A 55,734-nucleotide genomic window follows, 5' to 3' on the forward strand; every position below is an offset into this window, starting at 1 on the left:
GTGATCGACGGCAAGTGGAAGACCGCTCTGCTCTGGCTGCTGGAGTCCGGCCCGCAGCGCCCCGGCGAGCTACGCCGGCGACTGCCCGGCCTCAGCGAGAAGGTGCTGACCCAGGCGCTACGCGAGATGGAGACGGACGGGCTGGTGCACCGGGAGGTGCACGATGTGCTGCCGCTGAAGACCGTCTACTCCCTGACCGCCTTCGGCCGGGAGCTCTCCGAGGCGTTGGCGCCCCTCGCGGACTGGGGCCACCGCCGGCTCGAGAAGCTGGTGGAGGCCCAGTCGGCCTCCTGACGTGTTGTCACCTCCGTGTCGCCCGGTACCGGCGACCGCGCCGGCCGCCTGCAACCAGGTTCGCCCGGGCGCCGTCCGGTGCCAAGTACCCACAAAGAAGTGGGTACCGCAGCCGGTCGGGGCGGCCCACCGGGCCCGCCGAAGTGCCGGCAGGGCACCGGACATGTGCCCGGTGCCCTGCTGCTCGCCGCCCCGCGGAGGCCGGGCGGAGGTCAGGCGCTGGTGTCGCGTTCGGTGGCCGCCCAGGCGCCGTAGCCGCGGAGGAGGTCGAGGACGTCAGTGTGACCGTGGTGGCGCAGCAGGCTGGCGGCGATGGAGGAGCGGTGGCCGCCCGCACGTCCCCGCCGCGGCGAGCTTCCCCGTCCATGCCGCCACGTCGCCACCGCCGTCCTCGACCTCATCTGCACCGGCAACGCCGAGACCAGCCTCCTGCCCGACATCCCGACCACATCCCGGTGACGCGGAAACGCGGCTGTCCTCCGGCTCGGACCCGACGGCGCCTCGAACGAGTTCCGGAGCCTGAAACCCGCGCAGGTCAGAGCCTCGTCTCAGGCTCAGCGGCCTGGGCGCCGCCGGGCGACGAGGGCAGCGATGTCGTCGTCGAGCTCGCCTCCGCTGTAGGCGATCAGGTCGCGATGGAGGTGGTCGAGGAGCTGGTGGGGCGCCTCGCCGCTCCACGAGCGGATGCGTTCGGCGAGGGGGTAGAAGGCGCCGGAGCGATCGCGGGTCTCGGTGACCCCGTCGGTGTACAGCAGGAGCTGGTCTCCGGGGTGAAAGGGGGTGAGGTCGATGTGGTAGCCGTCGCTCACCAGCATGCCCAGGTTGAGCGGCGGCGAGGGTGCGGCGGGCTGCAGCTTCCGGACCCTGCCGCGGTGTAGCAGCAGTGGGGGCGGGTGGCCGCAGGTGACGGTCCGGACGACCGGTTCGTCGTCCGGGATCTCGGCGAGGAGCGCGGTGATGAAACGTTCAGCGATCTCCGATCCTGGGACCCCCGGGTACTGGGAGGCGTAGCGGCTCATGCTCGTCTCCAAGCGGTGCGCGAGGTGGGGCAGGTCGGGCGCGTCGTGGGCGGCCTCGCGGAAGGCGCTCAGTAGCGCCGCGGCCGTCTGCACCGCGAGCAGGCCCTTGCCGCGTACGTCGCCGATGAGCAGCCGTACGCCGTGCGGGGTGCGTATCGCCTCGTACAGGTCGCCGCCGATCCGGGCCTCCGCTGCGGCGGCCAGGTAGAGGCTCTCGAGCGTGACGTGCCCGAGGTGGCGCGGTACCGGATGCAGCACCGCCAGCTGGGCGGCCTCAGCCACCGAGCGGACCTGAATCAGCTGATGGGCGCGTCGGCCCAGCAGGCGGTTGAGGAAGACGGCGAATGCCGCAATCGTCGTGAGGGTGGCCAGCTCAGAGTAGGCGGTCGCATCTCGCAGCGCATTGAAGTCCACCATGAGGCCGACGAAGATGGCGCACGCGCCCACTGCGGTGAGCACGGTTCCCCACATGGGTAGCAGCGCGGCGGCAGCAACCATGGCCGTGGCGAGGAAGGCATCCGGCCTGACATCGCGGGGCGTGAAGAGGCCGATGAGCAGGCCGATGAACAGCAGCAGGGCAGGCAGTACGGGCAGCAACTTGGCCCGCGTACCAGTGCTGTGCGGGACTCCGCGTTTCTCACCGCGTTCCTCAGGAGACCTCGCCACCGTCCCGCTCCCCGGCGTCACACAGGTCGAGTGGCAGCCTGGGCCCGGAAGCCAGGCCACCGATTTGGGTAATTTTATCGCCGTTCGCCCGTAGTCCACGAACAGCCTGCTTCTCGCCGTCACCCGTCTTCTGGACAGGTGGACGAATCCCGGGGCGTCCGTGGACGTCTGATGATCTTGAGGGCGATGTGTAGCGCGGCGGCGGCCCAGTCGACGAGGTCGCCGCAGCCGGTGCCCAGCACGGGTGACCGGAGCCGGATGCTCCTACGGCGAAACCGGTGGCAGGACATCCCGATGCCGCTGTCAAGACGCCGTGGTGACTGGTGGTGTTGCCCGGTAGTACGTTCCGTCGCGGATCTTGGGGGGCGGGCTGACGGAGAAGGTCAGTAGCGGCCCCAGGAGTGGGACGGCGTCCTGGCGCCACGTGGCGGGCGCTGCCTTCGGGACCGCCCGTGGCCCGGGCGGGGTGTGGGCCGGGGCAGTGGTCCCGGCACCGGGTTGGCTGGGCTCAGGGGCGGGCGGGGTGGGTGAGGGTGTGCCAGGCGTTGTAGCCGCCGAGGAGGTCGGAGACGTCGGTGCGGCCGTGGTGGCGCAGCAGGCTGGCGGCGATGGAGGAGCGGTGGCCGCTGGCGCAGTGGACGACCAGGGGGCGGTCGGTGGGGATCTCGTCCAGGCGGCGGGGGAGTTCGGCCAGGGCGATGTGCAGGGACCCTTCGATGAATCCCGCTTCGCGCTCGCCGCAGGTGCGCACGTCCAGGACGGTGGGGGGCTGCTCGCTGGCGAGTGCGGTGCGGAGCTGGTCGGCGGTGAGGCGGCTGGCGGGGGTGACATCGTCGGCGAGGGCGGGCAGGGAGTTGCCGGGGTTGCGCAGATAGCCGGCGATGTGGTCGAAGCCGATACGGGCGAGGCGGGTGATGACCTCGTCCTCGCGGTCCTGCGGGGCGATGATCGCGATGTTGCTGTCGGGGGTGAGGACGGTGCCGGCCTGTTCGGCGAAGCGGCCGTCGATGGGGACGTTGACGGCGCCGCGGATGTGTCCCGCGCCGAAGTCCTGGGGGTTGCGGGCGTCGAGGACGACGGCGCCGGCGGTGCGGACCTCCATGAAGCCTTCGGGGCACAGGGGGCGGGCGGCGTTCGTGCGGTCGAGCAGCGGGTGGTCCTGCCGGTTGAGGGCGGCGTCGTAGCCGAAGTAGGCGGGGGCAGCGGACTGGCCGGCGGTGACGATGCGGACGAAGGTGTCCTGGTCCATGGGCTGACAAGCGTAGTTGGTCAGGCGCTGCATGCCGATGGTGGACTGCTTCTCGGTGGAGAGGTTCTTGCCGCAGGCGGAGCCGGCACCGTGAGCGGGGAAGACGCGGACCTGGTCGGGCAGGGCCATGAGCCTGTGGTGGACGCTGTCGTAGAGCATGGCGCCGAGTTCCTCGGCGGTGACGCCGGCCGAGGCGAGCAGGTCGGGGCGGCCGACGTCGCCGATGAACAGGGCGTCGCCGGTGAGTACGCCGTAAGGGGCTTCGTCGGTGGCGCGCTCGTAGACCAGGACGCTGATTGACTCGGGGGTGTGGCCGGGGGTCGCCATGATCTGCAGGGTGACGTCGCCGAGGGAGATGCGTTCGCCGTCGGTGAGGTGGCGGATGGGGTACTCGGTCTCGGCGTGGTGGCCGTAGCCGATCCAGGCGCCGGTATGGGCGGCGAGTTCGAGGTGGCCGGCGAGGAAGTCGGCGTGGAAGTGGGTGTTGATGACGCCGACGACGGTCAGGCCGCGTGCGGCGGCGTCAGCGAGGTATTCGTCGACGTCCCGGCGGGGGTCGACGATGACGGCCTGGCCGGTGGTCTCGTCGGCGATCAGGTAGGAGGCCTGGGAGAGGCAGTCGAGGTAGTACTGGCTGAAGATCACGGGGGTGTCTCCTCGACGGGCTGCAAGGGCTGGTGGCTACACGTCCAAATATACCCCTGGGGGTAATTGGTTTCCGGCAAGCGGTCCGCGTGTGACGCTTCCGATGTCCGGCGGCCTTCGATCGATACCTCCAGGGGTATGGGATGGGGCGTGCCGAATCACCTCAACGAAGCACCTGCGAAAGACATGATTAAAAGGTGCACTGCCGCAGCAGCAGGCTGCCGAGCGTGGTGCGCCGGTGCAGAACCGCCTTCCCGGCGCGCGTCGTGGAGATCAGCCCGGCGCCGCGAAGGGCCGCTGTGTGGGCGGAGACCGTCGCGGCGCTCACGTGGAGGTGTCGGGCGAGGTCGGTTGTGGTGCGGTCTTCGGCCAGTAGGTGCAGCAGCTCGGTGCGGGTGGTCCCGATCACCTTGATCAGCGCCTGCGGGCCGGTGGAGCCGCCGGGCTGCAGCGGGAAGCCGGGACCGGCCGGGTAGGTGAGCGCGACCGGGCGGTCCGGAAGGTTGGACAGCAGCGGCCCGCCGGACCAGTGGAAGCTGGGCAGGAGAAGCAGCCCGCGCCCACCGAGGTGGACCTCCTGCGGCCTGCCTGGGAGTTCCCAGGTTCCGCCGTGCAGGCGGGCCCCGGGCAGCAGCTCGGCCAGCAGCGAGCCGATGCCGCCTTCGGCGAGTTGCACGGCCCGGCGCACGAACTCGGCGTGGTGCAGGTCCTGCACCTGCGCCCAGACCGGGCCGAGCAACGCCTCGAATGCCGTGTGCTGCGCGCGGTGGATGAGGCGCCAGGCATCGGCGTCACCTCGGTGCAGGTCGTGGATCCACGCCGGCGTGGGCGTTCGCGTGGGTGCGTAGACGCGTTCCAGTTCAGCGCTGACCACCTCGGCCGGGGTCGAGCGGATCTGTTCCAGGGCCTCCGGGAGGGAGTCCGCCACCACGTCCAGGAAGCTCGGTGCCCGCCCGGCCGGGACGAGATCCGCGAGCGGGTGGACCGCCTTCGGCAGGGCGCGCAGCACTCTGCGCCGCCAAGGGCCGTGGAGCAGGTCGCCGTCCTGGCGGCACATCATCGTCAGCGCCACGTTGAGTTCCTGGAGCGGGGCGGGCCGGGGCGCGAGGCTGACCCGGGCGAAGTCGTCCGGCGTGAAGTGGATCCGGAGCACGGGGCCCCCTGCGTGTCGGCCCGACAGTGTCCAGGGCGCCATCCTTGAGCCCCGAGCCTAAATGATCGCCCGCGCCGGGCCTGACGGGACAACATGCACGACATGACCCACGACTTCCCGATCAGCCGACGCACCGTCACCAGGTCCGCGCTGCTGGGCTCCGCAGCGCTGGTGTTGAGCGTCGGCAGCCGGCGTGCCCACGCAGACTCCAGTCCCACGGCGGCGGACCGTCCCACTGCTGCCGGTCCGGTCCCGGGCGGCGCCGTGCCCACCCTGCCCGCGCCGACCGGCCGCCACCCGGTGGGGTGCCAGTCGGTGTACCTCGTCGACGATTCCCGACGTGACCCCTGGGATCCCGCGATCCCGGTGCGGGAGCTGATGCTGACGGTCTTCTACCCGACCCGCGACGTCACCGGACTACCCCTGGTTCCGCAGCTGCCGTCGCAGGCCGCGAGCGTTTTCGGACCCCGGCATGACCCTCGGGGCCGGCACACTGGCCGCCCTGCACCTCGCCTCGGCCGCCTGGATCGCCGCTGTCCCGGGCCCCTCCGGGCGCGGTCCCTGACAGGCCCAGCCCGGGAGGACCCTGCTCCGTGCCCTGTCGGGCGCAGTAGGGTCTGTGGGGGCGCGCCTTCCGCACGACAGGTCCCCACACACGCACGAGGAGGTACTGGAGGCGTTGCGCGCGGCGGCGGCCCGGGGCACCAGGATCGCCTCGATCTGCGTCGGCGCCTTCGACCTCGCCCTGACCGGGCTGCTCGACGGACTGGTGGCGACCACGACTGGGTTGCCGCCCCCGATCTGGCCCGGTGTTTCCCCGCGGTCGAGGTGCGCCCCGACGTCCTCTACGTCGACAACGGGCAGCTGCTCACCTCCGCAGGGGCCTCGGCGGGGCTCGACCTGTGCCTGCACATGATCCGCCGCGACTTCGGCTCCGCGGTGGCCGCCGATGCAGCCCGACTGGCGGTCACTCCGCTGGAACGCGAAGGGGGCCAGGCCCAGTTGATCGTCCATCCCCAGCCACCGGTCTCGCAGGGTTGCGGCCGACGAGCGGCTTTGAGCGACGGCACACGACTCGTGGCGAGATCCCGTTGAAACGTGTCATTTGCCCGGCCGGAGCGCGCGCCGTGTGGGCCATGGACCGCCAGGTCCGTCTCGCCGCCGGTGCGCTGGTCGTGCTCGGCATGCTCGCCGACCTCGCACTGCCGGGAGCCCGCTGGTTTGCGGCGGCCGTGGAAGGCGGTCTGCTCCTCTCCGCCCTCGCCAACACGTGTGCGATGGGTGCGTTCCTCGGCCGACTGCCCTACAACCGGCACCGGCCCGGCCGGCCCACCAACGAGGACGCCCTGGCCGCACTCGGGGGATGACCGCGGGCCCGGCCCGCGGTCCGAGCGCCCGGCCATAATACCCCCTGAGGTATGCTGAACGGATACCGGGACCAGTCCAGCGGAGGTGCCCCATGCAGGTCGACGATGATGCGGTCGGCGCGGTACTGAATCGACTCCGCCGTGCGCAGGGGCAACTCGCGGGCGTCATCGCGATGATAGAAGCCGGTCGCGACTGCAAGGACGTCGTCACCCAGCTGGCCGCCGTCTCCCGCGCCCTGGACCGTGCCGGATTCAAGATCGTCGCTAGTGGCATGCGCCAGTGCATGGCCGCCGCCGACGGCGACACCCCGCCGATGACCGAGGCTGAACTCGAGAAGCTCTTCCTGGCCCTGGCCTGACGCCCGGCGCCAGGGAGTCGGGCGCACCGTTCAGCCGTCCGCCGCTCGGTACCTGGGCGGCGGACGGTGGGCGGGGCCGGGCGGACGGTGGGCGGGGCCGAGTGGGCCCCGCCCGGGCGGGCCGGTGGATCAGCTCTGGACGAGCTTGCCCATGGCGTGGACCTCCTGGACGTCGCCGGTGTCGAAGAAGCTCCACGGCACGGTGACGAAGCCGCCGTCGCCCCAGCTGCTGCCCCAGCTGTTCTCGATCTTCACGCCCTGGCCGTTGTAGCCGACGACGGTCACCTCGTGGCCGCCGACGATCGGGTCGCTGCCGGAGTCACCGGGCAGGTAGCTGTAGTCCGAGGCCGACTGGGTGTTCAGGTCCATGAAGCTCTGGTGCACCTGGAAGCCGATCGGCACCGGCATGCCCTGGGATATCGCGTTCTCGATGGCGCTCCTCGCCGCCGAGCCGCTGGTGGGCAGCTCGGTGAAGCCGGACAGCTTGTACTGCGCGGCGTTGGCACGCTCGTTGTCGTCCGGCTGGGTGGTGTAGTCGGAGTCGCCCTGCCAGTAGTCGGACTTGGTGTCGATGCCCTGCTGCTGCTCCATGGGCAGCGCGACGCTCGCGTAGGTGCCCGTGTCGTTGCCCTGGGCGATCTGCGAGTAGATGAACATCGGGGCCATCGGGGCACCGCTGATGTTCTGCTCGTTCATCAGGATCCCGTAGCCCGTGTAGCCGGTGGCCCAGGTGACACAGGCGCCGACCTGGCCCTGGTCGCCGGGCGAGAGCGCGTACCCGCTCAGGTCCGCGCTGGCCGGCGCGGCGCCGGCCCGGGCGAACGGGGCGAGCGCGTCCGCAGCGGCCACCGCGGAGGGGTGGGCGGCGCGCTGGTGGGCCTTGAGCGCGGCGAGGTCGAGGCCCAGGCCGTGCCGCAGGTGGTGGGAGTGGTGGGCGGCGGCCGGACGCTGGACGTCGGGCGTCGCCGCCGTGGCGGTGGTCGTGGTCGTCAGACCGGCGAGGGCAACGGCGGTGGCGATGCCGATCGCTCTGGCGATGCGCATGCAGAGGCTCCTTGGGGGTTACCCGGCTGGGTCCCAGCGGGCACGCCGTGCCCGCCGCCTTGGGGTGCGGCGGAACACGGAGAAGCGAATGGTGGGGGTGACCCGAATGACAGTTCGTCAGGCGGGCTGCGGATCACCGTAGATGACCGGGCATGCTCCTGTCATGAGAGGTTCATGACAACGTCGTGAACCTGACATTCCTGAATCGGCGGCGGGCTGTCCTGGTAGGGTCGCCGGTCCACTCGCGATCAGATGCCTCGGTGGTTACCGGATGTCGGGACAGGGTCCCGGGGGTGCGTTGGCGACGGCGGTATCAGTGCCGGCCTGCGCATGGGTGAAGTCCCAGGCGGATGTGGTGTTCTCGTGACTGCGGGAGCCCGATCCGGAGGAGGCGCCTCGCTCCGTAGCCGATGTGACGTGACGTCAGATCAACCGCGCAGGACCGGGGCCTGACTGTTGGACCCCGCAATCTCGCGCGGCGGGACGAGGGCGTTGGTGCGGCTCAGGGCAGCGTGACGAGAGGGTCGGGGGTCCCTGCGGCTCGCTCGGGGCAGGTGGCCCGACGCGGATGCGGTGCTCATCGGTCCTGGCGGGTGGTGTGGTGGTGGTCGGTGTCGGTCGGCCAACCGTGGAACCGTTACCGTCCGTGACATCGGGTGGAGGAATGGCCATTGCCGGTTCGGGCCCGGTGTGGGCGAGGCCTAGAGCGGCCCCGTGCCGGGCGCCGGTGGTCCGGCCAGCATCCGGGCGCTCGGCGTCCGGCTTGTCCCGGCTGTCGCCGCGTGCGTCACTGGGAGCACGGGCCGTCCGCCAGGCCGAGACGGGAGGGGCCGCCCATGGGAGCCGTCCGCACCATCGGGGTGGTGCTGCACCCCGAGCGCGACTGCGTGCGCGTGTTCGAGGCCATCGCCGACTGGGCGCGGGGGCGCGGCGCCACCGTGATCGCCTCCAAGGACGAGCTGGATCGGCTGGGCGGTCTGGCGATCCCGGTCGATCCCGAATACCTGGCCCAGCACTCGGACTTCATCGTCAGCCTGGGCGGGGACGGCACCATGCTGCGGGCGATGCGGATGGCCGCGCGCGGCCACGCTCCGGTCCTCGGTGTCAATCTCGGCCGCCTGGGGTTCCTGGCCGAGATCGACGTCCCCGAACTGCCGCAGGCACTGACGGCCATCGACGAGTACCGCTTCACCATCGAGCCCCGTTCCGGGGTGAGGACCGTCATCGCCGGCCGGGAGGCGACGGCCTTCAACGACATCGTGCTGGTCCGCCGGCCCGGATGCCGCACGGCGGCCGTATCGCTGCGGGTCGATGGACGCCCCTTCGTCCGCTACGTCGCCGACGCGGTGATCGCGGCGACGCCGACCGGGTCCACGGCGTACAGCTTCTCCGCCGGAGGTCCACTGGTCTCCCCGAACACGGAGGGCATGTTGGTGGTCCCGGTCGCCCCGCACTCGGCGTTCAACCGGGCGTTGTTCCTGTCGGCCGGCGAGAACCTCACCCTGGAGATCCTGCCCACCAGCGGCGAGCTCTCCGTGGAGGCGGACGGTGAGCTGGTGGGGGAGGCCCACCCCGGCGATGTGATCGACATCGTGCAGCTGCCCGCCGCCGCCCGGGTGGTCCGGCTCGGCGGAACCACCTTCTACCAGCGCGCCCAGCGCAAACTCCGGCTCACCGGCTCGGTGGAGGTTGAGTGAGGCGGTCCGCACGGCGCGGCCACCGGGTGCGGGCGAACCACCGGGCAGCGCGCCCGGGTACTCGGTGCCGGACCGTCGCGACGGGCAGCGGGACGACGCCGGCGCCGTCCTCGGTGGTCAGCGCCTGGCCTCGGCCAGGCCGGCGACCAGCCAGACCAGGGAGGCGGCGCCTCCTGCGGCCAGGGCGGCGAGCAGGGCCAGCAGCCGGAGTCGGAGGGCTATCGGGGGTGGGCGCGCTGCCGTCGGTGGCTTTCGGTGTCGCGGCACGTCCTGTCGGAGAGGGGGATCGGCAGCCGCATCAGCGGGGCCGTCCAGAGCCGGGGTTCAGCCGCCGGACTCGGCGGGGAAGTCGGACGAGACCAGTTCGGCGGCGCGTGCGGGGGCGCCGTCCGCGCGGTCGAGCAGCGCCGGTACGGAGTAGGCCGCCGGCCCGGCGGGGGTCGCGAGGCCGAGGGACAGGCCGGGGTCGAAGCGCTCCATGTACACGCTGGCGCCCAAGTCGGGCCGGAGCCGGTGGAGTTCGCGCACGAGGTCCCAGGCCGAGGCGTCCAGCCGTGCCCGGTGCACCGGGTCGCAGGCCTGCACGGCCTCGGTGACTCCGGCGCTGCCCGGGTCGTAGTCCAGCAGGTGCGGCAGCAGTTTCGGGCTGCCCAGGATCTGTGCCGCGTTGAACGTGAGGTGGTGTGCGCCCTCGGGGTGGTCGAGCAGTTCGGCCAGCAGGGGGACGGCGCGCGGGTCGTGCCGTCGGGCGAGTCCGCGGATGCCCTCCTCACGGGTGTCCGCGTGCTCGTCGGCCGTCCGCTCCCAGAGCGCGGACCGGATCGCGGGGCTGTCGGTGCAGGTCTGGAACCCCAGCGTGAACGTCGCCCAGCTGCGGACCTCGGGGTCATCGTCGCGGGTCAGTTCGACGAGCGCGCGGATGTCCGGACCGTCCGGCCGGTCGGTGGCGACCCCCGCGAAGGAGATGGCCGCCCGCCGGCGGATCTCGGCATCGGGATGCCCGGCGAGGGAGACGAGGGCGGGCACGGCGCGCTGGTCGTACGTCAGCTCGATCGCACGCGCGAGGGACCACAGCACGTCAGGGTCGGTCTCATGCTCCGCAAGCGCGACGAGCGCGTCCACCGTGGCGGCGCGGACCGTCGCGTCCCGGTCGCTCGCGTGTCCCAGCAGGTCGCAGCCCATCGCACGCTCGACCCGGTCATCCGAGCCGATCAGCTCCAGGCCGAGCTGCAGCGACCGCTGCCCGTCGGCGGCCGCCCGTCGCAGCAGTGTCTCGTACTCTCCCCACTCGCCCGTCGTCCCGGCGTCGCGTGCCGTGGCCAGCGCCTGTCGGACCAGTTCCACGACCGGCTCTCCCTTCAACCTCGAACCTCTCGGCCCCGGTGTACCTGTACCTATCTGTTCCGGACGCCGTGGCGACCTGCCCCGGGCCGTCCCGCAGTCGAGAGCGAAGGCGGGAGGGGAGGGGTGCCTGCGCTGTCAGCGGTGTTTGCTGCGGCGGTGACGCCAGCGTTGGGTGCGGGACATGCCGCTGAGTACGGTTCGGTCCGGCCGCGTCGTAGCCGGCCAGGGCATGTTCCAGCCGGCCGGCTCGGAGCAGGTAGCCGGCGAACTCCTCCCCACGGCGAACAGCGAGTACGCGTACACCGGGAGCGCCCAGTCCAGTTCGGGGTATTCCTGGCGGCTCGCGATCACCTCGGTGAACACGGTCAGTGCCCGTGCGTGCTCGTCGCCCTCCGCCCAGTTCTTGGCAGCGCATGCGAGGAGGTCCAGGCGCTCCTCGCCGTGCTCCGCGGCAGCCGCCTCCTCGAGTTCGAGGGCCATCTCGGCCTGGGTGTAGGAGAGCGTGCCGAAGCGCCTCGTCATGTCGTCCCTCCTGCTTCGGTGGTCACGCCGGTCCGATGTTACTCGGCCGTAAGGGGTACCGGGCGGTGGGCAGCCGGAGGCACCTGGTCCTTGGCGATGGGTGCTGCCCGGGTCGGTCGGCTGGCGGTCGGAAGCTCGCCGGTGTCACCGCGCTCGATGCGGGAGATGAAGGCCGAGGCGGCCGGTCGGGGGGCAACTCGCTTGGAAGGGAGCGGGTTTCGGGTACCGCAACAGCTGCCCGGGTTCCACGCGGCCCTGGCCGCCGGTATGCGCGAGGAGGTGGCCGACCAGGGGGACGGTGTCGCCGTGGCGGTGGTCGTCGTCCTGCGGAGCGTCCGGGTGCACGATGTCGACTCCCACGACCGGTCGTTCCACGAGGCGGGCCGTCCGCCCGTCCGCGAGGCCTCGTCCAGGCCTACGGTCCACCGCCCCGGCCCGAGCGCCGCCGCGTATGAACCGCTGCGCGCCGCCCCGGGTTCCACGACCGCGAACTCGCGGTGGGCGGTGCTGACTTGCTCGACCTCGGCCCGGTCCAGTCGGTGCCGATGACAGACCGCCCGACCATCGTGAAGGCCACGCGCTGAGGTCGCGCGGCGTTGACGACGGCCGGGTGGCGTTCAGTCGGACGGTGTTCAGTCGGGCGGTTCCTCCGGGCGGGGGTGTACCGGATCCGGCGGGGGGCCGGCCTCCCCGCACGACTCTCCCGGCTCCTCTCCGGGCCCTGTCGGCTCCGGCAGCATCGGAGAACCGGGTGGTTTCGGCGGGTCGGGCGGCACCGGCGGGGCGGGTGGTTCAGGCGGGGCGGGCGGAGGCGGTGGTACGGGCGCGGCATCGGGGTCCAGTGGTACGGGAATGGAGGCCATCGTGCTCCTCCTAGCGGCCGAGAGCGTTCGCGAGCTGCTTCTTGTTCATCTTGGAGCGGCCCTTGACGTCGCGCTGCCTGGCCTCGTTGTACAGCTGGTCGTACGTGGGGCCCTGGGCTCCGCTGTGGGAGCGCAGGCCGCCGCGGCGGCCGGAGGAGATGTCCTCGGTCGAGGTGCGGCTGGCGGTCCTGGACTCGCCGTGCCGGGCGCGTTCCTTGTTGACGGTGCGGGCCGCGATCTCCTCCGCGGTGTCCTCGTCCCGGCCGCGATCGAGCAGGCCCTCCTTGATGTGCTCATACTGGCGTTCCCGCTTGGGGCTTGATCCTCGGGGCATGTCACACGCTCCTCTCCTGCTGCCGCACGGCGCGCCTACCCGTCATCCCCGATCGCAATCCGCCCAGCCCGCCGCCCGTGCCCGCCGCTGACCAGGCCCCGCGGAGCGGCCGCGGCAACGCCCGCCCACCGCCCGTCGACCCCGGCGAGGGCTCGTGCCCGGTCCCGCGCTGCTCAGGAGTGGAGCAGTTGCTCGGTCCAGACGGTCTTGCCCTCGTGCGTGTAGCGGGCGCCCCACCGTTGAGTGAGCTGCGCGACCAGGAAGAGACCGCGGCCTCCCTCGTCGGTGATCCGGGCCCGGCGCAGGTGGGGCGCGGTGGTACTGCCGTCGGAGACCTCGCACATCAGGGTGCGGTCGAGGATGAGCCGCAGCTCGATCGGGCCGGTGCTGTAGCGGTAGGCGTTGGTGACGAGTTCAGTGGCGATCAGCTCCGTGGTGAACGCCATTGCGTCCAGCCCCCAGGAGTTCAGCTGATTGATGACCAGTGATCTGGCCAGGGCGGCCGCCTGGGGCTCCGGCGCCAGCTGCCAGATCGCGACCTGGTCGTGGGCGAGCGCTCGGGTCCGCGCGATCAGCAGGGTGGTGTCGTCGACGAGGGGCGGGGCCAGCAGGGCGGTGACGACGGCCGTGGCGGTCTCCTGGAGCGAGCCGTGCGGGGCGCTCAGCGTCCGGCACAGCCGGTCGACGGTCTCGTCGAGATCCTGGTCGGCCGTCTCGATGAGGCCGTTGGTGTACAGGGCGATCGTGGAGCCCTCGGCCAGGACCAGCTCGGCCGTCTCGAACGGCAGCCCGCCGAGGCCGAGCGGAGGGCCGGTGGGAAGGTCCACCAGGCTGGCACTACCGGACGGCGTCACCACGACGGGCGGGGGATGGCCGGCCCGGGCGAGGGTGCAGCGTCTGGTCACCGGGTCGTAGACGGCGTAGAGGCAGGTGGCGCCGATCAGGTTCTCCTGTGGGGAACCCGGGGTGGAGGCCTCCTCCTGTTCGCTGGCCAGACGGCCGACGAGGTCGTCCAGGTGGGTGAGCGCCTCGTCCGGCTCGAGGTCGAGATCGGCGAGAGTCTGGACGGCGGTGCGTAGGCGGCCCATGGTGGCCGCGGCGTGGATGCCGTGGCCGACCACGTCGCCGACGATCAGGGCGACCCGGGCACCGGACAGCGGGATGACGTCGAACCAGTCGCCGCCCACCCCGGTGACCGAGTCGGCGGAGAGGTAGCGGTGCGCGACCTCGACCGCGGGATGGCCGGGCAGCACGCTCGGCAGCATCCTGTGCTGCAGCGCGAGGGCCGCCTCGTGCTGCTGGGTGAACCGGCGTGCGTTGTCGATGCAGACGGCGGCGCGGGCCGCGAACTCACCGGCCAGCACGAGATCGTCCGCCTCGAACGGTTCGACCTGCTGGGTACGGCTGAGACTGATCACTCCCAGCACCAGGCCCCGGGCCACCAGCGGCACCGCCATCAGCGAGCGGATCCCCAGGTTGCGCGCACGCTCGACCCAGTGCGTGCCGATGAGGGGCGCGGCGAGGAAGAGGTCGACGTCCCGTTCGAGGACCGGATGGAGCTCGGCCAGGCACCGGCCCTGAGGGGTGTCCGGGGTGAACCGGATCGACTGGCCGACCGGGATGAGGAGCCGCTCGCTCTGTGGGACGACGGTCTTGACGGCCACCCGCAGCACCGGCCCGAGGGCGAACGGCGCCGGCTCGCCGCCGCGGGCCACGGATTCCAGCAGGTCCACCGTGATGCAGTCGGCGAGGCTGGGAACGGCGACCTCGGACAGCTCCCTGGCCGTCGTGGTGACGTCCAGGGTGGTGCCGATGCGGACGCTGGCCTCGTTCAGCAGAGCCAGCCGGCGCTGCGCCCGGTGCCGTGCGGTGACGTCCTCCACCAGCTGCGCGACCCCGAGCACGGCCCCGGTGGAGTCCTCCATGCGGAACGCCGAGACGGACACGTACCGCTCCTGGGTGGGGTCTCCGCGTAGCCTGCACGGTTGCTCGGTGAAGATCATCGGCTTGCCGGTGTCCAGGACGCGCTTCAGGCCCGCCTCGACGGTGCGGGCGTCCGCCGCGACGAGGAAGTCGGAGATGCGGTGCCCTTTGGCCGCCCCCGCGGTCGGCAGGCCGCCGACGTGGGCGATCGCCCGGTTCACCCGCAGGATGCGCAGATCGGGGGCGTGGCTGGCGAACCCGATCGGAGACCGCTGGAACAGGCCGTCCAGGACCGCCCGGTCGGTCTCCCACTGGATCACGTCCTCCGCCGGTGCACCGACCAGAAACCACTCGCAGCCCGCTTCGGCACGCAGCACACACCGAGCGCGGATGCCCAGCATCACCCGGCTGCCGTCACGGTGACGAACGGGCAGCACCCCGAACCAGCCGGCACTCCGCTTGCAGGAGAGCGCCGCCTGCGTGATCCACTCCTGGTCGCCCGGGTCGACGAGCAACTCGGCCGCGGACCGGCCGATGACCTCCTGAGGCCGGTAGCCCAGCAGCTGCTGGGCCCGCTTGCTCCAGCCGGACACCCTGCCACTCCGGTCCAGCGCCGCAGTGGCGCCGTGGTGCAGCGCGAACGGGTCATCGGGGCTCTCCCCGAACGCCGTCACCGTTTCGTCCATCACGGCCATCCCTCTCCGGGTTTCCGGCCCGCAGGCGAGCATCCGACCGTCATGTCCAGCGTGACGCGCTTGCCGCCGCTCCGCCGCCCCAACGGGGGTCCGGGCCGTGGAGAGCACGTCGCGGACCCCGAGCGCACGACCACCCGGGCCTCGCCCGGTCGGGTGACGGTCCGGTGCGGGCGGCGTATCGCGGCGCGCCGCCGGCGAGTGCGCGGGGCGAGGATCGGCGCAATCGCACCATCCCCATTCACATCCCCACCCCTGAAGGAGTGGATGTCCCATGCTGGAGCGTGTTCGGAGCAAGAACCTGGCCGAGGTGACCTTCGTGTTGCCCGCGGACCATCCCGCCGGAGAAACGAGCGTGGTCGGCGACTTCAACGGCTGGACGCCCGGCATCCACACGTTCGGCATGCGTCCGGACGGCACCCGGGCGGTCACCGTCGCGCTGTCGCCGGGTGAGCGGCACGCCTTCCGCTACCTCGCGCACGGGGACTACTGGTTCGACGACCAGGGGGCGGACAGCCACGACGGCCGGAACAACATCCTGCAGACCTGAAGCGCTCCGGGCCCCTCCCGTGAACGGGGGATCGCGGGAGCGGCACGACTTGCCGTCGCCGCTCCCGGCCCGTGGCCGGGAAGGGGATGAACGGCGGGATCGGCCGTCGCCGTCGGCGCGGCTCTTCTTCCGGACGCGGCCCCGGTCGCGAGCCGGCGGCCCGGGGCCGCATCGCGGCGCGGGGAGGCTGCTTCCCGGCCGGCGCGTCCGGCCGTGGGCCGGTGGCCGGCGGTCATGACCCAGGGCGAGATGATCAACCAGATGCCGAGGGCGGCGGCCAGCGGGTCGTTCGGCACGCGTTCGCGGTGGCTGCGCTCGGGTGCGATGTGTGGCGGGTCTGCCCGGCCGCGTAGGGAGGGCTGCCGCCTCAGTCGTCTTCAGGTGTCCGCGATGCCGTCCGGCATGTCGAGGAAGGGCTCCGGGACGGGCTCGTCCGCGGCGGCGACCAGCATGTGCAGGACCTGGACCAGCGTCGATCGCTGGTCGGGCGACAGGCGTGCGACGATCTTGGCGATCTCGCGGTGCCGGTGGGTGAGGACCTGGTCCACCAGGCGGTGGCCCTGCGTGGTCAGGCGCAGGACGACCTCGCGCCGGTCCACCGGGTTGGTCTGGCGATCGACCAGCCGCAGTGCCTCCAGCTTGTCGACCGTGCGCATGGCCGTGGACGGGTTCACCGCCAACGCGCCTGCGAGAACGGCGAGTTTGATCGGCCCCTGGTTCTGCAGGACGACCAGGGTCCGCAGCTGCGGCAGACTGAGGGGCGCGTCGACCTCGGCGACCGCACGAGCCGACAGGGCCGCGAAGAGCCGCGATGCGGTCATGACCGCCGAGACGACCTCGGCCGTGTCGTGGGACAGGCCGTCCTGTCCGCCATTGGGTCGACTCGGCTCGGTCTGCGCGTCATGTCCCATGCCGCCCTTTATATCGCGCGGTCTGGAGCGGAACGTGCGACTCGTGTGGCGAGTGGTCAGGGAGATCGTGCGCGTGATATCGCGCGGTCAGGGGCGGATCGTACGACGTCGAGCCGGCCGCCCGGCCAGGGCAGGGCGCCCCCCTCAGCCGCCGATGGCGGACATCGGCCGTTCCGGCTGGTGGAAGTCCGGATCACCGATCCCGCCGCCGGCTTTCTTGCCCCACATGGCCGCCCGCCACAGCTCGGCGATCCGCGCGTCCGTCCGCGGGTCGTCGCCGCCCTCTCGCAGGGCGGTGCGCAGGTCCGTCTCCTCGGTGGCGAACAGGCAGTTGCGGACCTGGCCGTCCGCAGTGAGCCGGGTACGGTCGCAGGCACGGCAGAACGGCTGGGTGACGCTGGCGATCACACCGACCCGGGCCGGCCCGCCGTCGACGATCCACCTCTCGGCCGGTGCGGAGCCGCGCCGCCCCGCCGGCTCCGGGGTGAGCGTGAACCGCGCGCTCAGCCGGTCGAGGATCTCCGCCGCGGTGACCATCATGCTGCGGTCCCAGCCGTGCTGCGGGTCCAGCGGCATCTGCTCGATGAAGCGCATCTCGTAGCCCCGCTCAAGGCACCAGGCGAGCAGGTCGGGTGCCTCGTGGTCGTTGATTCCGCGCATCAGTACGGTGTTCACCTTGATGGGTGAGAGGCCGGCCGCCCGGGCGGCCGTCAGGCCGGCGAGCACCTCGTGGTGACGGTCCCGCCGGGAGAGCTGCTGGAACGTCCGCGGGTCGAGGGTGTCCAGCGAGACGTTGACCCGGTCCAGGCCCGCCCCGCGCAGTGCCGCGGCGGTACGGGCGAGGCCGATGCCGTTGGTGGTGAGCGAAAGCTCCGGCCGAGGCTGGAGGTGGGCGCACGCGGTGACGATGCCGACCAGACCGGGCCGCAGCAGCGGCTCGCCGCCCGTGAACCGCACCTCCCGTACGCCCAGCAGGGTGACGGCGATCCGGACCAGCCGGACCACCTCTTCGTCGGTCAGCAGCGTGGGTTTCGCCAGCCAGGTCATGCCCTGCTCGGGCATGCAGTAGGTGCACCTCAGGTTGCAGCGGTCGGTCAGCGACACCCGCAGATCGACGGCCTGCCGCCCGAAGGTGTCCAGCAGCACTCGACCCCACCTCCTGACCGGGACCTTGGCCACTACCCGTCCATCACCAGTGTCCGTCGTCCGCAGCGGCCCAAGGTCCCGCAGCCCCTCACCCGGTGCCGGTCGCGGCCTGCAGGGCGAGGCTGGTCAGCGAGACGGTCACCCACAGGCAGCCGCCCAGCAGGAGCGGTCGCGGACCGGCCCGGCGCAGCCCGGGCAGGTCGGTGGACAGTCCGATCGCGGACAGCGCCACGGTGATGAGGAAGACCGAGATCTGGCTGAGGGCGTGGTGCGCGTGGGACGGAACGAGGCCGGCGGTATTGGCGGCCGCCACCAGCAGGAAGCCGACGAGGAACCACGGCACCAGTTGCCACGGGCGGACCCGCGAACCCGGGGCGGACCCGCGCCGCCCGCGAGCGGCCAGCGCGGCGAGTCCGAGGCAGATCGGGATGATCAGCAGGGTCCGGGTCAGCTTGACGACGACGGCGTAGTCGGTGGCCGCCGGGCCGTACGTGGTGGCGGCGGCGACCACCGAGGACATGTCGTTGACGGCGGTTCCGGCGAACAGGCCGAAGGCGTGCTGGCCGAGTCCCAGCAGGTGGCCCAGCGCAGGGAAGGTGAGGACGGCGGCGATGTTGAACAGGAAGATGGTGGAGACCGCGTAGGCGACCTCGGCGCCGGCGGCGCCGATCACCGGCGTGACGGCGGCGATGGCGGAGGCACCGCAGATGCCGGTGCCCACGCCGATCAGAGTGCGGAGATCGCCCACGACGCCCAGCCGGCGGCCGATGAAGTACGCGGCCGTGAGACAGGCCGCCAGCGACCCGACCATCACCGGCAGCGACCCCAGCCCGACCCGGAGGATCTGGGCCAGCGACAGCTGGGCGCCGAGGAGGACGACCGACAGCTGCAGCACGAACTTGCTCGCAGTTGTGATCCCCGGGCGCAGCCTCCCGCCGGGCCTGATGACGGCGGCGACCGCGATGCCGATGAGGATCCCGCTCACCGGTCCACCGACCAGCGGCACCAGCCCTCCCACGAAGGTGGCGACCGCGGCGATGCCCAGCGCGAGGGCCAGACCGGGGACTCGGGAGAACGGGCCGGCCGATCGGGGCACTGGCGATGGGTGGGGCGGGGCCGCTTCGGCGTCCGGAGCGTCCACGATGTGAGCTGTCATGCCTCCACACTGGCTTCAGTGATCCAGTCGTGGTAGAAGCCGATCGCTGATGGATGCATAGGGTGACTTTATGACTCGGTCGAGGCGGACCGGCGAGGTGGCGGACCGTCTCAACCGGGCGAGATCCGGCCGCGCCAGGCGCCGGTCTCCTGGCCGCGGGACTCGACGAAGCCCTTGAAGCGGCGCAGGTCGCCCTTGACCCGGCGATCGAGCACGCCGAGCATGTCGGCGGCCTTTTCGACCACGCCCTCCGGTTCGACGTTCATGGCGAGCCTGACCCGGGTGTGCCCCTCGTCCAGTGGTTGGAAGGTCACCACGCCCATCTGCTTGACGTCGCCTCCGATCGTCCGCCACGCCACCCGCTCGTCGGGCAGCTGGTCGACGATCTCGGTGTCGAACTCCCGGGCGACCCCGGCGATGGAGGTCCGCCAGTGGTTGTGGCGGTCGTCCAGTTGCCGTACCTCCTCGACGCCCTCCATGAAGCGGGGGAACTCCTCGAACTGCGTCCACTGGTTGTACGCCGTGTGCAGCGGGACGTCGACGTCGATCGACTCCTGCACCTTGCTCATGACCTTCCTCCTTCGCGCGACTCACTGTGGACGGCCCTGTGCTGTGGACCATGGGGCGCGTCTGCCCCGGTCCCGCCGGTCGAATCCCGCAGGCAGCGGTGGGCCGTCGCCGGGTCGCCTGCCGTCGAGCAGCGCGGCCGGCGCGACCCGGCGTTGCCGCCTGAGGAATGGCCGCACGGATTCGGGGCAGGCGCGGGCGCGGAGGTTGATAGCCATGGTTCTGTTGGTCGTTGTTCTGCTACTGGCCGTGATCCTGGCGGGTGCCGGTTTCGCCCTCCACCTGCTGTGGTGGATCGCGCTCGCCGTCTTCATCCTGTGGCTGCTCGGATTCGTCGTCGCGGGCGGTGAGGAGCGCCGGCGCTGGTACCGGTGGTGACCGGACCCCGCGAGCGCCGGGCCGGCGGGGGCGCTGCTCCTCGCCGGCCCGGCTGGGCGTCGCGTGAAACCGGGCCGCGCGGTGATCGGTGAGGGCACCGGCAACCCGATAGCGGGAGGGGGGAGTACGCCGTAACCGGCGGTGGGCCGTGCCGAGACAGTGTCGAAATCGAGTTCGACAAAGGCTCTGCCTCGGCTCGGGAGGGTTCGCCGAGCCCGGTGCGGGTACGAGACGGAAGCGGAGGGATCCGGGCCGGTGGCCCGCCTCCGTTCCGGTGACTCACCCTCGCCGTCGATCCAGCGGCACGCCTGTCGTGCCGGGACACCGTCGCCTCAAGCAGCCGGGCCGAGCGGTCTCCCACTCCCGCGCCTCGTGCGAAGACGTACCGTCCGTTCGCGGCATTTTCGTCGCGACGACGCACGCACCGGTGTGGGTCCGCGAACACCCCGGGAGATGACTCAGTGTCCGCCGTCCTGCCCACTGCCATGGTCCCGCCCACCCCGGCGACGGCCGGTGCCGCCGTCCACACCGCGGCCGCCGTCCCGGAACCGACCCCGCCAGTCCTCGACGCCGAACATCGGCCGACTTCGCAGCAGATGCGCCGCCTGGGCAAGAACGAGGCGCGCGAGCTCAGCGACGCGCTGTTCCGCCGCCTCGCCGACCTGGAGCGCGAGACGCACGCCTACAGCTACGTCCGCGGCACCATCATCGAGCTCAACATGCCGCTGGTCCGCTTCGTCGCCGCGGGCTTCCGCCACCGTGCCGCCGAGATGGACGACATCCTCCAGGTCGGCACCATCGGCCTGATCAAGGCCGTGGACGGCTACGACCCGGACCGCGGCGTCGAGTTCGTCACCTACGCCCTGCCCACCATCACCGGCGAGATCAAACGGTTCTTCCGCGACACGTCCTGGCCGCTGCGCGTTCCCCGCAGCGTCCAGGAGCTCTACCTGATGACCGCCCGCGCCTCCGACCGGCTGGAGCAGCGGCTCGGCAGGCTGCCCACGCCCGAGGAGCTCGCCGACGACCTCGGCCTCACCCGCGAGCAGGTCGCCGCCGGCCTGGACGCCGGACACGCCTACCACTGCGACTCGCTGGACGCCACCCGCGACGACGGCACCGACGACTCCGGCGGCGCCCTGCTCGACCGGCTCGGCGACTGCGACCGGAACCTCGACCTGGTGGTCTTCCGGGAGGCCGTCCGCCCGCTGCTCCGCCTGCTCACCGACCGCGAGCGCACCGTCCTGCTGCTGCGCTTCTGGGGCGATCGCACGCAGTCGGAGATCGCCGAGCGGATCGGGGTATCCCAGATGCAGGTCTCCAGGGTGCTGAGTGCCACCCTCGCCCGGCTCAGGGAACAGGTCGAGAACGGCGAAACCGGCCGCTGATCAGACGGTTGACCGGCCGTGGCCGGGGTAGACGCGGACAGTGCCAAGAGACCCCAGCAAGGCCGGGGTGAGTCAGATGCCCGTGCTCGCGCTCGACCTGGACGGGCGCGTCGGATCGGTCCGCAAGGCCCGCCACGCGGCCGAGCGGTTCTTCGCGGAACTCGCGGCCGGAGCGGGTCCCCGCTTCCGGGACGAGACCCGGGGCGACGTCCTGCTCGTGATCGCCGAACTGGTCTCCAACGCCTGCCGGCACGCGCCCGGGCCGTGCCGGCTGGTGGTCGCACCCGCCGGTGACGGCACCGTCGAGGTGGCCGTCGAGGACACCAGCCGGGAGCTGCTGGCTACCGCCTCGCCTCCGGCGGGTTACGGGCTGGTCGTGGTGACCGGGCTCTGTCGGGGCGTCCACGTCCTCCGGACACCCCTGGGCAAGATCGTCCAGGCCACCGTGGTCGAGCGCCGGCCCCGATGAGCGCCTCGATGACCGACCCGGTGACCGCTCCCGATGACCGGCCCTGGTGACTCTTCCCGCCCCCGGCGCTGGCCCCGTCGCGGTGCTCCGGCCTACGCTGGTTCCGCTCCCTCAGGGCGTTGTATGGGCGTTTCGCACCCGGAGGCCCCCGATGAGTGACGATTCGGTCGAGCGTGCCGTTCTGCAGTCCACGGTGGACCGGTTGCGGGCCGAGGTGGATGGCCTGCGCGCCGCGATGCGCACCAGAGGAGTCATCGAACAGGCCAAGGGCCTGCTCACCGAGCGGCTCTGCTGCACCCCCGACCAGGCCTTCGAGGAGCTGGTACGGCGCTCACGGGACAGCAATCGCAAGGTGGTCGAGCTGGCCGCCGAACTGCTGGGCGTCGCCGCCCCGCCGGAAACCGCCGGCCCGGAAACCGCCGGCCCGGAAACCGCCGGCCCGGAAGCCGGGCCCGGGCCCCTGCCTGGTCCGGAGCCGCTACCTTCGCCCGCGACCGGTGCCGCGCGAGCGCGACCGCCGGGTGATGGAGCCCCGCCCGGCGAGGGCTTCGCCGCCCGCTACCACCTCGCCGCCTCGGCCCTCGCCTGCGCCGACGGCCCCGACGACCTCGCCCGGCTGCTCCACGAGTACGCGCTCAGCCCGATCGGCGCGGCCGCGGTCGTCCTCGCGCTGCTCGAACCCGACGGTGCGCTGCGCCTGGTGGGCAGCCACGGCGTGCCGGCCCACCAGCTGAGCCAGTGGCAGCGGATTCCACCGCGCACCGCCGTACCGCTCACCGAGGCGGCCCAGCTCGGCACCACGGTCTGGGTGCGCAGCCGGGAGGAGTTCGCCGTCCGCTACCCCGATCTCACCGGGGAGGACCTGATTCCGGGGCGTACGGTGTGTGCGGTGCCGCTGCGCACCGGCCAGCGGCTGATCGGTGCGATGAAGCTCGGCTGGCCCGAGGAGTTCGAGCCGGATGCGGCCACCGTCCGCTACCTCTCCGCGCTGGCCCGGCTGACGGCTGCCCAGTTGGTGCGGGTGGTCAGCGCGGACGCCGAAGGGTTCGGTCCGCTGGAACCCGCCACCGAGCCCTGGTTCCGCGCGGTGCTGGACGCGCTGCTCGACCCGGTGCTGATCCTCGCCGCCGTCCGCGAGACGACCGGCAAGGTGGTCGACCTGCGGGTGGAACACGCCAACGCGGCCACCGTCGACCTGGCCGACCGCACCGGCGAGGACATCGTCGGCCACCGGGTCACCGAGCTCTACCCGGGCATGGTGGCCTCCGGCACCTTCCAGCAGCTGCTGGACGTCGCCGCCACGGGCACCCCGTACGAGGGTCGGATCGAACAGTTCATCGAGGTGGTCGGCGGAAGGGTGCACGCCTCGAGCATGACCCTGCACGCCACGCCCTTCCTCGACGGCGTCCTGGTCAGCTGGCGCACCCACGACGAGCAGGAGCGGCAGGAGACGCAGCTCGCCCAGGCCCAGCGGCTCGCCCGGCTCGGCACCTGGAGCTGGCAGGCCGGCGCCGGCAAGATCGTCTGCTCGCCCGAGCTGCGGCGGCTGCTGCGGCTGCCCGAGGGATCCGAGGACCTCGAACCGGGCGTCGTCCTCGCCGTGATCGCCCCCGAGGACCGGGACGCCGTCCGGGCGACCGCTGCGGCGGTCCTCGCCGGGCAGAGCCCCGCGACCGCCGAATTCCGCCTCGCCGGGCTCGGCACCGGGGCCGGCGACACCCGGCGCAACCTGCGGGCGATAGCCGAAACAGTGCCCGACGCGGCGTCCGGAGAGGTGGTCGCCGTCCGCGGCGTGGTCCAGGACGTCACCGCCTGGCGCCGCACCGAACAGGCCCTGACCAGCACCCGCAGCCAACTCGCCGATCAGCGCAGGAAGACCGCGATCGAACACCGCGCCGTCCAGGCACTCCAGCACGCCCTGATGGACGTACCACGCGGCCCGCACGAACCCGGCCTCGAGGTCGCCGTCCGCTACCTGCCCGCCGAACGCGAGGGCAAGGTCGGCGGCGACTGGTACGACGTCCTCACCCTCCCGAACGGCGCCGTCCTGGTCGTCGTCGGCGACGTGTCGGGCCACGGACTGCGCGCCGCCGCCGGAATGGCCCAGCTGCGGCACGCACTGCGCGGCATGGCCTACACCGGCCTGCCACCCGGGGAGATGCTGCGAAGGCTCAACGGCATGCTCTGCCACGAACGCAGCGAGTACATCGCCACCGTGGTCTGCGGACTGCTCGACCCCGCCGTCCGCACGCTAACCTGGGCCCGTGCCGGGCACCTGCCGCCGGTGGTGGCGCTGGACGGGTCCGTCCGCCTGCTCGGCCTGCCCGACGGGCTGGTACTCGGCGCGGCGTCCGCCGCGCGGTACCAGACCGCCGAGCTGCCGCTGCCTCCCGGCAGGACCGTCCTGCTCTACACCGACGGGCTGGTCGAACGGCGCGGAGACGACCTCGGCAGTGGCCTGGACCGGCTGCTCAGGGCAGTCGAGGAGTACCGGGCCGCGGAACTGGAGGGCTGCCTCGACCACGTGCTGCGCCGTCTCGGGGCCCCCAACCCCCAGGACGACACCTGTCTGGTCGGCCTCCGACTGCACTGAGCGCGCCGCCGAGCGGCCCTCTGCGGGATCCCCGGACGGTGATCTATGGTGAGAATGCGTGGCCCCGGGAGCGCGGGAGGAGCGCGGTCGATGGATGCACACCCGACGGAAGCCGGTGAATTGACCGTCTCCGCCCGGCCGTGGGCACACGGGATCGTGCTCACCCTGGAGGGCGAACTCGACCACGACAGCGCCGGGCCGCTGCGCGAGGCGCTGGACGAAGCACTCCGGCAGTCCCCGGAGCAGCTGGTGGTGGACTGCTCGGGTCTCGCCTTCTGCGACTCCACCGGCCTCAACCTGCTGCTCAGGGCCAGGCTGACCGCCGAGGCGGCCGGCGGGCGGATCATCCTCACCGGCCCCTCGCCGATCGTCGCCCGGATGTTGGAGATCACCGGCGCGCAGGACGTGTTCCAGGTCTTCGCCACCGTCGAGCAGGCCACCGCGGCGCCGGGCGGGGACTGACAGTGAGGATGTGATGGCGCACGCCGCGGGGCAGGCACCGGGCTCGCAGAGTCGAAGGCTGGTACTGGCCGACCCCCGGGGGGCCGTCCACCGCTGCCGCGAGTTCACCCGGGAGGCCCTGCGCGACTGGGGCTGGCTGCCGGCCGTCGGAGCCGAGCAGCGGATGGCCGCCGAGGACGTGCTGCTGATGACCAGTGAGCTGGTGACCAACGCCTGCCTGCACGCCGGAGGGCCGAACGAGCTGGTGCTGCGCCGCACCGGCCCGGTGCTGCGGATCGAGGTCTCGGACAGCAGCCCCCGCCCGCCGGTGCTGCTCTCCGCCGGCCGGCCCTCCCAGCCCGGCGGCCACGGACTGAGGGTGGTCGACCGGCTGGCCCGGGCCTGGGGCAGCGAGCCGGCGGGCCCGGGGAAGCGGGTCTGGCTGGAGGTCCGCTGCCCGCAGCCGCGTCGATCGGACTGACCCGGCGCCTCGCCCGCGGCCACCGGTACGCCGGGCCGCGAACGGTGGGACAGTGGAACCGGCGCAGGTCCACGGCACGGTCGCGGTCCGGCGCGAGCACCACCAGCCGAGGCCAGCCGAGGTCCGAGAATGAACGAGCCTGCCCGGTATACGAATGAACCCGCCCGGCCACCCGCCGAACACGGGCCGCGGACCGGCACGCCGACCGGGGAACGGGACACCGCGGCGGCCCCGATCGATGACGGCCTGCGCCGGCTGCTGGCCGGACTGACCGCCGTCCGTGACGGCGACTTCGGGATCCGCCTGCCGCCCGGCCCCGGACTGCTGGGCGAGATCGCCGCCGTCTTCAACGACATGGCCGACCAGCTCTCCCGGGTGAACTCCGAGGTGACCCGGGTGGCGCGCGAGGTCGGCACCGAGGGCAGGCTCGGCGGCCAGGCCCAGGTGCCGCAGGCGGCCGGCACCTGGCGGGACCTGACCGACTCGGTCAACGCGATGGCGGGCAACCTGACCGCCCAGGTCCGCAACATCGCCCAGGTCACCACGGCGGTGGCCCGGGGCGACCTGACCCGCAAGATCGACGTGGCCGCCCAGGGCGAGATCCTGGAGCTCAAGACCACCATCAACACCATGGTGGACCAGCTGTCCGCGTTCGCCGGCGAGGTGACCCGGGTGGCCCGCGAGGTCGGCAGCGAGGGCAGGCTCGGCGGCCAGGCGGACGTCCGGGACGTCTCCGGCACCTGGCGCGACCTCACCGACTCGGTGAACTCCATGGCGGGCAACCTGACCGCGCAGGTGCGCTCGATCGCCCAGGTCGCGACGGCGGTGGCCAAGGGCGATCTGACGCAGAAGATCGAGGTGGACGCGCGGGGCGAGATCCTCACCCTGAAGAGCACCATCAACACGATGGTCGACCAGCTCTCGGCCTTCGCCGGCGAGGTGACCCGCGTCGCCAGGGCGGTCGGCACCGAGGGCGACCTCGGCGGCCAGGCCACCGTCCAGGGTGTTTCGGGTACCTGGAAGGACCTCACCGACAACGTCAACGTGATGGCGTCCAACCTGACGGGTCAGGTCCGCTCGATCTCCCAAGTGGCGACGGCCGTCGCCCGGGGCGACCTCTCGCAGCGGATCACCGTGGAGGCCAAGGGCGAGGTGGCCGCGCTGGCCGGCGCGATCAACACGATGGTGGACACCCTGTCGGCGTTCGCGGACGAGGTGACCCGGGTGGCCCGCGAGGTCGGCACCGAGGGCATCCTCGGCGGCCAGGCACGGGTCCCCAACGTGGCCGGGACGTGGAAGGACCTGACCGAGAACGTCAACTTCATGGCCCACAACCTGACCAGCCAGGTCCGGAACATCGCCCAGGTCACCACCGCGGTGGCCCGCGGCGACCTCACCCGCAGGATCGACGTGGACGCGCGAGGCGAGATCCTGGAGCTCAAGACCACCATCAACACCATGGTCGACCAGCTGTCCGCCTTCGCCGCCGAGGTGACCCGGGTGGCCCGCGAGGTCGGCAGCGAGGGCAGGCTCGGCGGTCAGGCCGAGGTGGCCGGCGTCTCCGGCACCTGGAAGCGGCTCACCGAGAACGTCAACGGCCTGGCCGGGAACCTGACCCGGCAGGTGCGGGCCATCGCCGAGGTCACCGGTGCGGTGGCGGAGGGCGACCTGACCCGCTCTATCACCGTGGACGCCTCCGGCGAGGTCGCCGACCTCAAGGACAACATCAACGCCATGGTCGAGTCGCTGCGCGTCACCACCAGGGCCAATCAGGAGCAGGACTGGCTCAAGACCAACCTGGCCCGCCTCACCGGCCTGGTCCAGGGGCACCGGGAGATCGCCGCGGTGGCCGAGCTGATCATGGACGAGCTCACCCCGCTGCTCTCCGCCCAGTACGGTGCGTTCTACCTCGCCGAGGAGGCGGTCCACGCCGGGCAGGGCACCGGACTGGTCCTGATCAGCTCCTACGGGCTCCAGGACGGCACCGGCACCGCTCCCGAGCGGATCCCGCTGGGACACCGCCTGGTCGGCCAGGCGGCCCGCAGCCACCGGACCATCACCGTCACCGACCTGCCACCTGGCTACGCCGCCATCTCCTCCAGCCTCGGCCAGGCAGCGCCGCGCGAACTCATCGTGCTGCCGATCGTGGTCGAGGAACAGCTGCTCGGCGTGGTCGAGATCGCCTCCCTGCACCCCTTCACCCGGCTGCACCGCGACTTCCTGGAGCGCTTCGGCGAGGCGGTCGGCGCCAACCTCAGCACCCTGCTGGCCAATGCTCGCACCGACGACCTGCTGGAGGAGTCCCGGCGGCTGACCACCGAACTCCAGGCGCGCTCCGAGGAGTTGCAGCGAGGCCAGGAGGAGCTGCGCCGCTCCAACGCCGAACTCGAGGACAAGGCCGATCTGTTGGCCGACCAGAACCGCGACATCGAAGCGAAGAACCTGGAGATCGAACAGGCCCGCCGCGAACTGGAGGACCGAGCCCGGCAGTTGACCAGCGCCTCGATGTACAAGTCCGAGTTCCTCGCCAACATGAGCCACGAACTGCGCACCCCGCTCAACAGCCTGCTCATCCTCGCGCAGCTGCTCGCCCGGAACCCGGACGGCAATCTGACCCCCAAACAGGTCGAGTACGCCGAGGTGATCCGCTCGGCCGGCTCCGACCTGCTGCAACTGATCAACGACATCCTCGACCTTTCCAAGGTCGAGGCGGGCAAGATGGACATCAGCGCCGAGCGCTTCCCGCTGCGCGAACTGCTGGAGTACGTCGAGTCCACCTTCCGGCCGCTCGCCGGACAGAAGAACCTGGACTTCGAGGTGGTCACCAGCCCCGGGGCCCCGGAGGAACTGGTCACCGACCAGGCCCGGTTGCGCCAGGTGCTGCGCAACCTGCTGTCCAACGCGGTCAAGTTCACCGACCAGGGCCGGGTGGAACTGCGCATCGAACCCAGCAGCGCGGACGAACTCCCCGAAGAGCTGCGCCACTCGGGGGGCTGCCTGGCCTTCCGGGTCAAGGACACCGGAATCGGCATCCCCGAACAGCACCTGGAGTCCATCTTCGGAGCCTTCCAACAGGCCGACGGCACCACCGGCCGCAGGTACGGCGGCACGGGCCTCGGCCTGTCCATCAGCCGTGAGCTGGCCCATCTGCTCGGCGGCACCATCACCACCAGCAGCACCCCCGGCGAGGGCAGCTGCTTCACCCTGCACCTGCCCGCCGCTGCCGCGCCCCGGGACGTCTCGGCCCCCGCCGAGCAGCAGGCCGAGCCATCCGGACTCCTGGTCGTCGAGGCCGACCCGCCGGGCCTGCTGACCCTGCTCGCCGAGAGCACCGCGGCCGGCCGGGACCCGGCGATCACCGTCCGCAGCGCCGGTACCCCGGCCGAGGCGCTGACGGCGCTGGCGGCCGGACCCTGCCGCTGCGTGGTACTCGACCTCGCCCTGCCCGAGGACGGCGCCCGGCGGCTGCTGGCCGCGCTGGCGGAGGGCGGGCACGCCGTCCCCGTACTCGGCTGCCCCGGCGGGCCCGCGGAGCAGGGGCAGGCTCCGAGGGCCGAGCGTCTGCACGTGGTCGCGGGCCTGGACGAACTGCGCGAGCGGATCGTCCGTGCGATCGACGGCGGGACCGTCGTCCCTCCCGGCACGCCCGTCGCCGCACCCGGAGCGGCCGGGAAGCCCGCCGAGGCCGAGGACCCGCTGTCCGGGCGGACCGTACTGGTCGTCGACGACGACACCCGCAACGTCTTCGCGATCACCGGGATCCTGGAGCAGCACGGAGTCCGGGTGCTGCACGCCGCGAACGGACAGGCCGCGCTCGACCTGCTGTACGCCAACCCCGACACCTGCCTGGTCCTGATGGACATCATGATGCCCGGGATGGACGGCTACGCCGCGATCGGGGCGATCCGGGACACCGCCGAGTTCGCGGCCGTCCCGATCATCGCGGTGACCGCCAAGGCAATGCCGGGGGACCGCGCCAAGAGCCTCGCCGCCGGTGCCGACGACCATGTCACCAAGCCCGTGGACGCGGACGATCTGATCGGCCGGATCCGGCGCCGGCTGGAGCGGTGACGAGAGCGGACGGGACCCGATGACCGGCACCGAACCCACCGCCACCCCGCAACCGGGACCTTCGGCACCGGGACCTTCGGCACCGGGCCGGGCCGGGCCGGGTACCGCCGGCGCCGAAGCGTGCGGACCGGGCGGACGCGAGCCCGGCACCGGCGAACCGGGTGCGCGCGAACTGGCCGCGGCCGTCCGCCGGCTCCAGGGCGAACTGGCCCGGCTGCGAGCCGAGTCGGCCGCCCGGCCGATCGTCGAACTGGCCACCGGCATCCTGGCGGAACGCCTCGGCTGCCCGCCCGCCGACGCCGCCGAGCAACTCGCGGTACTCGCCGACCGGGCCCACGTCCGGGTGGCGGAACTCGCCGCCGACATCGTCGGCGAGCGCGCCGGCATCGGCACCGCGCCCGGTGCCGGGCCGCCCGAACCCGTTCCGCCGCCCACCGCGGGTCCGGCGCCGCCCGCGACCGCCCGTACCGACCCGCAGGCCGCCGCCGAAGCGGTGCTCGAACACGTCGGACGCCTGACCGGCGTCACCGGCGTGCTGGTCTGGGCCGCCGAGAGCGGCGGAGGGCTGACGCTCGCCGGAGCAGTCGGTTTCTCGGCGGCGGCGGTCAGCGGATGGCGACACATCCCGCCCGGAGTGGACTGCCCGGCGCAGCTCGCCGCCGCCACCGGACGCGAACTCGGCCCGGACGAGCCCGAGGTGACCCGCGCCCCCACCCCCGGCCGGAAGGAGGCCCCCTACCGGGCCGCACTGCCGATCCGCCGCCGCGCCCGCCTGCTCGGCGTGCTGGAACTGGCCTGGCCCACCCGACCGGCCGAGCCGACCGAGACGGTCCGCCGCCAGCTGCGGGCGCTCGCCGACATCTGCGCGCTCACCCTGCCCGCGGCGCTCCCACCGCCCGGCCCGGCCCCGGACCGGCCGGTGGCCGACACAGGACCGGACACCGTCTTCGAGACGGCATCCGAGGCGGCCCTCGACGCGGTGCTGACCCCCGCGCTGCTGCTCGCCCCGGTCCTGGGCGAGGACGACGAACTCACCGACTTCCGGATACTGCGCGTCAACGCGCGCTTCACCGACCCGGCCGGCCGGTCCGCCCACACCCTGGAGGGCGGCTCCCTGGTCGAGGCGTATCCGCTCGCCTGCGCCGACGGGCTGCTGGAACGGCTCCGCGGGGTCTACGCCACCGGCGAGGCGATCCGGGGTGAGGAACTGCGCCTGGGCTTCCTGATCGGTGAACTGTCGCTGCCGACCGGCCTGGAGATCGCCGCAGCCCGCCTCGACGACCGCCTGCTGCTCAGCTGGCGCTTCGCCGAGGACGACGCCAGACAGAACGCGCTGGTGCGCAACGCCCAGCGGCTGGCCCGTCTCGGCGGCTTCGAGGAGGACCTGATCACCGGAACCATCCGCTGGAACGCGAGTCTGTACGAGCTGCACGGACTGCCGCCGTCCGCCGTCCCGGTGCCGTTCGCCGCGCTCCCCGCCCACGTGCACCCCGAGGACGAGCAGACCGTCCGGCGGCTGGTGCGCAGCGTGCAGCGACAGCGCAAGGCGTCCTCCGCGGTCTTCCGGCTGGTCAGACCGAACGGGCTGACCCGCTACACCCGGGTGGTCGCCGAACCGGTGCTCGACACCACCGGGCGCCTGGTCGCCCTCCACGGCGCCTACCAGGACGTGTCGGCGCAGCACTGGACCGAGATCGCCCTCGCTGCCACCCGCGAACGGCTCGCCGACAGCGAGCAGCAGGCCGCCGAGCGACACCGCCTCGCGCTGCGGCTCCAACAGGCCATCCTGCCGCCCGAGCCGCCGCCGCTGGACGCCGCCGGGCTCCGCGCCGCCGTCCGCTACCGCCCCGCCGCCCAGCAGGAACGGGTCGGCGGTGACTGGTACGACGCGGTGCTGCTGCCCGACGGCGCCGCCCTGCTGGTGGTCGGGGACATGGCCGGGCACGGCGTCGAGGCCGCCACCGGCATGGTCGCGCTGCGCAATGCCCTGCGAGGCCTCGCGGTCACCGGGGCGGGACCCGCCCGGCTGCTCGACTGGCTCAACACCGCGGCCGTCTCGTTCACCGAGCCGGCCACCGCCACCGCCGTCTGCGCCCGCTACGACCCCGCCCGCCGGCAGCTGTGCTGGGCCAGGGCCGGGCACCTGCCGCCGATCCTGCTCCGGGCGGGCCGGGCCCGGCTGCTGCCCATGCCGTCCGGCGTCCTGCTCGGCGCGGACCACGGGGCGGTGTACGAGGAGCAGACCCTGCGCCTGGAAGCGGGTGACATCCTGCTGCTCTACACGGACGGACTGATCGAGCGCCGGGACCGCTCCGTCGAGGACTCGGTGCGCGAATTGGTGGACGACGTCGGCAGGTCGGAGGAGGACCTGGACGACCTGCTGGACCGGCTGCTGGACCGGAGCACCGCCGACACCGACGACGACACCTGCCTGATCGCCGTCCAGGTGGCTGCCGAACCCCAGGACTGAGCGGACTGCTCGGGTGCCCGGGCCGGGCGCGCCCCGCACCCGGCTCACAGGTCGGATGCACCACCGCCTGCGGAGTCCGGCCGGCCGAACCCCCGCCAGGCGCTGTACTCGCCCGTCACCCGGCGGCCCGGTCCGGCGGGCCGGCCAGGCCGGGGGTGTCCCTGACGAAGGTGTCGAAGCCGGCCGGGGGGCGGCCGAGGAGCTCGGCGACACCGCCGGTGGCGCGGTCGTACCGGTTCTGCCGGTGGAGCCGGGCCATGGTGGCGATGTGGTTGCGCACGTGGGGCGAGAGATCCAGCGCTCCGAGGTCCTTCTCGAGCCACTCGTCGTAGGGCACGTCGACGTAGCGGACCGTCCTGCCCAGGGCGGCGGAGAGCTCGGCGGCGATGGCGGTCATGTCGCGGGACGAGGCGCCGGTCAGCTCGTAGACCCGGCCGGTCTGCGGCGATGGGTCGGTCAGCACCCGGGCGACCGCGTCGGCGACGTCGCTGACGGCCACCGGTGAGGTGCGGGCGGAACCGAACGGCAGCCTGATCGTGCCGTCCCGGCGGATCGAGGCGACGGCGAGGATCGCGAAGAGCGGGTTCTCCATGAACACCGTCGGCCGGATGTGCGTGACGGGAAGGCCCGACCAGCCGAGGACCTGTTCGGCCAGCCAGTGCAGTCGTTGCTGAGTGGACTCGGTCGTGCTCGTGACGTCCATCTGCGAGACCGTCATCTGCGACATGTTCACCAGCAGCTCCACGGAGCCGTTGTGGCGGGCGGCGACCGCCACCGTGGCGGCGGCCTCCAGGTAGTCCGGTGAGACGCTCATCCCGAAGTAGAGCCGCCGACAGCCGTCGAGGGCCGCCACCACGTCGGGGGCCCGGGTGAGCTCGCCGACCACCACCTGCACGCCGCCGAGCGCCCGCAGCGACTCGGCCCGCTCGTCGTCGTGGTGCACCAGGGCCCGGACGGGCACCTGCCGGGCCCGCAGCTGCTCGACCACCCGCCGTCCCACTCCGCCGACGGCTCCGGTCACCAGGATCGGATGGGGATGCGGCATGGCCGTCTCCTGTCGTTCCGGCCCCGGGCGGTCCGGGGCGTGTCACCCGGGCGCGGTACCGGGGGCCGTCCGACCGGGGCCCTTGACGAGCACCGTCGGGATGCCCCGGCCGCCGCGCCGCGGCAGGTGCCGCCGAGCAGGGCGGGGGCTCCGCGCCGCAGGGGTTTTCCACCACCAGCAGTGTGCCGGTCGGAGGCCGGTCACCGCAGTCCGTGCGCCGGAGCGGGGGAACGTACGAGGTCGGATCGGGTGTGCCGGGCGCCGGCCTACGGGCTTCGGGCACACCCCGCGCGACGGGCGGCCGATGCCCCGGGCGGCGGACGGGACCGGGCCGAGCGCTCGCCGGAAGGAACCCCGGAGCTTACGCTGGCACAGCGGTGTGAAGCACCGTCATCCCCGATTTCGGGCTCCGGCGCATCCCGCGGACGGGGAGCAGCGCCGCGGGAGCGCTCCTACTGGCCCGTCGGTGCGGTCTCGGGCGCCCGGCGGGGAACGCGGACCGGCGCGGCCCGGACCTGAGCCTCTTCCCTCCGATGTGAATCACCGATTCGCGGGCCCGCCCCGAGGAGGACGCACGGTGGCACTCAACGCACGGTGGTACTCATGAGCGAGCCGGGCACGGGCGGGGCCGGCGCCGGGCGGCGGGCCGCGCTGGTGGCCGTCGTCGCGGCGGCCGACGAGCTCGGCCACGCCAGCCTGAGCGGACTCGACCCGGTCGCGGACGGGCTGGAGGTGCGCGCCGACCTGGTGGGCGACCCCGAACCGCGCCGGTTGCGGCGGCTGTTCGGCGGCCGGCTGATCTACACCCTGCGCACCCGCCGCCAGGGCGGGAACCACGGTGGGGCTCCGGCGGAGCGGCGGGAGCGGCTGCTGCGCGCCGCCGCCGAGTACGACCTGGTCGACCTGGAGTGGCCCGACGACCTGGTACCTGAGCTGACCAGCCGCATCCCGCCCTGGCAGCGCCGGGTCTCCTGGCACGGCCCGGAGCGCGAGTACGGAGGTTTGCGCTCCCTGTTCGGTGCCATGGCGGGCGTACCGGCGGCGCTCTACCTTCTGGTGCCCAAGGGCCCGGCAGCGGCGCCCGGCCTGCTCGCCGCCCTCGGCCGGTCCGATGTGACCGCCTTCGGCATCGGTGAGTCCGGCCTGTGGACCCGGGTGCTGGCCCCCTGGCTGGGCGCCCCGGTGGCCTTCGGCCGGCTGGGTGAGGCCGGAGCGGACGGGATGCCGAGCGTGCGCCGACTCGTCCTGGACTACGGGCTGCCCGCGCTCCCGCGGCTGGACGCCCTCTACGGCATCGCCGGCCCCGCCCCCGAGCACTCGCTCGCACCCCGGCTGTACAACGCCGCCCTGCGCGAACTGGGGCTGCCCGCCCTCTACCTGCCGTTCTCGACCGACTCGCTGGCCTGCCTGCTGCGCAGCGCGGCCGCCCTCGGCGGGCGGACCGGACTGGCGCTGCGCGGGCTGACGGTGACCGCACCGCACAAGGAGGACGCGATGGGCCTCGCCGACCAGGTGACCCCGTCGGCGCGCGGAGCCGGGGCCGCCAACGTCCTGTGGCACCGGGACGGCCGCTGGCACGCCGACACCACCGACGCCGCCGCAGCCCTGGACGCGCTGGCCAGTGCCGGCGTCGACCCGGCCGGGCAGCGCGCCGCCGTCATCGGCTGCGGCGGCGCGGGCAGGGCCGCCGCCCTCGCCCTGCACCTGGCCGGCGCCTCGGTGACCCTGGTGAACCGCGGCCGGGCCCGGGGCCGGCAGGCCGCCGCGCTGACCGGCCTGCCCTTCGTACCGCTGGCCCGGTTCTCCGCCCGGGGCTACTCGCTGCTGGTCCACGCCACGCCGCTGGCCGACCGCGCGCCGTTCCGGCTGGCGGCCGCCGATCCCGGAGCAGCGGTCCTGGACCTGGTGTACCGGGACGGTCCCACCGCGCTGGCGACAGCCGCCCGGTCGCACGGCCTGCCGGTCATCGACGGCCGGGAGGTGCTGCTCATGGAGATGCGGGAGCAGTTCCGCCTGCTGACCGGGCGGCGGATGCCGCTCGGTCCGGCGCTCTCGGCCCTCGGCCTGCGCCGCCGCAGCGAAGCCTGCCCGGCCGGCAACCAGTGAGACGAGGAGGAGGAGGCCCCGTGACGGCCGATACCGGAACCCGGCACACCGAACCGGTCACCCCGCTGCTGGGCGACTGGCTCAGCACCGAGGGCCACGCCTCACCCGGGATCGCCCGGCTGGAGGTGAGGCAGCACGACGGCACCACCCGGGTACGGGCCTTCGGCGGCGGCTCACGGGACTGGGGGGAGACCCCTGCCGTGCTGTACCGGACACTGGGCGTGCCGGCCTCCGCGCTCACCGCCGTCTTCGACCTCGGCTTCCTGCGCACCGTGGTCTCGGCCCACCACAAGGGCGGGATCCTGGTCGTCACCACGTCCAACGTCTTCCAGGACGGCAGCTCGCGCGCCGACTACTGGACCCGCGAGTTCTTCCACCTGACCGGGCCGGCCGAAGGGAGCGCCGGCGGCGACGGGCCCGCGGCGGGCGGCGGCGACACCGGGCCGGGCACGCCTGGCCGCCGGCGCGGCGGAGCGGCGGTCAGGCCGGAGATCAGCCGCGAGCAGGACCGCCCGACCGGCACCGGACCGACCGGGCCGCTCGACGTCCGCCCGCTTCTCGGCCGGTGGACAAACTTCGATCGCGCCACCACCGGCGTCCGGCGCGCGGAGACCGAACAGCAGGGCGACCGGTTACTACTGCGGCTGTGGGAGGCAGACGGAGCCGACTGGGGCCCGCTGCCCGTCCAGCCGCTCGCCGCCGACGTCGGCAGCGGGCAGGCCATCGGCTTCGGTGCCGAGGCGGAGCTCGCCCCGGGGCTCGGTTCCCGGAAGGTCTACCACTGCGGCTACCTCAACCGCGGCCTGCTCACCATCGACGTCCACGCCGCCGTACCCGGCGAGCCGGCGGCGAACGTGATGTACCGCGCCCACTTCCACCGCATCGAGGGGGAGGGCACATGACCCCGGCCGCGCACACCGACTCCGTGGCGGCGCTGCGGCAGGCGGCCCGACTGGCCCGCGACAGCTTCGCCGCCCGCGCCGACGGCTACGACCGCAGCGCCGCCTTCCCGGCCGACGACTTCGACGACCTGTTCGCGGCCGGCCTGCTGGCCGCCGCCGTACCGACCGCCTACGGCGGCCTGGGCCTGGGCCCGCAGCAGCGCGACACGCTGCCGCTGTGGCAGCTGACGACGCTGCTGGCGAGTGCCGACCTGTCGCTGGCGCGCTGCTGGGAGGGCCACGCCAACTCCCTCGTGATGATCGACGCCCTGGGAACCGCCGAGCAGAAGCGGCGCTGGTTCGCCGGGGTGGTGGAGCGCGGCGAGATCTGGGCCGCCTGGAGCGGCGAGCCGCAGTCTCCCAAACCGGGCGAGGACCGCCGCTTCGGCACCACGGTGGCCGCCGCCGACGGCGGCTGGGTGCTCCACGGCACCAAGGCCTTCGCCACCAGCGCCACCGGCGCCCACCGGGCGATCCTGCTGGTGGACCCGGCCGGGCCGGGCGGTGCCCGGCACGCCCGGGGAACGGCGGACGGACTGCTGCTGCTCGCCTGCGACTTGAAGGACCCGACCGTGACCGTCGACACCTCCTGGTGGGACCCGGTCGGCATGCGGGCCACCGCCAGCCACGCGGTGCGCTTCGACGGCACGTTCTTCCCGTACGACCGGGTGATCGGCGAACCGGGCAGCTACCTGGCCGGGCAGTGGCAGACCGCGTTCGTCCCGCACTACGCCGCCAGCTTCCTCGGCGCCGCCGAAGCCGCCTACGACTACGCGCTGGCCTACCTCAAGCACCAGGGAAAGAGCCAGGACCCGTACGTCCAGCAACGGGTGGGACGGATGGCCGTCAACATCGACACCGGGCGCCTGTGGCTGCGCCACGTCGCCGGGCTGTGGGACGAGGGACGGTTGGAGGAGGCGCGGATCGCCGGAAGCCGGGCGCGGCACCTGATCGAGCATCTGGCCGAGGAGACGGTGCACCACTGCATCCGCGCGTGCGGTGCCCGCAGCCTGGTCCGGCCCTCGCCGGTGGAGCGGATCCTGCGGGACCTGACCTTCTACCAGCGGCACGACAACGACGACCACATCCTGGCCACCATCGGCCGGGCGGCGCTCGGCGAGAGGTTCGACCCCTCGTTCCACAAGCCATGAACGGAGCGCCGGATGCCCGCTCGGCCCTTCCCCTTCGGTTACACCGACCCGTCCGAGACGCACGCCGAACTCGCCCGGCTGCGGGAGCGCGAACCGATCAGCCGGGTGGTGCTGGCGAGCGGTCATGAGGCCTGGCTGGTGACCAGGTACAAGGACGTCCTGCTGGTCCTCGGCGACCCCAGGTTCAGCGCCGCCGACGCGGCCGTGCCCGGCGGGCCCAGCCTCGACCGGGTGCCCATGACGCTGCCGGGAGTCGCCCAGCTGCGGGAGACCGACCAGGAGGACCACAACCGGCTGCGCAGGCTGGTGGCACCGGCCTTCACCGCCCACCAGGCGGAGCGGCTGGCGCCGCTGGTCGAGCGGACGGCCGACGGACTGCTGGAGGCGATGGCGGAGGCGGGCCCGCCGGCAGACCTCGTCTCCGCGCTCACCGGGGTGCTGCCGATCAGGGTGGTGTGCGCCTGGCTGGACCTCCCGACGGCGGACGTGCCCCGCATCCTGACCTGGAACTCCGAGCTCACCGGTGCCAGGCCGGCCGACGAGGTGATGGCGGCCCAGCGGAAGATGCGCGACTACATGGTCCGGACGCTGGCCGCCCGCCGGGCCGCGCCCGGCGACGACCTGCTCAGCGCACTGGTCGCCGTGCACGACGAGGAGGGCACGCTGGACGAGCCGGAACTGGTGGGCCTGGGCCTCGCCATCGTCTTCACCGGACACACCTCGGCGTCCCACCTGATCACGGCCTCGGTGGACGGGCTGCTGCGCCGTCCCGAGCAGTGGTCGCTGCTTCGCCGCCGCCCCGAGCTGCTGCCCGACGCGGTGGAGGAGATGCTGCGCTGGCACCTGGTGCTGACGGACGGCCGCCTGCGGGTGGCCACCGAGGACGTCCGGTTGGCCGGCGTGCTCATCCGTGCGGGCGATCCCGTGGTCGCCTCGATCAACGCCGCCAACCGGGACGCCGCCGTCTACCCCAACCCCGACCGCTTCGATCCGCAACGCTCCGGCAGGCCGAACCTGGCCTTCGGACACGGCATCCACCGCTGCCTGGCCGCGTACCTGGTGCGAGTGGAACTGCGCGTCTGCCTCGCCCGGTTGCTCGACCGCTTCCCGGAACTACGGCCCGCCGCCCCCGGGTTGGGCCCCCGCTGGAAGGAGCAACCGCGCATGCAGGGCATGGCGGAGCTGCCGGTCACCTGGTGAGCGGCAGTCCGTGCGGTCCGGGGAACGGTCGCAACCGGCCGAGCGCGTACGGCCTTTGGTGCCGCACGGGCTCGGCCGGTGTGCTGCGGCCCGGCGACGTCACCGGTCGGCGAGCTGCCAGGGGAAGGGGGAGAGGTCGGGTTCGACCCAGGCGGTCCTGGCCTGCTCGCTCTCCAGCGTCGAGGGCCGGTAGAAGCGGGAGAGCAATTGCTTGTCGAGGAGTTCGGCGTGCCGGTCGGCGAACGTGTCGAAGTCGCCGATGCCCGTCAGGTCCGCGTGGTGGCCCACCAGCTCGACCCAGGCCCGGCTGACGGTGACGTGGAACTTCTGTGGTGCCCCCGCGTTGGTGGCGACCTGCCGGATGCCATCGCTGACCAGGCTGACCGCGTAGGCGGTGCCGTGCCGTCGTACCGCGAGCCAGGTCAGCTGGACGTGCTGGCGGTGGCCGAAGCGGTCCGCGCTCGCCATCACCTCCCGCATCAGTGCCTGGAAGGGGGTTTCCTCGCCCGCGTCCGGGGCGTGGAGGGGCGCCGGGGCGTGCTGGGGTGTCGGGGCGTGCTGGGGTGCGTTCAAGAGGACACCTTGGTCAAGGCCTGCAGGACGGTGTGGAAGCCGGCCACCTCCGCGGGGGAGAGTCCGACGAGCGCGCGGCGTTCCAGGTCGGTGAGGGTCTGCCGGATCAGGTCGGCCGCCAGGCGGCCGGAGGGGGTCAGCTCGATGAGGACGGAGCGGCGGTCACCGGCGCGGGTGCCGCGGGTGATGTGGCCGCGGCGTTCGAGCCGGTCCAGTACGCCGGTCAGCGTGGTGGGACGGGTGCCCGCCGCGGCGCCCAGTTCGGACACGGTGCGGCCGCGCCCGTCGGCGAGGTTGGCCAGAGCGTTGATCTCGGAAGGGGTCAGATCGAGGTCGACCAGCTCGGTGGCGAGGATGTGCAGCGTGGCATGGGTCGCGCGTTGCAGCGCGAGCAGCGCTGACTGCGCCGGCTGCGCCGATGGTGCGGACTGCGCCGATGGTGCGGACCGCCCGGATGGTGCGGACCGCCCGGATGGTGCGGATTCGGACTTCACGGTTCCGGATACTACGGTTTCGTAGTATCCGCATTCAAACTGGGCGGGCTGCTCGGCCGAGGGCGTGACGCCGGCGTCGGACCCACCCGTGAGGGTGTCGCCGGGGCGGGTGGTGCGGGCCGGTCCTGCCGAGGGTGCCGGGGGCGGCCGACCGGCGGCGGTCGCTGTGCGGCTACGAGCGTCCGGGCTGATCCTGGGGAGCGTGGGAGATCGAGCTGCCGCGGACAGTGGTGCGGACGGCGGTGCGGAGGGTGGCGCGCCGAAGCCGTCCGGCGGAGGCCGGACCGACTACGCGGGGGCCGTCTACGGCTCGATCCTCGCGGCGTCGGTGGTGGCCACCGCGGGGACTCTCGGCCCGTTCCCGCGGATCAAGCTGGTGGCGCTGCTGCTCATCACCGGTCTGGTCTTCTGGGCGGCGCACGTCTACGCCCGCATCGTGGGGGAGCGGCTGCTGCACCAGTCCCTGACCGGGGAGGACGTCCGCAGGGTGGCCGTCGTCGAATGGCCGATCGTCAAGGTGGCCGTCCCGCCGGCCGTCGCCGTGGCGATCGGCCCGCTCCTGGACCTGGGCGTGGAGGGGACCGCGTGGCTCGCGCTCGCGGTCGCCCTGGCCGAACAGGTCGGCTGGGCGACCGTCCCCGTCCTCCGGGCCGGCGCCTCGCGTCGCATCGTGCTGCTGAACGGCGTCGTCAACCTCCTGCTCGGAGTGATCCTCGTGGTGGCGAAGGCGGCGCTCCACTACTGAAGGTGCGCCGCCGTCACCCAGACTTCCTCACAGCAGGCGGCCATGCGCCGCGCTGCGCCCGAAAGGCCGTGCTATGCCCGGGAGTTGCCTTCGACCGGCCCCTGGCCCGTACGCTGGTACGCCGGCAGGCCGCCCGCCGGGAGGCCCCTCAGGGCTACGATCGCCGGCGGCTGCGACGCGCCCGGGTCGCGATGGTGTGACCACCAGCTCACCAGCCGATCGAGTGCGTCGGTCCGGGCGGATGACGGTTCGAGGAGGAGCGGCCGGCTCCAGGCGTGCGCTTGTCGGGCCAACCCGTGGAGCGGTGAGACATCGTCATAGTTGTCTGGCATATGCGAAGCTTTCCGCTGCAGCGTCACCGCTGCGTAGTCGGTCCGGTTGCCGGCCGCAGCGTCGCCGGGAACCGCCGCGCCAGGCAGGGCCGAACGCCGGCGCCGGGCGACGGACCGCGAGGGCGTCGTTTTGGGCCGGTGCCGCCGGGAACACCGACCGCCCTACCAGGGCTGATCGCAGTGCCCTGGCCTTCGGGCCGGGGTGAAGCCCGTGGTCAACACCGGCGTGTCCGGCTGGCGGCCCAACGACGTACTCGCCGCGTACGACCACCTGATCGGCCGGTTCTCCCCGGACGTGCGGTCCATCCGTACGCGAGATCGCCGCGGACGCCGGTGTGCTGTTCGGAGGCCCGGCTGGGACACCCCCGCACCGGGCTGGTGCTGCGCCGGACGCCTCGGGGTCGCACCATGGAATGGAGATGACCCTCATGCCCGAGATGCCCGGCGGGTCGGCCGAGGACCGGATCGTGCTGATCGGCGTCGGCGACGAGTACCGCCACGACGACGGCGCGGCCGTGGCCGTCTTGGCCGAACTGGCCGCCGACCGGCTCCCCGTCGACCGGATCGCCCTGAGCGACGGCGAGCCGTCCCGCCTGATCGAACTCTGGGAGGGTGCCGGCCTGGCGGTGGTGGTCGACGCCGTGCACTCGCACCCCACCCAGCCCGGCCGGCTCCACCAGGTGCGGGTGAGCCCGGACGACCCCGGTGGCGCGGTGGCCGAGAGCCACACCGCCGATTCCCACGGCCTCGGCCTCGGAGAGACGGTCGGACTGGCCGCCCTCCTGGGCCGGCTGCCGCGCGAGCTGCTGATCGTTGCGGTCGAGGGCACGGACTTCACCCAGGGCGAGGGCCTCAGCCAGGACGTGGCCGAGGCGGTGCCCCGCGCGGCGGACCTGGTCCGCCAAGCCGTCGCCGAGCACCTGGCGTGGCGGGAAGGACCGGCCTGATCCTCCAGGCCCCGCACCACCGCATCACTGCACCACCGCATCACTGCATCAACGCATCACTGCCACTGCACCACCGCATCACTGCACCGCCGCACCGGGCCCGCAGGTCCCGACCGCCGGAGTCGAACAGCTCGGGCCGCGCCCGCCGGATCGGCCGCACGATGGATGGTGAGGGCATCCGACCCACCGCGTACCACTGAGGAGGCCCGCGATGACGTACTGGTACGGTCACGGCGCACACCTGCTGGGCTTCGGCCTGATGGTCGTCGGCATGCTGCTCGTCTGGGCGCTCATCGTCCTCGGCATCGTCGCCCTGGCCAGGTACCTCGGCCGCACGTCCCAGCAGCACCCCGCCGCCTGGACCCGGACCCCGCCGACCGCACCACCCGCCCAGCCCGAAGCCGAGCAGGTGCTCGCGGAGCGCTTCGCCAGGGGCGAGATCGACGCGGACGAGTACCGCCACCGTCTGGAGGTCCTGCGTTCCGGAGCAGGGCCGACCGGGCCAGCCCCCGGTTGACCGGAACCATCCAGGAGACCGCCATGGCCCGCCACGGCTCCGGACGCCGCCGCGCTGGAGAAGCTCATCGCCGCCGCGGTGGCCGCTCCGCCCATCCACAACACCCAGCCCTGGCACTACCGCTTCCGGTCCGGGACCGGCGCCCTCGAGGTCCGTGCCGCGCCCGAGCGGTCGCTGCCGGCCAGCGACCCCGAGGGGCGCGCCCTGCACATCTCGGTCGGCGCGGCACTGCTGAACCTGTGCACCGCGTCCCGCCGGCTCGGCTGGGCACCCGAGGTGAACCTGCTGCCGGACCCGGCCGAACCCGGCTTGCTGGCCGCCGTCCGCTTGGACGAACCGTTCAGATCCTGATCCGCCTCGGTTACGGACCGGAGGGGGCGCCAACGCCCCGGCTGCCGGTCTCCGAGGTACTGGAGGCGGACGGCGACCGAGCCTCACCCGCGTGGCACCGTACCCGCGCGTGCGTTCCGTCCCGGAGCCGGTGTCCGTCGCGGGCCCCACGCCGCGCTGTGGCGCACCCCGGCTCCATGGCTCAGGTCCGGAGTGAACGCCGTCCACGGATCGGGGGCGGCAGGTTACCCACGTCGGAGGCGCCCCGGCCGCCCAGGTGGACCTGAACGACCGGCTCGCCCGGCGGATGCCGCTGGTGGTCGCCTTCGTCCTCACCATCGCCGGACTGCTGCTCCTGCTGGCCTTCCGCTCACCGGTCGTCGCGGCGAAGGCGGCCGTGATGAACCTGCTCTCGGTCGCCGCCGCCTACGGCATCCTCACCGCGATCTTCCAGTGGGGCCGGGGAGCCACCCTGATCGGGTTGGACGGGCCGGTCCCGATCCCCGGCTACGTGCCGCTGCTGATGTTCGCCGTGCTCTTCGGCCTCTCGATGGACTACGAGGTCTTCCTGCTGACCGCCGTCCGCGAGGCCTACCTGCGCCACGGTGACAACCGCCGCTCGGTGGTCAGCGGCCTCGCCGGGACCGGGCGGATCATCACCTCCGCCGCCCTGATCATGGTCAGCGTCTTCCTCAGCTACCTGCTGTCGGACGACCCGGTGGTGAAGATGTTCGGCATCGGCCTGGCCACCGCCGTCGCGCTCGACGCCACGATCGTCCGCGGCATTCTCGTCCCGTCCACGATGGTCCTGCTCGGGACAGGCAACTGGTGGCTGCCCGGCTGGCTCGACCGCCTGCTGCCGCATGTGGACATCGAGGGCGACGGCCATCACGACGCCCCCGCTCCGCAGCCCGGCGAGCCCGCCCCCGCGGCCCGGCCCGCCGGAGTCGGTGCGGTCTGACCCACGTGGCGGGCTCGCCGGAGGAGGGCGCCGCGCAGGCGGGCAGGACGGGCCCGGACCCGCAAGTCCCGGCCCCGGCCGGAGGTCAAGGGGCGCAGGGTGGAACACTGGATCACCGCGAGGCAGGCTGGACGCATGCGGTCGATCTCCCGCCCAGCCCCTCGACCGGGAGCCGGTGGTCACGGTCACAGCCGGCTCTTCGCCGTCGCACAGTGTGCGCCGTTCGCGATCGCGCTGGTCGTGGTGGGCATCGAGCTCTCGCCGGCGCACTTCCTGTACACCGGCCCGCTGCTCACCGCGACCCCGGCGCTGGCCGCGGTGACCATGGGCCCCAAGGGCACCGTCGCGGCGGCGAGCGTCGCGCTGGCCGTCAGCGTGACCACCGCCAGCTACAACCAGGCCTGGGGCGGCCAGCAGGTCTATACCAACCTACTGGCCATCCTCCTGGTCTCCGCGGCCAGCGTCACGGCCAGCAGCGCCATCAGTGCCCGGCGGCAGAGCGAGCTGGACCAGGTCCGCCGGATCGCCGCGGCGGCGCAGCGGGTCCTGCTGAGACCCGTGGCCACCCGGCTGGGCCCGGTGCGGGCAGCCAGCATGTACCTCGCGGCGGAGGAGGGGGCGCAGATCGGCGGGGACCTGTACGAGGCGGTGCAGACCCGGTACGGGGTCCGGATGATCGTGGGGGACGTCCGGGGCAAGGGGCTGCCGGCCGTGCGGCTCGCCGCGGCCGTGCTGGGTGCGTTCCGGGAGGCCGTGCACTACGAGGACGACCTGGTGGAGGTGGTGAACCACTGCGCGGCCGCGCTGCAGCGGGAGTTCGCGATGCCGAGTGTGGCCGGCCTGGGCGACGCGGGCGATCAGACCGAGGACTTCGTCACCGCGATCGTTGCCCAGGTCTCCGAGCGGCCCGTGGTCGAGGTGGTCAATCGCGGCCATCCGCCGCCCCTGATGCTGCGCGAGGGCAAGGTGCAGGCCCTGGTTCCCGGTTCGCAGCTGCCGCCGCTCGGCCTGGAGGACTTCATCACCGGTCCTCCCGTCGAGCCCGACAGCTACCGCTTCGCGCCCGGCGACCGGCTGCTGCTGCACACCGACGGCGTGATCGAAGCCCGCAACCGCGACAACGACTTCTTCGCCCTGCCGCAGGCCATGGAGACGGAGGCGGCGGTGCGGACCTGCACCCCGGCGGAGTTCCTGGAACGGCTGCACCAGGGCCTGATCAGCCACACCGAGGGCTGTCTGGCGGACGATGTGGCGATGATCGTCATGGACCGGCTGGACGAGGAGGGCGGGGAGCCCGCCGGCGCGGCCACGACCTCGGTGGGCGTGGGGCAGGACTGCCGCGCCGCAGACGGTGGGGTGCCCGAGACCGTCGCGTCGCGGTCGTCGGACCCGGCGCGGGTGCGCCGGCGGTAGCGCGCCGGACGGTGGGCCCGGCCCCGGTACGGCGACTTCGCCGATCTCGGCCGGGGCGGTGCGGCAGTGGCCACCGCTGGTCCTTCAGCCCGCTGTCCCGACAGTCCGACCGGGGGGCCGATGGGCCCGTCACCCGGGCTGCGCCGCCGCCCGCCGGGCTCGACCGTGTACGGGCCCGACCGTGTACGGGCCCGACCGCGCACGCGCTCCGCCGCGGCGGCCCGGGCGCGGTCAGACCCGGCCGGGGGCCGGTCCGCCACCTGCGGGCTCGACGCGGACCACGATGGACTTCGTCGCCGGCGTGTTGCTGATCTCGGCCGTGGAGTCGAGCGGCACCAGCACGTTGACCTCCGGGTAGTAGGCGGCGGCGCAGCCGCGCGGGGCCGGGTAGCGGACGGCGCGGAAACCGCTCGCGCGGCGTTCGCCGTCGGGGTAGACGCTGACCAGGTCGACCAGGTCGCCGTCGTGCAGGCGGAGGTCGCGGAGGTCGTCCTCGTTGAGGAAGACGACGCGCCGGCCGCCCTTGATGCCGCGGTAGCGGTCGTCGAGCCCGTAGACGGTGGTGTTGAACTGGTCGTGCGAACGTACGGTGGTCAGCAGCAGGTGCCCCGGTGGGACTTGGACCGAGGTCGGCGGGTTGACGGTGAACCGGGCCCGGCCGGTGGGCGTGTCGAAGGTGCGGGAGTCGTGCGGACCGCGGGGGAGCATGAAACCGCCGGGTTGCCCGGCCCGTTGCTCGAAGGCGTGGAAGCCGGGGACGACGTGCTCGATGTGGCGGCGGATCACGGCGTAGTCGTCGCGCATGGCCCGCCAGCCGAGTTCGTCGCCGAAGAGTTCGTGTCCGAGGTCGGCGATGATCGCGACCTCGCTGCGCAGGTGCGGTGATCCGGGCAGCAGGCGGCCGCGGGAGGCGTGCACCATGGCCATGGTGTCCTCGACCGTGACGAACTGCTCACCGGAGGCCTGCCGGTCGCGTTCGGTGCGGCCGAGGCAGGGCAGGATCAGTGCCTCGGTGCCGTGGCACAGGTGGGACCGGTTCGGTTTGGTCGACACGTGGACGGTCAGGCCGCAGTTGGCCATCGCGGCCTCGGTGACCGCCGTGTCGGGGGTGGCCGAGACGAAGTTGCCGCCCAGGGCGAAGAACACGTCGATCCTGCCGTCGCGCATGGCCCGGATCGAGTCGACGGTGTCCAGGCCGTGCGCGCGGGGCGGATCGAAGCCGAACTCGTCGCGGAGCCGGTCCAGGAAGGTGTCGGGCATCTTCTCCCAGATGCCCATGGTCCGGTCGCCCTGGACGTTGCTGTGTCCTCGGATCGGTGCGGGACCGGCACCGGGACGTCCGATGTTGCCGCGCAGCAGGAGGAAGTTGACGATCTCGCGGATGGTGGCGACCGCGTTGCGGTGCTGGGTGATCCCCATCGCCCAGCAGACGACGATGCCATCGGCGTCCAGCACGTCGGCCGCGCAGTCCTCGATCCGGCGCCGGGACAGGCCGCTCATCGTTTCGAGTCGCCGCCAGTCCAGCGCGCGCCAGCCGGTCGCGGCTGCCTCGAAACCCTCGCAGTACCGGCCGATGAAGTCGTGGTCGAGGGTGCTGCCCGGCCGGGAGTCCTCCCGGTCGACCAGGACGCGGTTCAGCCCCGCGAACAGGGCGAGGTCGCCGTTGATCCGCACCGGGAGGTAGCGGTCGGCGAGCCTGGTGCCCGGCCCGGCCAGTCCGCGTACGGTCTGCGGGTTGCGGAAGCGGCCGAAGCCGGCCTCGGGGAGCGGGTTGGCGGCGATGATCCGCGCGCCGCGGCGCTTGGCCTGCTCCAGGGCGGTGAGCATCCGGGGGTGGCAGGTACCGGGGTTCTGGCCCACCATGATGATCAGATCGGCGTGGTCGGTGATGTCGGAGAGCGTCACCACGCCCTTCCCGATACCGATGGTCTCCGCCAGGGCCGCGCCGCTCGACTCGTGGCACATGTTGGAACAGTCCGGCAGGTTGTTGGTGCCGAGCCGGCGGGCCAGCAACTGGTAGAGGAAGGCGGCCTCGTTGCTGGTGCGGCCGCTGGTGTAGAAGACGGCACGGTTCGGGTCGGCCATGGCGCGCAGGCGGGCGGCGGTGAGCGCGAGTGCGTGCTCCCAGGAGACGGGTGCGTAGTGCGTCGCGCCCGGGGCGAGGTACATCGGCTCGGTCAGCCGGCCCTGTGACTCGAGCCAGTGGCCGTCCCGCTCGCGCAGTTCGGCGATCGAGTGCGCGGCGAAGAACCCGGCGCCGACGCGCTTCCGGGTCGCCTCCCAGGCGACGGCCTTCGCGCCGGTCTCGCAGAACTCGGCCCTCTTCCGGTGCTCCGGAGCGGGATCGGCCCAGGCGCAGCTCGGACAGTCGAACCCGGTCTCCTGGTTCAGCGCGAGCAGGGTCCGAAGGCTCCGCCCGGGGCCCATCTCCGTCAGCGAGTACCGCGCCGTCTCGGCGATGCTGTGGATCCCGACGCTTGACTTCCTGGGGCCCGAGGACTTCGGGCCCTCGCCGGACGGGGCGCCGCTCGCCGGCCCGGTCGGGACGGCCGGTTCGGCCGGTTCGGCCGGTTGCTCAGCCATGGCTGCCTCTTCGTCCGTTACGGGCCCATCGTAGTCGGGGGCGCAGCGGAGTGTGCCGCTCGATCGGCCGTCCGTGCGGGGGTGATGACCAGCGGCTGGTGGCCGCGGCGGACCAGGTGCTCGGCGGTCTGCAGAACACTGTGGGCGACGCCGTTGACCTCGGGCGGGAACGACTCGGTGACGATGGCGACTCGCATTCCCCTGTTGTTTCCGGGCGGAGCGAGCAGCCAGCCAAAGGGATCTTTCGTATGTGCGAACGGAATCCAGCTATTCGACCGGAGTCCGCTGGGCGGGGGAAGTCTGCTGGTCGACGGAGGCCTGCCGGTCGACCGGCGCCGAGCCGAGCGGGTCGGACGCGGCCCGCGCCCTCGGGAGGGCTGCCGCGGAGGGCCCGCTCCTGGCGCGATCGTACCGCCGACGGGCCGAGGGCGGCCGGACGCGGTGACCGGGGGAGGGCTGGGCCGCACAGCCGTCCTGCGGGGCGCCGGCATCGAGGTGGACGACTGACGGAGCCCAGATGTGCAACCGCTGAACGACTGCCGCCACCAAGGTCCGGACCCCGGGGCGCGTCGTCCGGCACCGTCGCGCGCGGCGGTGTGCCGACGGCCGCGGGCAGGAGCTGACCCGGTGCGACCGGGGCGGTGGCCGGCCCGGGCCGCCGGGTTCCCGGTGGTGCCCGAGGGGCGGGGCGACGGTGCTGTGGCAGGGCTTCCGGCGCAGGTCGGCGGGCTGCCGGCCGGCCGGTCGACACCGGGAACCATCGCGGTGCGGATGGCGTGTACATCGCGTGACAGCTACCGACACCGACCCGCGTCTGCGTGCCTGTCCACTGGGTACGTGGGAGACCGCGTTCGCACTTCCCCACCCCCGGCTGAGGCCCGGGGTGATCGGATACCGGGGCTTGAGACTCGCCTTCGACCGTCCGCGCCGCAGACTGGAGGCGCCCGTCGGGGCGGCGACGCTGCTACTCGCCTTCGAGGACCACCCCATCACCCTGACCCGACTCGGGCGCCAGCGGCCGCCCGTCACCCTCGTCTCCGTGCTGTCCGGTCTGTCCACGGGTCCGATGCTGGCCGTGCACGGCGGGCGGTTGTGCGGTGTCGAGGTCAACTTCGCGCCCTGGATGGCGTTCACGCTCTTCGGACTGGACCAGTACGAGCTCGCCGGGGGGCCCGTCGACCCGTTCGCCCTGCCCGGAGACCGGATCCGCGCCCTGACCGACGTGCTCGCCGAAGCCCCGGACTGGGAGGCGCGGTTCGAGCTGCTCGACAGCACCCTCCAGCGGTGGGCCCGCCGCGGCCCGTCGCCGGCGCCGCAGACCGTACGGGCCTGGGCCGAGCTGACCCGGACCGCGGGGACGGTGCCGGTGCCACGACTGGCCGATGAAGTCGGCTGGAGCGTAAGGAAGTTGGAGAACTGCTTTCGGGAGCAGATCGGGCAGCGGCCGAAGGCGGCCGCGCGCGTGCTGCGGATCCAGCGTGCGCGCCGACTGCTGGTCTCCGGCGAGCGGGCTTCGGTGGTCGCGGCGAGCTGCGGGTTCTACGACCAGGCCCATCTGTGCGGCGAGTTCAAGGCGATGACGGGCTGCACGGTGCGGACGTTCATGGCGGAGCGGGCCAGGGACCGCGGCGGCCCGCCGATGGTGGACCGGCTGCCCGGTGAGGTCACGAGCCTGGTCCTGGCTGGCTGAGGCCGGTGCCGGTGCCGGCGCCGGTGAGTGGCGCCGGTCAGTGGCGCCGGTCAGCGGCGCTGGTGAGCGGCGCCGATGAGTGGCGCTGAAGAGCGGTGCTTGGCGGTGCCGGGACGCGGCCGGCCACAACAGGCACCCGACGCCGAGGTGATGCAGCTGTTCGGATGCGATCAGTCCGCTTCCGTGCGTTTTCTTCCAAGACGGGGGAGCGGCCGGCGCGGCAGGCTGTCCTGCGGGGATTCACCCAGCACAGCGTCGTCATGAACGGGGGAGAGAGACGACATGTCCGTACCCAAGCGCACCCTGATCGCGACGGGCGTCGCGGCCATCAGCGCGGCCGCGCTCCTGATGGCACCGACAGCGGCCCAGGCCGCCGAGCACCAGGCGGCCCCGACGCACAAGACGGTGTACGTCACCGGCACCAACGTGCACCTGAGGGAGTACCCGCGGACCAACGCCACCATCCTCGCCACCGTCTCGCACCAGCACCTGTGGGACTGGTGCCAGACCAACCGGAACACCACGCCGGTGAAGAGCCCGAACGGCAGCACCAACAGGTGGTGGAGCAAGGTCACGCTGGTCGGTGGCAGCGACTTCGCGTACGTCAGCAACGTGTACCTGCAGAGCAGCGGTCAGAAGATCGCCGGCGTCCCGGACTGCTGAGGGAGGCCGACGATGTTCCGAACGGGTCGCACACTCGCCGTGGCGGCGGCCGCCGCCCTGCTGTCCGTGGTCGGCTTCGCAGGGGCGGCCGACGCGGCCACGCCGAGTGCCGCCGCGGCCGCCGCACCCGGGGCGGTGTCCCCGCGGGCCGCCTGTGCCTTCTACGACGGCCGCGCGCTGACCGTCTACGGGGACCACGGGCCTCGGGTCTCGCAGGTCCAGTGTCTGCTGGCGAACCGGAAGTACCTGCCGTGGAGCGGGGTCGACGGGAAGTTCGGCAAGACCACCCTCGCCGCCGTGAAGAAGTTCCAGGCCAAGAGCCATCTGGCCGCGACCGGCAGGGTCGAGGCCAGGACCTGGGCGGCGCTGTACCACTGACGCTCGCCGCCCGCGCCCGCTGAGCGGCGGCCGCGGGAGAGCACACGACGGGTCGGACCCCGGACGGGGCCCGGCCCGTCACGCGTCGGCGGGTGGCAGGGCGGCTTCGAGGAACGTCGGTGGTTCCGGTCGGGACGACCCCGGCGCCTGGGGCGCCTGCCGATGAGCGTGTCGGCGGGCCCGGCACCCGGTGGGGGTGGGACCACGGCGTGCGGGGGCTCAGGCCGTACGGCGGCGGAGGGTGGCCGCGCCGAGGGAAATGGGGCGGATGTGCCGGTGACGAAGGGGAGTTGATGTGGTGTTGAGTACGAGTTCGACAGGGCGACGGCAGGTGGTGCGGAGCCGTCGTCGGAGGGGGCGTTCGAGCTGCCTTCGCGGGTGCTGACGGCTCGGCAGATCGGGCGGGCCTACGCCGGTCCGGTCGGCCTGATCGGCGCGCTGGTTACGGCCGTGGTCGACGGGCAGCCGGTCGCGGTCCTCGGCTGTGCCGACGGAAACCTCCGGGCCTGGGACCTGCCCGCCGGGCCCCCGCCCGGAGATCCGCGCCCGGAACACGAAGGCGACTGCTTGGCGATCGACATCACGAGCCCCCGTTTCCGTACGAGAAGTAGGCACACCGATCCCGCGGCACACCACTGACACCGCGATCGGGGGCCTGCCGGCGTGGCTTCGGTTCGGCGGCGGTCCGGGCCTGCCCGGGGGTCGTCAGCCGGCGGGCTGCTCGGGGGCGCCCGGGCGGACGGCGGCAGCGGGGGCGGGGCCTGCCGGAACGGGTGCGCGGTGGCCGGCCGGGGCGTGGGGCAGTCGGCGGACGGCGCCGGAGAGCAGCGGGGCCACGGCTGCGACCAGGTAGACGACTCCGGCGGTGGTGGTCACCCGGAAGCCGCCGAACCTGTGGGCGAGCGGACCGACGCAGAGCTGGCCGATCGGAATCGCGACGTAGGAGAGCAGGTCGTCGTAGGAGGAGACCCGTGACAGCGCGTGCGGGGGAACGTGTTCCTGCAGCGAGGTGTCCCAGCTGACTGCGCCCACGGCGGAGCCGAGACCCGCGACGAAGGCGCCGGCGATCAGCCAGGGACTGTGCAGATGCGCCCCGAGCACCAGCAGCGGCAGGGCCCCGAGCGCGCTCATCAGCTGTCCGAACCGCAGCAGGTGCCTGACCACCAGCCGGTACATCAGGGAGCTCATCACCAGCAGGCCGAGTCCGCGGGCGCTGAGCACGAACCCCCAGGTCGCCTCGCCGCTGAGTTCCTTGGTGAGCTCCGGCCCCAGGATCTGCCAGGTTCCGGTCTGCACCATGTTGATCAGGCAGAAGGTCAGGGACACCACCCAGACCCAGCGGATGCGGCGGAACTCCGTCCAGCCGTCCCGGATGTCGGCCAGCACGGTGGTCTTCCGGGAGGTGTCCACCCGGCCGACCGGGGACAGGCGGGTGAGGCATCCGGCGGCGAGGAGGTAGGTCACCGCGTCGAAGGCGATGGCCGGGCCACTGCCGACGACCACCACGAGCACCCCCGACAGGCTCGGCCCGAAGATCTTCGTGGCGTTGCGCATCGACCCCAGCAGTGCGTTCGCCTGCTGGAGCCGCTCCCGGTCGACGAGTTGGGGGACGATGCCGCGCAGCGCCGGCGTGGTGAACGCGGCCAGCACACCGTTCAGGAACTCCAGCGCGGCCACCAGGGGGAGGGCGTAGCGGCCGGTCAGCAGCAGTGCCGCGACACCGCCCTGGGTGAGGGCCGAGCCCAGGTTCGCGGCCACCAGTACCGTGCGCCGTCCGAACCGGTCGGCCGTGGCACCGCCCACCAGGAGGAACGCGAGCAGCGGCACCATGTGGGCGGCGAGCACGATACCGAGGTCACCGGTACTGCCCGAGGCGTTGAGGACCGCGAAGGCCAGCGCGACCGGGGCCATCGACGTGCCGAGCAGGGACACCAGTTGGCCGGTGAAGAACCAGCGGAAGTCGGTCTGTCGCAGTAAGGAGAGGGGCACGGGCCGAAGTCTCCAGGGTTGCCGGGTGGACCGCCATCGATTTCGGCAGGGGAGACGAGCATGTCGCCGCCGCGGGCGGATCCGCCGCCCTCGTCGCGGTACCGGTCCGTCCCGAGTCCGTGCGGTACCCGATCCGCCCGGACTCCGTCGGCTGGGTCCCTGAGCGGCAATGCCGTTGCCTTGACGCGTGCTGGCCTCCGTCTTACAGGACGCCGAGGGAGACGGACACCCGACAGCACTGTCACTCGAATGGCGCAACATGACGTGCCACCCACATGAGTGAAGATCAAGCTGACTAGTGCCCCAACCGAGGCAATCCGTGAAAGGGGAACCAAATGCGCATTCGACGAATCCTCGCCGCCGTCATCGCCACGGCAGCCCTCGCCGGACTCGGCCTCACAGGCGCCGCCACCGCCACCGCCGCCACTGCACAGGGTGCACGATCCTACGTCACCCCTTCTCAGTGCGAGCAGGGCGGCGGAACGCCCGATCTGGCGGACAACCTCTGCAAGGGCGGTACGCACAACGGGGAGACGATCGACTAAACCCCACAAGGCGCCTCGCAGCCACGCGCCGCGGGGCGCTCCCGCGCGAGCGAAGCCGGGAGAGTCGCAGGGACTGTGCCGACCCGTCGGGGAACCGGCGCCTGCCCGCCTGGACGATGTGGCCGACCAACTCGCCCAGGGGTGCGCAGGCAGTGGGAGGCCGAGGCGCAGGTACGCCGCCTCAACGGCCCTTTCCCGCTGCCTGTCGAACCTGTACGCATGGATGGCCGGCCAACTGGCCCGAGACCACCCCGCGCTTCGCGCCCCCGCCGCCGATCCCCCAAAGTCCGGCCCCGGTGCCCAGGCACGCGCCCTGCTGGACCAGCGGCTGACGCTGCCCCTCCTCGACGGCCTGGACGAACTCCCCGTAGCCACGCGCGCCTGGCCCTGGACGCCATCAACCGGGTACTGCCGGCGAGACAGCCGCTGAAGCAACAGCATTGCCCCTGAGCGGCCCCGGACCCACCAGGCCGGATTTCCTCGCGGGAATCCTGTCGCGGAAGCGCGGCGGGCGATTGACTGTGGAGGGGGAGCGGTTCGGCAGAGGGGTGAGCGGGACGGAAGGGCATTCCGGTGTTTGATCTCCTGAAGGAGGGAGCGCGGTTTCGGCCGCGGCTCCTGCCCAAGTGGTCGCGCAGGCTCACGGCCGGCGGCTACGCGCTGGTCGCGGCGGCCGTGACGGCGGATTTCCTCACCGGGACCGGAGTCACCTTCGCCCCGATCCTCGCCGCCCTTCCGGTGCTCGCCGGAGTGGGCACCCGCCGGATGTCGGACCCGCTGGTGGCCGGGGTGGGCGCCGTCGTTGCCCTCGCCGCCCTGGCGCTCTACGACGTCGACGTGCCGACCGTCGTGATGCTGACCGCGGCCGTCACGGTGGCCGTGATCACCTTCTTCAGCTGCGCCAACGTGATGGTGGTGACGGCGCAGGAACGGGAGCTGGCCAGGGTCCGCACGGTCGCCGAGGCCGCGCAGCGGGCACTGCTGCGGCTGGTGCCCCGGCGGATGGGGCCGCTGGTGGTCGCGGTGCGCTATGTGGCGGCGGAGGCCGAGGCGAGGATCGGCGGGGATCTGTACGAGGTGATCCGGACCCCGTACGGCGTGCGGCTGCTCCTGGGCGACGTGTGCGGCAAGGGCCTGGCCGCGGTGGAGACCGCGGCCGACGTGCTCGGGGTGTTCCGTGAGGCCGCGCGGGCCGAGCCGGACCTGGCGGAGGTCGCCAAACGGCTGGACACGGCGCTGGCGCGCCGCCCGGTGAGCGAGGAGTTCGTCACGGCGGTGCTGGTCGGCATCCCCGACGCACCGGGTCCGGCCACCGTGGTCAACTGCGGGCACCCGCCGCCGCTGCTGTGCCACGACGGCGAGGTCAGCGAGGTGGATCCGCCCGTCGCGGCACCGCCACTCGCCCTGCTCGACCTGGTCGGCGGGGACTACTGCGCACGGTCGTTCACCTTCGAACACGGCGACCTCCTGCTGCTCTACACGGACGGCGTGGCCGAGGCCCGGGACGCGGCCGACCGGTTCTACCCGCTCGCCCAGCGCCTGGCCGTCCTGCCGCACGGAGAGCCGGAGGCCCTGCTGGACGAGCTGCTCGTGGACGTACGGGCGTACGTCGGTGCCGGACTGACCGACGACGCGGCCCTGCTCGCCATCCGCCGGGAGCGGTGAGCCGGCCCCGTCGCCCGGCATCCGCGTTCCGGCAGTACCGGACCGGTGCTGCCGTGTCGGGCGGTGCCGACCTGCGGCGGAGTCGAGGAGCCGACGGCTGCCGACGCCGGGAGCGCCGGGACAACCCGTTGGCCGCCCGTCACGGCCTGCCCCTGGAATCCGGTGCTCGTGATCAACGAGCGCAGGCCGGACCTGGTGGCAGACGCGCCTGGGCTCCACAGCAGTGCTCAACACCCTGCTCGGGCTGCTCAACGAGCGGGTGTTCCGGCGCGGTCGGACGGTGCTGGCGAGCCCGCTGCGGGTCTGCGTGGGTGCGGCCAACGAGCCGACGCGCGGCCGACCTGCTCGGCGACGGGCGTGGTGCGGCCGTGGACCATGCTGCGGGTCCGGCAGGTGGTGCCGTCCTTCGACGGCCGGCTGCTGCTGACGGTGGACGATGACGGCCTCGCCGTGCTCGACACCCTCGCCGCCAGGCCGACCGTGGTCTGGCGGGAGCCGGAGCGCGGCTCGCACATCGTCGGCGCCGTGGTCCGAACTCCGAACGCCTGTGCTGCGCTGGTCAGTTCAGCGGTCGGCCTGGAACGCCGACGCTGGATCCTGCCCGGGTGGGAGCAGCGCGACCGCCTGAAGATCCCGTCCGGCGCCGTCGCGAACCAGCGCGTCCTGCTCGCCTCCGGGCCGATGCTCTCCCTGCTTCCGAAGAGCGGGGCGCCGAGGCCGGAGGGCGTGGCGTCGACGCCGGTCTGGACGGGCAGCGGCGTCCGGGACCACAGGTGGAGCCCGGACGGCGGCCACCGGCTTCGGTCCATCACCAGCGACGGCGACCTGGGTGCACTGCTGCTCGCCCGGCCGGACGGCACGGCCGTGGTGGAAGCCGCGACCCGCCCGGCCGCCGAGCCGTCGCTGCGGGCGCTCTTCCGGGACGCCGACCCGGCCGGCCTCGGGGTCCGCCTGCACGGCGGGATCGCGACGTTCTTCCACCGCGACGGCCGGGTGGTGGCGGCCGTCGCCGACGGCAGCGCCGTCGTGGCCGGGCTGCGGACGGCCGTTGCGGCCTGAGTCGTGAGCACCGTTCCGGTCCCGGGGGCAACGACGGCGGGCGCACCCGTCATTCGTCCGGCGTCCGTTCACTGCGTCGCAGCGCCCAGGGGAGGAGGAACCACAGGACGGCGAACATCACCACGCTCACACCGGAGATGGCGGCGGCGGCCGCGCGACCGACGACCACGTCCATCAGCAGCAGGACCGCGCCGTTGAGCGCCAGCGCGAGGAAGCCGAGGCCGACCTCGGTGAAACGGGTGGACAGGTCGACGATGCGGCGCTTGACACCCTGGTGGAACAGGCCGCGGTGCAGTGCCACGGGTGTGGCCAGCAGCACGGCGGAAACGACGGTCAGCAGGAACGTCACGACGTAGACGGCCTGTTGGGTGCGGTCGAGTCCGGTGAAGCGCTCCGTGAACGCCATGCCGAGCAGGAAGGCGAAGAGGATCTGCACACCGGTCTGCACCACGCGCAGTTCCTGCAGGAGTTCGATGAGGTTGCGGTCGGCTCGCTGCTCCGGTGTCTCGGGGCGTGCCCCGGCAGGCTCCGGCGGCGTCTGCGGTGTCGGCATCCCCTTACTGTCCATCCCGCACCCGGCCGCGCGTCCGCGCCGCGCCGCACGGCCGTACCCGG

The 55,734-nt window shown here is 72.9% G+C and carries 50 protein-coding genes and 3 pseudogenes (1 of these 53 cut by a window edge); 33 read left to right on the forward strand and 20 right to left on the reverse strand.

The features are described from left to right. A protein-coding gene (locus ACZ5ON_RS05890; protein ID WP_465586000.1) for a winged helix-turn-helix transcriptional regulator crosses the window boundary here: on the forward strand, positions 1-294 show its 3' portion. 57 nt of this gene lie to the left of the window's left edge; the window shows 294 of its 351 coding nt (coding positions 58-351); its start codon lies beyond the left edge, outside the window; it ends in the stop codon at positions 292-294. A gap of 312 nt (positions 295-606) precedes the next feature. Continuing rightward, complete coding sequence (locus ACZ5ON_RS05895; protein WP_465586131.1) at positions 607-753, forward strand: hypothetical protein; 147 nt, start codon at positions 607-609, stop codon at positions 751-753. 95 nt (positions 754-848) lie between these two features. Here ACZ5ON_RS05895 and ACZ5ON_RS05900 read toward each other — a convergent pair whose 3' ends face one another. The 3 genes from ACZ5ON_RS05900 to ACZ5ON_RS05910 all read right to left on the reverse strand — a co-directional run bounded on the left by ACZ5ON_RS05900 (position 849) and on the right by ACZ5ON_RS05910 (position 5,026). After that, positions 849-1,979: a PP2C family protein-serine/threonine phosphatase gene (locus ACZ5ON_RS05900; protein WP_465586002.1), complete on the reverse strand. Its 1,131-nt coding sequence runs from the start codon at positions 1,977-1,979 to the stop codon at positions 849-851. A gap of 508 nt (positions 1,980-2,487) precedes the next feature. After that, on the reverse strand, positions 2,488-3,873 hold the full coding sequence (locus ACZ5ON_RS05905; RefSeq protein WP_465586005.1) for an MBL fold metallo-hydrolase: 1,386 nt from the start codon (positions 3,871-3,873) through the stop codon (positions 2,488-2,490). A 190-nt stretch (positions 3,874-4,063) separates the two neighbouring features. Then, entirely contained in the window at positions 4,064-5,026 is a 963-nt protein-coding gene (locus tag ACZ5ON_RS05910; protein ID WP_465586007.1) for an ArsR/SmtB family transcription factor, read from the reverse strand. Between the two features lie 598 nt (positions 5,027-5,624). Between ACZ5ON_RS05910 and ACZ5ON_RS05915 the strand changes: the two are divergent. The 3 genes and pseudogenes from ACZ5ON_RS05915 to ACZ5ON_RS05925 form a co-directional block, all read left to right on the forward strand. After that, positions 5,625-6,064: pseudogene (locus ACZ5ON_RS05915) on the forward strand (DJ-1/PfpI family protein); the annotation flags it as partial. A gap of 98 nt (positions 6,065-6,162) precedes the next feature. Beyond that, entirely contained in the window at positions 6,163-6,393 is a 231-nt protein-coding gene (locus ACZ5ON_RS05920; RefSeq protein ID WP_465586009.1) for a YgaP family membrane protein, read from the forward strand. 92 nt (positions 6,394-6,485) lie between these two features. Beyond that, the gene (locus ACZ5ON_RS05925) at positions 6,486-6,752 is read left to right on the forward strand and encodes a metal-sensitive transcriptional regulator (protein WP_344637504.1); all 267 of its coding nucleotides are present in this window, start codon (positions 6,486-6,488) and stop codon (positions 6,750-6,752) included. A 129-nt stretch (positions 6,753-6,881) separates the two neighbouring features. Here the strand turns inward: ACZ5ON_RS05925 and ACZ5ON_RS05930 are convergent, their stop codons facing one another. After that, positions 6,882-7,796 (reverse strand): C1 family peptidase, encoded by a 915-nt coding sequence (locus tag ACZ5ON_RS05930; protein WP_465586012.1) that lies wholly within the window; start codon positions 7,794-7,796, stop codon positions 6,882-6,884. A gap of 836 nt (positions 7,797-8,632) precedes the next feature. Between ACZ5ON_RS05930 and ACZ5ON_RS05935 the strand changes: the two genes are divergently transcribed. Further along, positions 8,633-9,493 (forward strand): NAD(+)/NADH kinase, encoded by an 861-nt coding sequence (locus tag ACZ5ON_RS05935; protein ID WP_465586014.1) that lies wholly within the window; start codon positions 8,633-8,635, stop codon positions 9,491-9,493. A gap of 117 nt (positions 9,494-9,610) precedes the next feature. On the opposite strand, the gene ACZ5ON_RS05940 is transcribed toward ACZ5ON_RS05935, so the two are convergent. From ACZ5ON_RS05940 to ACZ5ON_RS05960, 5 genes are all read right to left on the reverse strand, one after another. Beyond that, positions 9,611-9,760 (reverse strand): hypothetical protein, encoded by a 150-nt coding sequence (locus tag ACZ5ON_RS05940; protein ID WP_465586016.1) that lies wholly within the window; start codon positions 9,758-9,760, stop codon positions 9,611-9,613. Between the two features lie 57 nt (positions 9,761-9,817). Next, entirely contained in the window at positions 9,818-10,837 is a 1,020-nt protein-coding gene (locus ACZ5ON_RS05945) for a HEAT repeat domain-containing protein (RefSeq protein WP_465586018.1), read from the reverse strand. Positions 10,838-10,972: 135 nt separating this feature from the next. Continuing rightward, a complete protein-coding gene (locus ACZ5ON_RS05950; protein ID WP_465586020.1) occupies positions 10,973-11,359 on the reverse strand; it encodes a hypothetical protein in 387 nt (128 codons plus the stop codon). 873 nt (positions 11,360-12,232) lie between these two features. Beyond that, on the reverse strand, positions 12,233-12,556 hold the full coding sequence (locus ACZ5ON_RS05955) for a plasmid stabilization protein (protein WP_465586022.1): 324 nt from the start codon (positions 12,554-12,556) through the stop codon (positions 12,233-12,235). A gap of 173 nt (positions 12,557-12,729) precedes the next feature. Next, complete coding sequence (locus ACZ5ON_RS05960; RefSeq protein ID WP_465586024.1) at positions 12,730-15,165, reverse strand: SpoIIE family protein phosphatase; 2,436 nt, start codon at positions 15,163-15,165, stop codon at positions 12,730-12,732. Between the two features lie 280 nt (positions 15,166-15,445). On the opposite strand from ACZ5ON_RS05960, the gene ACZ5ON_RS05965 reads away from it, so the two are divergent. Next, positions 15,446-15,721, forward strand: a complete 276-nt coding sequence (locus ACZ5ON_RS05965) for an isoamylase early set domain-containing protein (RefSeq protein ID WP_465586026.1) — start codon at positions 15,446-15,448, stop codon at positions 15,719-15,721. A gap of 377 nt (positions 15,722-16,098) precedes the next feature. Here ACZ5ON_RS05965 and ACZ5ON_RS05970 read toward each other — a convergent pair whose 3' ends face one another. From ACZ5ON_RS05970 to ACZ5ON_RS05985, 4 genes are all read right to left on the reverse strand, one after another. Further along, the gene (locus ACZ5ON_RS05970) at positions 16,099-16,632 is read right to left on the reverse strand and encodes a MarR family winged helix-turn-helix transcriptional regulator (protein WP_465586028.1); all 534 of its coding nucleotides are present in this window, start codon (positions 16,630-16,632) and stop codon (positions 16,099-16,101) included. Between the two features lie 144 nt (positions 16,633-16,776). Next, positions 16,777-17,778, reverse strand: a complete 1,002-nt coding sequence (moaA, locus tag ACZ5ON_RS05975; RefSeq protein ID WP_465586031.1) for a GTP 3',8-cyclase MoaA — start codon at positions 17,776-17,778, stop codon at positions 16,777-16,779. A gap of 88 nt (positions 17,779-17,866) precedes the next feature. Further along, on the reverse strand, positions 17,867-18,934 hold the full coding sequence (locus ACZ5ON_RS05980; protein WP_465586033.1) for a YeiH family protein: 1,068 nt from the start codon (positions 18,932-18,934) through the stop codon (positions 17,867-17,869). Positions 18,935-19,044: 110 nt separating this feature from the next. After that, entirely contained in the window at positions 19,045-19,503 is a 459-nt protein-coding gene (locus ACZ5ON_RS05985) for an SRPBCC family protein (protein ID WP_465586035.1), read from the reverse strand. 214 nt (positions 19,504-19,717) lie between these two features. Here ACZ5ON_RS05985 and ACZ5ON_RS05990 point away from each other — a divergent pair, with 214 nt between their 5' ends. The 8 genes from ACZ5ON_RS05990 to ACZ5ON_RS06025 all read left to right on the forward strand — a co-directional run bounded on the left by ACZ5ON_RS05990 (position 19,718) and on the right by ACZ5ON_RS06025 (position 31,792). Beyond that, entirely contained in the window at positions 19,718-19,879 is a 162-nt protein-coding gene (locus tag ACZ5ON_RS05990) for a hydrophobic protein (protein WP_465586037.1), read from the forward strand. A gap of 461 nt (positions 19,880-20,340) precedes the next feature. Further along, on the forward strand, positions 20,341-21,267 hold the full coding sequence (locus ACZ5ON_RS05995; RefSeq protein WP_465586039.1) for a SigB/SigF/SigG family RNA polymerase sigma factor: 927 nt from the start codon (positions 20,341-20,343) through the stop codon (positions 21,265-21,267). A gap of 76 nt (positions 21,268-21,343) precedes the next feature. Continuing rightward, on the forward strand, positions 21,344-21,736 hold the full coding sequence (locus ACZ5ON_RS06000) for an ATP-binding protein (RefSeq protein ID WP_465586127.1): 393 nt from the start codon (positions 21,344-21,346) through the stop codon (positions 21,734-21,736). A gap of 151 nt (positions 21,737-21,887) precedes the next feature. Continuing rightward, complete coding sequence (locus tag ACZ5ON_RS06005) at positions 21,888-24,329, forward strand: SpoIIE family protein phosphatase (RefSeq protein WP_465586041.1); 2,442 nt, start codon at positions 21,888-21,890, stop codon at positions 24,327-24,329. A gap of 90 nt (positions 24,330-24,419) precedes the next feature. Next, a complete protein-coding gene (locus ACZ5ON_RS06010; RefSeq protein ID WP_465586043.1) occupies positions 24,420-24,791 on the forward strand; it encodes an STAS domain-containing protein in 372 nt (123 codons plus the stop codon). A 13-nt stretch (positions 24,792-24,804) separates the two neighbouring features. Beyond that, positions 24,805-25,251, forward strand: coding sequence for an ATP-binding protein (locus tag ACZ5ON_RS06015; RefSeq protein WP_465586045.1), 447 nt, complete (start codon positions 24,805-24,807; stop codon positions 25,249-25,251). 129 nt (positions 25,252-25,380) lie between these two features. Beyond that, a complete protein-coding gene (locus ACZ5ON_RS06020; RefSeq protein ID WP_465586047.1) occupies positions 25,381-29,322 on the forward strand; it encodes a HAMP domain-containing protein in 3,942 nt (1,313 codons plus the stop codon). Between the two features lie 19 nt (positions 29,323-29,341). After that, positions 29,342-31,792, forward strand: coding sequence for a SpoIIE family protein phosphatase (locus ACZ5ON_RS06025; RefSeq protein WP_465586049.1), 2,451 nt, complete (start codon positions 29,342-29,344; stop codon positions 31,790-31,792). A 115-nt stretch (positions 31,793-31,907) separates the two neighbouring features. Here the strand turns inward: ACZ5ON_RS06025 and ACZ5ON_RS06030 are convergent, their stop codons facing one another. Next, positions 31,908-32,837, reverse strand: coding sequence for an NAD(P)H-binding protein (locus ACZ5ON_RS06030; protein ID WP_465586051.1), 930 nt, complete (start codon positions 32,835-32,837; stop codon positions 31,908-31,910). Between the two features lie 603 nt (positions 32,838-33,440). Between ACZ5ON_RS06030 and ACZ5ON_RS06035 the strand changes: the two genes are divergently transcribed. Genes ACZ5ON_RS06035 through ACZ5ON_RS06050 form a run of 4 tightly spaced genes read left to right on the forward strand, consistent with a single transcriptional unit; the run spans position 33,441 to position 38,235 of the window. Next, positions 33,441-34,943 carry a type I 3-dehydroquinate dehydratase gene (locus tag ACZ5ON_RS06035; protein ID WP_465586053.1) on the forward strand — a complete coding sequence of 501 codons (1,503 nt, stop codon included), beginning with the start codon at positions 33,441-33,443 and terminating at the stop codon, positions 34,941-34,943. Positions 34,944-34,963: 20 nt separating this feature from the next. Beyond that, on the forward strand, positions 34,964-35,845 hold the full coding sequence (locus ACZ5ON_RS06040) for a hypothetical protein (RefSeq protein ID WP_465586055.1): 882 nt from the start codon (positions 34,964-34,966) through the stop codon (positions 35,843-35,845). Further along, positions 35,842-37,035 (forward strand): acyl-CoA dehydrogenase family protein, encoded by a 1,194-nt coding sequence (locus ACZ5ON_RS06045; RefSeq protein ID WP_465586057.1) that lies wholly within the window; start codon positions 35,842-35,844, stop codon positions 37,033-37,035. Before ACZ5ON_RS06040 ends, ACZ5ON_RS06045 begins: the two co-directional genes overlap by 4 nt. Positions 37,036-37,047: 12 nt before the next feature. After that, the gene (locus ACZ5ON_RS06050; protein WP_465586059.1) at positions 37,048-38,235 is read left to right on the forward strand and encodes a cytochrome P450; all 1,188 of its coding nucleotides are present in this window, start codon (positions 37,048-37,050) and stop codon (positions 38,233-38,235) included. Positions 38,236-38,334: 99 nt separating this feature from the next. Here ACZ5ON_RS06050 and ACZ5ON_RS06055 read toward each other — a convergent pair whose 3' ends face one another. Together ACZ5ON_RS06055 and ACZ5ON_RS06060 are read right to left on the reverse strand one after the other, a co-directional pair. Continuing rightward, positions 38,335-38,808, reverse strand: a complete 474-nt coding sequence (locus ACZ5ON_RS06055) for a hypothetical protein (protein ID WP_465586061.1) — start codon at positions 38,806-38,808, stop codon at positions 38,335-38,337. Beyond that, positions 38,805-39,302 carry a MarR family winged helix-turn-helix transcriptional regulator gene (locus ACZ5ON_RS06060; RefSeq protein WP_465586063.1) on the reverse strand — a complete coding sequence of 166 codons (498 nt, stop codon included), beginning with the start codon at positions 39,300-39,302 and terminating at the stop codon, positions 38,805-38,807. Before ACZ5ON_RS06060 ends, ACZ5ON_RS06055 begins: the two co-directional genes overlap by 4 nt. A 202-nt stretch (positions 39,303-39,504) precedes the next feature. Between ACZ5ON_RS06060 and ACZ5ON_RS06065 the strand changes: the two genes are divergently transcribed. The 6 genes and pseudogenes from ACZ5ON_RS06065 to ACZ5ON_RS06090 all read left to right on the forward strand — a co-directional run bounded on the left by ACZ5ON_RS06065 (position 39,505) and on the right by ACZ5ON_RS06090 (position 44,547). Next, the gene (locus ACZ5ON_RS06065; protein WP_465586065.1) at positions 39,505-40,047 is read left to right on the forward strand and encodes a hypothetical protein; all 543 of its coding nucleotides are present in this window, start codon (positions 39,505-39,507) and stop codon (positions 40,045-40,047) included. Positions 40,048-40,798: 751 nt separating this feature from the next. Next, the gene (locus ACZ5ON_RS06070) at positions 40,799-41,326 is read left to right on the forward strand and encodes a hydrogenase maturation protease (protein ID WP_465586067.1); all 528 of its coding nucleotides are present in this window, start codon (positions 40,799-40,801) and stop codon (positions 41,324-41,326) included. Positions 41,327-41,537: 211 nt separating this feature from the next. Then, positions 41,538-41,843 carry an SHOCT domain-containing protein gene (locus tag ACZ5ON_RS06075; protein WP_465586069.1) on the forward strand — a complete coding sequence of 102 codons (306 nt, stop codon included), beginning with the start codon at positions 41,538-41,540 and terminating at the stop codon, positions 41,841-41,843. A 78-nt stretch (positions 41,844-41,921) separates the two neighbouring features. Then, on the forward strand, positions 41,922-42,194 hold the full coding sequence (locus tag ACZ5ON_RS06080) for a hypothetical protein (protein ID WP_465586072.1): 273 nt from the start codon (positions 41,922-41,924) through the stop codon (positions 42,192-42,194). Positions 42,195-42,432: 238 nt separating this feature from the next. After that, positions 42,433-43,134: pseudogene (locus ACZ5ON_RS06085) on the forward strand (MMPL family transporter); the annotation flags it as partial. A 135-nt stretch (positions 43,135-43,269) separates the two neighbouring features. After that, on the forward strand, positions 43,270-44,547 hold the full coding sequence (locus ACZ5ON_RS06090; protein ID WP_465586074.1) for a PP2C family protein-serine/threonine phosphatase: 1,278 nt from the start codon (positions 43,270-43,272) through the stop codon (positions 44,545-44,547). A 231-nt stretch (positions 44,548-44,778) separates the two neighbouring features. On the opposite strand, the gene ACZ5ON_RS06095 is transcribed toward ACZ5ON_RS06090, so the two are convergent. Further along, a complete protein-coding gene (locus ACZ5ON_RS06095) occupies positions 44,779-47,130 on the reverse strand; it encodes an FdhF/YdeP family oxidoreductase (protein WP_465586076.1) in 2,352 nt (783 codons plus the stop codon). A gap of 38 nt (positions 47,131-47,168) precedes the next feature. Continuing rightward, a pseudogene (locus ACZ5ON_RS06100) lies at positions 47,169-47,327 on the reverse strand (glycosyltransferase family 1 protein); the annotation flags it as partial. Positions 47,328-47,917: 590 nt separating this feature from the next. Between ACZ5ON_RS06100 and ACZ5ON_RS06105 the strand changes: the two are divergent. The 3 genes from ACZ5ON_RS06105 (at position 47,918) to ACZ5ON_RS06115 (ending at position 49,861) form a co-directional block, all read left to right on the forward strand. Beyond that, the gene (locus ACZ5ON_RS06105; protein WP_465586078.1) at positions 47,918-48,820 is read left to right on the forward strand and encodes a helix-turn-helix domain-containing protein; all 903 of its coding nucleotides are present in this window, start codon (positions 47,918-47,920) and stop codon (positions 48,818-48,820) included. 282 nt (positions 48,821-49,102) lie between these two features. After that, positions 49,103-49,483 (forward strand): peptidase M23, encoded by a 381-nt coding sequence (locus tag ACZ5ON_RS06110; protein WP_465586080.1) that lies wholly within the window; start codon positions 49,103-49,105, stop codon positions 49,481-49,483. Positions 49,484-49,495: 12 nt separating this feature from the next. After that, positions 49,496-49,861: a peptidoglycan-binding domain-containing protein gene (locus ACZ5ON_RS06115; protein WP_465586082.1), complete on the forward strand. Its 366-nt coding sequence runs from the start codon at positions 49,496-49,498 to the stop codon at positions 49,859-49,861. A gap of 705 nt (positions 49,862-50,566) precedes the next feature. Here ACZ5ON_RS06115 and ACZ5ON_RS06120 read toward each other — a convergent pair. After that, positions 50,567-51,850: an MFS transporter gene (locus ACZ5ON_RS06120; RefSeq protein ID WP_465586084.1), complete on the reverse strand. Its 1,284-nt coding sequence runs from the start codon at positions 51,848-51,850 to the stop codon at positions 50,567-50,569. A gap of 335 nt (positions 51,851-52,185) precedes the next feature. On the opposite strand from ACZ5ON_RS06120, the gene ACZ5ON_RS06125 reads away from it, so the two are divergent. The 5 genes from ACZ5ON_RS06125 (at position 52,186) to ACZ5ON_RS06145 (ending at position 55,119) form a co-directional block, all read left to right on the forward strand. Continuing rightward, positions 52,186-52,395 carry a hypothetical protein gene (locus tag ACZ5ON_RS06125; RefSeq protein WP_465586086.1) on the forward strand — a complete coding sequence of 70 codons (210 nt, stop codon included), beginning with the start codon at positions 52,186-52,188 and terminating at the stop codon, positions 52,393-52,395. Between the two features lie 223 nt (positions 52,396-52,618). After that, positions 52,619-52,825 carry a hypothetical protein gene (locus ACZ5ON_RS06130; protein WP_465586088.1) on the forward strand — a complete coding sequence of 69 codons (207 nt, stop codon included), beginning with the start codon at positions 52,619-52,621 and terminating at the stop codon, positions 52,823-52,825. A gap of 143 nt (positions 52,826-52,968) precedes the next feature. Then, complete coding sequence (locus ACZ5ON_RS06135; RefSeq protein ID WP_465586090.1) at positions 52,969-54,060, forward strand: PP2C family protein-serine/threonine phosphatase; 1,092 nt, start codon at positions 52,969-52,971, stop codon at positions 54,058-54,060. 223 nt (positions 54,061-54,283) lie between these two features. Next, complete coding sequence (locus ACZ5ON_RS06140; RefSeq protein WP_465586093.1) at positions 54,284-54,487, forward strand: hypothetical protein; 204 nt, start codon at positions 54,284-54,286, stop codon at positions 54,485-54,487. Then, positions 54,418-55,119, forward strand: coding sequence for a hypothetical protein (locus ACZ5ON_RS06145; RefSeq protein ID WP_465586133.1), 702 nt, complete (start codon positions 54,418-54,420; stop codon positions 55,117-55,119). Before ACZ5ON_RS06140 ends, ACZ5ON_RS06145 begins: the two co-directional genes overlap by 70 nt. A 49-nt stretch (positions 55,120-55,168) precedes the next feature. Here the strand turns inward: ACZ5ON_RS06145 and ACZ5ON_RS06150 are convergent, their stop codons facing one another. Beyond that, positions 55,169-55,672: a DUF6328 family protein gene (locus tag ACZ5ON_RS06150; protein WP_465586095.1), complete on the reverse strand. Its 504-nt coding sequence runs from the start codon at positions 55,670-55,672 to the stop codon at positions 55,169-55,171. Positions 55,673-55,734 lie beyond the last annotated feature (62 nt).

It is taken from the genome of Kitasatospora sp. NPDC032150 (genome assembly GCF_055579945.1).

What these genes read in the sequence shown, in the direction of transcription:
- ACZ5ON_RS05895 (WP_465586131.1), top strand. Translation starts at nt 607, where the DNA reads ATGGAGGAGCGGTGGCCGCCCGCACGTCCCCGCCGCGGCGAGCTTCCC.
- ACZ5ON_RS05920 (WP_465586009.1), top strand. Translation starts at nt 6,163, where the DNA reads ATGGACCGCCAGGTCCGTCTCGCCGCCGGTGCGCTGGTCGTGCTCGGC.
- ACZ5ON_RS05925 (WP_344637504.1), top strand. Translation starts at nt 6,486, where the DNA reads ATGCAGGTCGACGATGATGCGGTCGGCGCGGTACTGAATCGACTCCGC.
- ACZ5ON_RS05930 (WP_465586012.1), bottom strand. Translation starts at nt 7,796, where the DNA reads ATGCGCATCGCCAGAGCGATCGGCATCGCCACCGCCGTTGCCCTCGCC.
- ACZ5ON_RS05935 (WP_465586014.1), top strand. Translation starts at nt 8,633, where the DNA reads ATGGGAGCCGTCCGCACCATCGGGGTGGTGCTGCACCCCGAGCGCGAC.
- ACZ5ON_RS05950 (WP_465586020.1), bottom strand. Translation starts at nt 11,359, where the DNA reads ATGACGAGGCGCTTCGGCACGCTCTCCTACACCCAGGCCGAGATGGCC.
- ACZ5ON_RS05955 (WP_465586022.1), bottom strand. Translation starts at nt 12,556, where the DNA reads ATGCCCCGAGGATCAAGCCCCAAGCGGGAACGCCAGTATGAGCACATC.
- ACZ5ON_RS05960 (WP_465586024.1), bottom strand. Translation starts at nt 15,165, where the DNA reads ATGGACGAAACGGTGACGGCGTTCGGGGAGAGCCCCGATGACCCGTTC.
- ACZ5ON_RS05965 (WP_465586026.1), top strand. Translation starts at nt 15,446, where the DNA reads ATGCTGGAGCGTGTTCGGAGCAAGAACCTGGCCGAGGTGACCTTCGTG.
- ACZ5ON_RS05970 (WP_465586028.1), bottom strand. Translation starts at nt 16,632, where the DNA reads ATGGGACATGACGCGCAGACCGAGCCGAGTCGACCCAATGGCGGACAG.
- ACZ5ON_RS05980 (WP_465586033.1), bottom strand. Translation starts at nt 18,934, where the DNA reads ATGACAGCTCACATCGTGGACGCTCCGGACGCCGAAGCGGCCCCGCCC.
- ACZ5ON_RS05985 (WP_465586035.1), bottom strand. Translation starts at nt 19,503, where the DNA reads ATGAGCAAGGTGCAGGAGTCGATCGACGTCGACGTCCCGCTGCACACG.
- ACZ5ON_RS05990 (WP_465586037.1), top strand. Translation starts at nt 19,718, where the DNA reads ATGGTTCTGTTGGTCGTTGTTCTGCTACTGGCCGTGATCCTGGCGGGT.
- ACZ5ON_RS06000 (WP_465586127.1), top strand. Translation starts at nt 21,344, where the DNA reads ATGCCCGTGCTCGCGCTCGACCTGGACGGGCGCGTCGGATCGGTCCGC.
- ACZ5ON_RS06005 (WP_465586041.1), top strand. Translation starts at nt 21,888, where the DNA reads ATGAGTGACGATTCGGTCGAGCGTGCCGTTCTGCAGTCCACGGTGGAC.
- ACZ5ON_RS06010 (WP_465586043.1), top strand. Translation starts at nt 24,420, where the DNA reads ATGGATGCACACCCGACGGAAGCCGGTGAATTGACCGTCTCCGCCCGG.
- ACZ5ON_RS06015 (WP_465586045.1), top strand. Translation starts at nt 24,805, where the DNA reads ATGGCGCACGCCGCGGGGCAGGCACCGGGCTCGCAGAGTCGAAGGCTG.
- ACZ5ON_RS06020 (WP_465586047.1), top strand. Translation starts at nt 25,381, where the DNA reads ATGAACGAGCCTGCCCGGTATACGAATGAACCCGCCCGGCCACCCGCC.
- ACZ5ON_RS06025 (WP_465586049.1), top strand. Translation starts at nt 29,342, where the DNA reads ATGACCGGCACCGAACCCACCGCCACCCCGCAACCGGGACCTTCGGCA.
- ACZ5ON_RS06030 (WP_465586051.1), bottom strand. Translation starts at nt 32,837, where the DNA reads ATGCCGCATCCCCATCCGATCCTGGTGACCGGAGCCGTCGGCGGAGTG.
- ACZ5ON_RS06035 (WP_465586053.1), top strand. Translation starts at nt 33,441, where the DNA reads ATGAGCGAGCCGGGCACGGGCGGGGCCGGCGCCGGGCGGCGGGCCGCG.
- ACZ5ON_RS06045 (WP_465586057.1), top strand. Translation starts at nt 35,842, where the DNA reads ATGACCCCGGCCGCGCACACCGACTCCGTGGCGGCGCTGCGGCAGGCG.
- ACZ5ON_RS06050 (WP_465586059.1), top strand. Translation starts at nt 37,048, where the DNA reads ATGCCCGCTCGGCCCTTCCCCTTCGGTTACACCGACCCGTCCGAGACG.
- ACZ5ON_RS06070 (WP_465586067.1), top strand. Translation starts at nt 40,799, where the DNA reads ATGACCCTCATGCCCGAGATGCCCGGCGGGTCGGCCGAGGACCGGATC.
- ACZ5ON_RS06075 (WP_465586069.1), top strand. Translation starts at nt 41,538, where the DNA reads ATGACGTACTGGTACGGTCACGGCGCACACCTGCTGGGCTTCGGCCTG.
- ACZ5ON_RS06090 (WP_465586074.1), top strand. Translation starts at nt 43,270, where the DNA reads ATGCGGTCGATCTCCCGCCCAGCCCCTCGACCGGGAGCCGGTGGTCAC.
- ACZ5ON_RS06095 (WP_465586076.1), bottom strand. Translation starts at nt 47,130, where the DNA reads ATGGCTGAGCAACCGGCCGAACCGGCCGAACCGGCCGTCCCGACCGGG.
- ACZ5ON_RS06110 (WP_465586080.1), top strand. Translation starts at nt 49,103, where the DNA reads ATGTCCGTACCCAAGCGCACCCTGATCGCGACGGGCGTCGCGGCCATC.
- ACZ5ON_RS06115 (WP_465586082.1), top strand. Translation starts at nt 49,496, where the DNA reads ATGTTCCGAACGGGTCGCACACTCGCCGTGGCGGCGGCCGCCGCCCTG.
- ACZ5ON_RS06125 (WP_465586086.1), top strand. Translation starts at nt 52,186, where the DNA reads ATGCGCATTCGACGAATCCTCGCCGCCGTCATCGCCACGGCAGCCCTC.
- ACZ5ON_RS06130 (WP_465586088.1), top strand. Translation starts at nt 52,619, where the DNA reads ATGGCCGGCCAACTGGCCCGAGACCACCCCGCGCTTCGCGCCCCCGCC.
- ACZ5ON_RS06150 (WP_465586095.1), bottom strand. Translation starts at nt 55,672, where the DNA reads ATGCCGACACCGCAGACGCCGCCGGAGCCTGCCGGGGCACGCCCCGAG.